57 protein-coding genes and 4 pseudogenes (1 of these 61 only partly in view) are annotated in these 54,405 nt (G+C 73.3%); 33 read left to right on the top strand and 28 right to left on the bottom strand.

The window, feature by feature from the left end:
- The 7 genes from HCK04_RS33655 to HCK04_RS33625 all read left to right on the top strand — a co-directional run.
- On the top strand, nt 1-770 hold the 3' portion of the coding sequence (locus tag HCK04_RS33655; protein ID WP_142651395.1) for a universal stress protein. Its footprint begins 118 nt before the window's first position; only the last 770 of its 888 coding nucleotides appear in the window; its start codon lies beyond the left edge, outside the window; the stop codon is at nt 768-770.
- Nucleotides 771-822: 52 nt separating this feature from the next.
- A complete protein-coding gene (locus HCK04_RS33650) occupies nt 823-1,896 on the top strand; it encodes a 4Fe-4S dicluster domain-containing protein (protein WP_142651394.1) in 1,074 nt (357 codons plus the stop codon).
- Entirely contained in the window at nt 1,893-2,723 is an 831-nt protein-coding gene (locus tag HCK04_RS33645; RefSeq protein WP_240972060.1) for an FAD/NAD(P)-binding protein, read from the top strand. The genes HCK04_RS33650 and HCK04_RS33645 overlap by 4 nt, the downstream gene beginning before the upstream one ends.
- Nucleotides 2,723-3,583 (top strand): oxidoreductase, encoded by an 861-nt coding sequence (locus HCK04_RS33640; protein ID WP_142651393.1) that lies wholly within the window; start codon nt 2,723-2,725, stop codon nt 3,581-3,583. The genes HCK04_RS33645 and HCK04_RS33640 overlap by 1 nt, the downstream gene beginning before the upstream one ends.
- A complete protein-coding gene (locus HCK04_RS33635) occupies nt 3,580-4,869 on the top strand; it encodes a Ni/Fe hydrogenase subunit alpha (RefSeq protein WP_142651392.1) in 1,290 nt (429 codons plus the stop codon). Before HCK04_RS33640 ends, HCK04_RS33635 begins: the two co-directional genes overlap by 4 nt.
- The gene (locus HCK04_RS33630) at nt 4,853-5,314 is read left to right on the top strand and encodes a hydrogenase maturation protease (protein WP_142651391.1); all 462 of its coding nucleotides are present in this window, start codon (nt 4,853-4,855) and stop codon (nt 5,312-5,314) included. Before HCK04_RS33635 ends, HCK04_RS33630 begins: the two co-directional genes overlap by 17 nt.
- Nucleotides 5,315-5,416: 102 nt before the next feature.
- Nucleotides 5,417-7,690 carry a heavy metal translocating P-type ATPase gene (locus HCK04_RS33625; RefSeq protein WP_142651390.1) on the top strand — a complete coding sequence of 758 codons (2,274 nt, stop codon included), beginning with the start codon at nt 5,417-5,419 and terminating at the stop codon, nt 7,688-7,690.
- A 6-nt stretch (nt 7,691-7,696) separates the two neighbouring features.
- Here HCK04_RS33625 and HCK04_RS41540 read toward each other — a convergent pair whose 3' ends face one another.
- Entirely contained in the window at nt 7,697-8,308 is a 612-nt protein-coding gene (locus HCK04_RS41540) for a cation-translocating P-type ATPase C-terminal domain-containing protein (RefSeq protein WP_260617504.1), read from the bottom strand.
- Between the two features lie 269 nt (nt 8,309-8,577).
- On the opposite strand from HCK04_RS41540, the gene HCK04_RS41535 reads away from it, so the two are divergent.
- Both HCK04_RS41535 and HCK04_RS41530 read left to right on the top strand, forming a co-directional pair.
- Entirely contained in the window at nt 8,578-8,853 is a 276-nt protein-coding gene (locus HCK04_RS41535) for a hypothetical protein (protein WP_205831031.1), read from the top strand.
- Nucleotides 8,854-8,916: 63 nt separating this feature from the next.
- Entirely contained in the window at nt 8,917-9,225 is a 309-nt protein-coding gene (locus HCK04_RS41530; RefSeq protein ID WP_205831030.1) for a hypothetical protein, read from the top strand.
- A gap of 360 nt (nt 9,226-9,585) precedes the next feature.
- On the opposite strand, the gene HCK04_RS33615 is transcribed toward HCK04_RS41530, so the two are convergent.
- The 4 genes and pseudogenes from HCK04_RS33615 to HCK04_RS33600 all read right to left on the bottom strand — a co-directional run bounded on the left by HCK04_RS33615 (nt 9,586) and on the right by HCK04_RS33600 (nt 15,234).
- Nucleotides 9,586-12,129 carry a cation-transporting P-type ATPase gene (locus HCK04_RS33615; RefSeq protein WP_142651389.1) on the bottom strand — a complete coding sequence of 848 codons (2,544 nt, stop codon included), beginning with the start codon at nt 12,127-12,129 and terminating at the stop codon, nt 9,586-9,588.
- A gap of 79 nt (nt 12,130-12,208) precedes the next feature.
- Nucleotides 12,209-13,660, bottom strand: coding sequence for an amidase (locus tag HCK04_RS33610; RefSeq protein ID WP_142651388.1), 1,452 nt, complete (start codon nt 13,658-13,660; stop codon nt 12,209-12,211).
- A gap of 305 nt (nt 13,661-13,965) precedes the next feature.
- Nucleotides 13,966-14,325 (bottom strand): annotated as a pseudogene (locus tag HCK04_RS33605) (VOC family protein); the annotation flags it as partial.
- 78 nt (nt 14,326-14,403) lie between these two features.
- Nucleotides 14,404-15,234, bottom strand: coding sequence for an MOSC N-terminal beta barrel domain-containing protein (locus HCK04_RS33600; RefSeq protein WP_142651387.1), 831 nt, complete (start codon nt 15,232-15,234; stop codon nt 14,404-14,406).
- Between the two features lie 420 nt (nt 15,235-15,654).
- Between HCK04_RS33600 and HCK04_RS33595 the strand changes: the two genes are divergently transcribed.
- Both HCK04_RS33595 and HCK04_RS33590 read left to right on the top strand, forming a co-directional pair.
- Nucleotides 15,655-16,203, top strand: a complete 549-nt coding sequence (locus HCK04_RS33595; RefSeq protein ID WP_168066493.1) for an ATP-binding protein — start codon at nt 15,655-15,657, stop codon at nt 16,201-16,203.
- Between the two features lie 230 nt (nt 16,204-16,433).
- The gene (locus HCK04_RS33590; RefSeq protein WP_168066490.1) at nt 16,434-16,775 is read left to right on the top strand and encodes an STAS domain-containing protein; all 342 of its coding nucleotides are present in this window, start codon (nt 16,434-16,436) and stop codon (nt 16,773-16,775) included.
- Between the two features lie 25 nt (nt 16,776-16,800).
- On the opposite strand, the gene HCK04_RS33585 is transcribed toward HCK04_RS33590, so the two are convergent.
- Nucleotides 16,801-17,667: an aldo/keto reductase family oxidoreductase gene (locus tag HCK04_RS33585; protein WP_142651384.1), complete on the bottom strand. Its 867-nt coding sequence runs from the start codon at nt 17,665-17,667 to the stop codon at nt 16,801-16,803.
- 127 nt (nt 17,668-17,794) lie between these two features.
- Between HCK04_RS33585 and HCK04_RS33580 the strand changes: the two genes are divergently transcribed.
- Nucleotides 17,795-18,241, top strand: a complete 447-nt coding sequence (locus HCK04_RS33580; RefSeq protein WP_142651383.1) for a helix-turn-helix domain-containing protein — start codon at nt 17,795-17,797, stop codon at nt 18,239-18,241.
- Between the two features lie 64 nt (nt 18,242-18,305).
- On the opposite strand, the gene HCK04_RS33575 is transcribed toward HCK04_RS33580, so the two are convergent.
- Entirely contained in the window at nt 18,306-18,791 is a 486-nt protein-coding gene (locus HCK04_RS33575) for an FBP domain-containing protein (protein ID WP_142651382.1), read from the bottom strand.
- Nucleotides 18,792-19,049: 258 nt separating this feature from the next.
- Between HCK04_RS33575 and HCK04_RS43045 the strand changes: the two are divergent.
- A pseudogene (locus HCK04_RS43045) lies at nt 19,050-19,247 on the top strand (hypothetical protein); the annotation flags it as partial.
- A gap of 37 nt (nt 19,248-19,284) precedes the next feature.
- On the opposite strand, the gene HCK04_RS33565 reads toward HCK04_RS43045, so the two are convergent.
- Genes HCK04_RS33565 through HCK04_RS33555 form a run of 3 tightly spaced genes read right to left on the bottom strand, consistent with a single transcriptional unit; the run spans nt 19,285 to nt 21,521 of the window.
- The gene (locus HCK04_RS33565; RefSeq protein WP_142651381.1) at nt 19,285-20,526 is read right to left on the bottom strand and encodes a DUF6596 domain-containing protein; all 1,242 of its coding nucleotides are present in this window, start codon (nt 20,524-20,526) and stop codon (nt 19,285-19,287) included.
- Nucleotides 20,523-20,846: a YciI family protein gene (locus tag HCK04_RS33560; protein ID WP_142651380.1), complete on the bottom strand. Its 324-nt coding sequence runs from the start codon at nt 20,844-20,846 to the stop codon at nt 20,523-20,525. The genes HCK04_RS33565 and HCK04_RS33560 overlap by 4 nt, the downstream gene beginning before the upstream one ends.
- A 54-nt stretch (nt 20,847-20,900) precedes the next feature.
- On the bottom strand, nt 20,901-21,521 hold the full coding sequence (locus HCK04_RS33555) for a dihydrofolate reductase family protein (RefSeq protein ID WP_142651379.1): 621 nt from the start codon (nt 21,519-21,521) through the stop codon (nt 20,901-20,903).
- A gap of 377 nt (nt 21,522-21,898) precedes the next feature.
- Between HCK04_RS33555 and HCK04_RS33550 the strand changes: the two genes are divergently transcribed.
- The 4 genes from HCK04_RS33550 to HCK04_RS33535 all read left to right on the top strand — a co-directional run bounded on the left by HCK04_RS33550 (nt 21,899) and on the right by HCK04_RS33535 (nt 25,842).
- Nucleotides 21,899-22,489 (top strand): DinB family protein, encoded by a 591-nt coding sequence (locus tag HCK04_RS33550; RefSeq protein ID WP_142651378.1) that lies wholly within the window; start codon nt 21,899-21,901, stop codon nt 22,487-22,489.
- Between the two features lie 202 nt (nt 22,490-22,691).
- Nucleotides 22,692-23,741: a DUF418 domain-containing protein gene (locus tag HCK04_RS33545; RefSeq protein WP_142651377.1), complete on the top strand. Its 1,050-nt coding sequence runs from the start codon at nt 22,692-22,694 to the stop codon at nt 23,739-23,741.
- 319 nt (nt 23,742-24,060) lie between these two features.
- Complete coding sequence (locus HCK04_RS33540; protein ID WP_205831029.1) at nt 24,061-24,879, top strand: putative protein N(5)-glutamine methyltransferase; 819 nt, start codon at nt 24,061-24,063, stop codon at nt 24,877-24,879.
- Between the two features lie 78 nt (nt 24,880-24,957).
- Nucleotides 24,958-25,842 (top strand): fructosamine kinase family protein, encoded by an 885-nt coding sequence (locus tag HCK04_RS33535; RefSeq protein WP_142651376.1) that lies wholly within the window; start codon nt 24,958-24,960, stop codon nt 25,840-25,842.
- A gap of 71 nt (nt 25,843-25,913) precedes the next feature.
- Here the strand turns inward: HCK04_RS33535 and HCK04_RS33530 are convergent, their stop codons facing one another.
- The 7 genes and pseudogenes from HCK04_RS33530 to HCK04_RS33500 all read right to left on the bottom strand — a co-directional run bounded on the left by HCK04_RS33530 (nt 25,914) and on the right by HCK04_RS33500 (nt 32,157).
- A complete protein-coding gene (locus HCK04_RS33530) occupies nt 25,914-26,618 on the bottom strand; it encodes a MerR family transcriptional regulator (protein ID WP_142651375.1) in 705 nt (234 codons plus the stop codon).
- 87 nt (nt 26,619-26,705) lie between these two features.
- A complete protein-coding gene (locus tag HCK04_RS33525) occupies nt 26,706-27,941 on the bottom strand; it encodes an APC family permease (RefSeq protein ID WP_142651374.1) in 1,236 nt (411 codons plus the stop codon).
- 37 nt (nt 27,942-27,978) lie between these two features.
- Nucleotides 27,979-29,343: a pyridoxal 5'-phosphate synthase gene (locus tag HCK04_RS44450; protein WP_312845784.1), complete on the bottom strand. Its 1,365-nt coding sequence runs from the start codon at nt 29,341-29,343 to the stop codon at nt 27,979-27,981.
- 147 nt (nt 29,344-29,490) lie between these two features.
- The gene (locus HCK04_RS33515; protein ID WP_142651373.1) at nt 29,491-30,198 is read right to left on the bottom strand and encodes an ATP-binding cassette domain-containing protein; all 708 of its coding nucleotides are present in this window, start codon (nt 30,196-30,198) and stop codon (nt 29,491-29,493) included.
- Nucleotides 30,199-30,313: 115 nt separating this feature from the next.
- Nucleotides 30,314-30,475: pseudogene (locus HCK04_RS43900) on the bottom strand (GntR family transcriptional regulator); the annotation flags it as partial.
- A gap of 27 nt (nt 30,476-30,502) precedes the next feature.
- Nucleotides 30,503-31,750, bottom strand: a complete 1,248-nt coding sequence (locus tag HCK04_RS33505; RefSeq protein ID WP_142651372.1) for a DUF6596 domain-containing protein — start codon at nt 31,748-31,750, stop codon at nt 30,503-30,505.
- Complete coding sequence (locus HCK04_RS33500; protein WP_205831041.1) at nt 31,747-32,157, bottom strand: YciI family protein; 411 nt, start codon at nt 32,155-32,157, stop codon at nt 31,747-31,749. Before HCK04_RS33500 ends, HCK04_RS33505 begins: the two co-directional genes overlap by 4 nt.
- A gap of 185 nt (nt 32,158-32,342) precedes the next feature.
- Here HCK04_RS33500 and HCK04_RS43035 point away from each other — a divergent pair, with 185 nt between their 5' ends.
- Together HCK04_RS43035 and HCK04_RS33490 are read left to right on the top strand one after the other, a co-directional pair.
- Nucleotides 32,343-32,600, top strand: a complete 258-nt coding sequence (locus HCK04_RS43035) for a hypothetical protein (protein ID WP_240972059.1) — start codon at nt 32,343-32,345, stop codon at nt 32,598-32,600.
- Between the two features lie 10 nt (nt 32,601-32,610).
- On the top strand, nt 32,611-32,790 hold the full coding sequence (locus HCK04_RS33490; protein ID WP_142651370.1) for a DUF3099 domain-containing protein: 180 nt from the start codon (nt 32,611-32,613) through the stop codon (nt 32,788-32,790).
- 13 nt (nt 32,791-32,803) lie between these two features.
- Here HCK04_RS33490 and HCK04_RS33485 read toward each other — a convergent pair.
- Nucleotides 32,804-33,361, bottom strand: a pseudogene (locus HCK04_RS33485) (alpha/beta hydrolase); the annotation flags it as partial.
- Between the two features lie 89 nt (nt 33,362-33,450).
- On the opposite strand from HCK04_RS33485, the gene HCK04_RS43030 reads away from it, so the two are divergent.
- Together HCK04_RS43030 and HCK04_RS43025 are read left to right on the top strand one after the other, a co-directional pair.
- Nucleotides 33,451-33,744, top strand: coding sequence for a BTAD domain-containing putative transcriptional regulator (locus HCK04_RS43030; protein ID WP_260617503.1), 294 nt, complete (start codon nt 33,451-33,453; stop codon nt 33,742-33,744).
- Nucleotides 33,745-33,964: 220 nt separating this feature from the next.
- A complete protein-coding gene (locus HCK04_RS43025) occupies nt 33,965-34,303 on the top strand; it encodes a hypothetical protein (protein WP_240972058.1) in 339 nt (112 codons plus the stop codon).
- A gap of 55 nt (nt 34,304-34,358) precedes the next feature.
- Here HCK04_RS43025 and HCK04_RS33475 read toward each other — a convergent pair whose 3' ends face one another.
- The 3 genes from HCK04_RS33475 to HCK04_RS33465 form a co-directional block, all read right to left on the bottom strand.
- Entirely contained in the window at nt 34,359-35,183 is an 825-nt protein-coding gene (locus HCK04_RS33475) for a pentapeptide repeat-containing protein (RefSeq protein ID WP_221890014.1), read from the bottom strand.
- A 246-nt stretch (nt 35,184-35,429) separates the two neighbouring features.
- Nucleotides 35,430-36,176 (bottom strand): SDR family oxidoreductase, encoded by a 747-nt coding sequence (locus HCK04_RS33470; RefSeq protein ID WP_142651368.1) that lies wholly within the window; start codon nt 36,174-36,176, stop codon nt 35,430-35,432.
- A gap of 160 nt (nt 36,177-36,336) precedes the next feature.
- Nucleotides 36,337-37,257, bottom strand: coding sequence for a LysR family transcriptional regulator (locus HCK04_RS33465; RefSeq protein ID WP_205831028.1), 921 nt, complete (start codon nt 37,255-37,257; stop codon nt 36,337-36,339).
- Between the two features lie 256 nt (nt 37,258-37,513).
- Here HCK04_RS33465 and HCK04_RS33460 point away from each other — a divergent pair, with 256 nt between their 5' ends.
- From HCK04_RS33460 to HCK04_RS33435, 6 genes are all read left to right on the top strand, one after another.
- Nucleotides 37,514-38,173 carry a TetR/AcrR family transcriptional regulator gene (locus HCK04_RS33460; protein WP_142651367.1) on the top strand — a complete coding sequence of 220 codons (660 nt, stop codon included), beginning with the start codon at nt 37,514-37,516 and terminating at the stop codon, nt 38,171-38,173.
- 73 nt (nt 38,174-38,246) lie between these two features.
- A complete protein-coding gene (locus tag HCK04_RS33455) occupies nt 38,247-39,545 on the top strand; it encodes a HAMP domain-containing sensor histidine kinase (RefSeq protein WP_168066488.1) in 1,299 nt (432 codons plus the stop codon).
- A 141-nt stretch (nt 39,546-39,686) separates the two neighbouring features.
- Nucleotides 39,687-39,893, top strand: coding sequence for a hypothetical protein (locus HCK04_RS41520; RefSeq protein WP_205831047.1), 207 nt, complete (start codon nt 39,687-39,689; stop codon nt 39,891-39,893).
- A gap of 113 nt (nt 39,894-40,006) precedes the next feature.
- Nucleotides 40,007-40,576, top strand: coding sequence for a helix-turn-helix domain-containing protein (locus HCK04_RS33445; RefSeq protein WP_142651365.1), 570 nt, complete (start codon nt 40,007-40,009; stop codon nt 40,574-40,576).
- Nucleotides 40,569-41,420: an SRPBCC family protein gene (locus tag HCK04_RS33440; RefSeq protein ID WP_142651364.1), complete on the top strand. Its 852-nt coding sequence runs from the start codon at nt 40,569-40,571 to the stop codon at nt 41,418-41,420. The genes HCK04_RS33445 and HCK04_RS33440 overlap by 8 nt, the downstream gene beginning before the upstream one ends.
- A gap of 83 nt (nt 41,421-41,503) precedes the next feature.
- Nucleotides 41,504-42,358, top strand: a complete 855-nt coding sequence (locus tag HCK04_RS33435; protein ID WP_142651363.1) for a class I SAM-dependent methyltransferase — start codon at nt 41,504-41,506, stop codon at nt 42,356-42,358.
- On the opposite strand, the gene HCK04_RS33430 is transcribed toward HCK04_RS33435, so the two are convergent.
- Nucleotides 42,267-42,881 carry an XRE family transcriptional regulator gene (locus tag HCK04_RS33430; protein ID WP_142651362.1) on the bottom strand — a complete coding sequence of 205 codons (615 nt, stop codon included), beginning with the start codon at nt 42,879-42,881 and terminating at the stop codon, nt 42,267-42,269. The two genes, HCK04_RS33435 and HCK04_RS33430, sit on opposite strands and share 92 nt — an antisense overlap.
- A 119-nt stretch (nt 42,882-43,000) precedes the next feature.
- On the opposite strand from HCK04_RS33430, the gene HCK04_RS33425 reads away from it, so the two are divergent.
- Together HCK04_RS33425 and HCK04_RS33420 are read left to right on the top strand one after the other, a co-directional pair.
- Nucleotides 43,001-43,483 (top strand): cation:proton antiporter regulatory subunit, encoded by a 483-nt coding sequence (locus tag HCK04_RS33425; RefSeq protein WP_142651361.1) that lies wholly within the window; start codon nt 43,001-43,003, stop codon nt 43,481-43,483.
- 8 nt (nt 43,484-43,491) lie between these two features.
- A complete protein-coding gene (locus HCK04_RS33420) occupies nt 43,492-44,652 on the top strand; it encodes a cation:proton antiporter (RefSeq protein WP_142651360.1) in 1,161 nt (386 codons plus the stop codon).
- Between the two features lie 81 nt (nt 44,653-44,733).
- Here HCK04_RS33420 and HCK04_RS33415 read toward each other — a convergent pair whose 3' ends face one another.
- The 3 genes from HCK04_RS33415 to HCK04_RS33405 form a co-directional block, all read right to left on the bottom strand.
- Complete coding sequence (locus HCK04_RS33415) at nt 44,734-45,531, bottom strand: cytochrome c oxidase assembly protein (protein ID WP_142651359.1); 798 nt, start codon at nt 45,529-45,531, stop codon at nt 44,734-44,736.
- Nucleotides 45,528-46,082: a DUF2243 domain-containing protein gene (locus HCK04_RS33410; protein WP_142651358.1), complete on the bottom strand. Its 555-nt coding sequence runs from the start codon at nt 46,080-46,082 to the stop codon at nt 45,528-45,530. The genes HCK04_RS33415 and HCK04_RS33410 overlap by 4 nt, the downstream gene beginning before the upstream one ends.
- Before the next feature lie 169 nt (nt 46,083-46,251).
- The gene (locus HCK04_RS33405) at nt 46,252-47,019 is read right to left on the bottom strand and encodes a TetR/AcrR family transcriptional regulator (protein ID WP_142651357.1); all 768 of its coding nucleotides are present in this window, start codon (nt 47,017-47,019) and stop codon (nt 46,252-46,254) included.
- A gap of 75 nt (nt 47,020-47,094) precedes the next feature.
- Here HCK04_RS33405 and HCK04_RS33400 point away from each other — a divergent pair, with 75 nt between their 5' ends.
- Nucleotides 47,095-48,081: an ATP-binding cassette domain-containing protein gene (locus HCK04_RS33400; RefSeq protein ID WP_142651356.1), complete on the top strand. Its 987-nt coding sequence runs from the start codon at nt 47,095-47,097 to the stop codon at nt 48,079-48,081.
- Nucleotides 48,078-48,911 (top strand): ABC transporter permease, encoded by an 834-nt coding sequence (locus tag HCK04_RS33395; RefSeq protein ID WP_142651355.1) that lies wholly within the window; start codon nt 48,078-48,080, stop codon nt 48,909-48,911. The genes HCK04_RS33400 and HCK04_RS33395 overlap by 4 nt, the downstream gene beginning before the upstream one ends.
- Nucleotides 48,912-48,947: 36 nt before the next feature.
- On the opposite strand, the gene HCK04_RS33390 is transcribed toward HCK04_RS33395, so the two are convergent.
- Together HCK04_RS33390 and HCK04_RS33385 are read right to left on the bottom strand one after the other, a co-directional pair.
- Nucleotides 48,948-49,451: a MarR family transcriptional regulator gene (locus HCK04_RS33390; protein ID WP_142651354.1), complete on the bottom strand. Its 504-nt coding sequence runs from the start codon at nt 49,449-49,451 to the stop codon at nt 48,948-48,950.
- 54 nt (nt 49,452-49,505) lie between these two features.
- Nucleotides 49,506-49,697 (bottom strand): hypothetical protein, encoded by a 192-nt coding sequence (locus HCK04_RS33385; RefSeq protein ID WP_240972057.1) that lies wholly within the window; start codon nt 49,695-49,697, stop codon nt 49,506-49,508.
- Between the two features lie 83 nt (nt 49,698-49,780).
- Between HCK04_RS33385 and HCK04_RS33380 the strand changes: the two genes are divergently transcribed.
- Entirely contained in the window at nt 49,781-50,209 is a 429-nt protein-coding gene (locus HCK04_RS33380; protein ID WP_142651353.1) for a glutaredoxin domain-containing protein, read from the top strand.
- Here HCK04_RS33380 and HCK04_RS33375 read toward each other — a convergent pair.
- Nucleotides 50,169-53,330: a BTAD domain-containing putative transcriptional regulator gene (locus tag HCK04_RS33375; protein WP_142651352.1), complete on the bottom strand. Its 3,162-nt coding sequence runs from the start codon at nt 53,328-53,330 to the stop codon at nt 50,169-50,171. The two genes, HCK04_RS33380 and HCK04_RS33375, sit on opposite strands and share 41 nt — an antisense overlap.
- Nucleotides 53,331-53,428: 98 nt before the next feature.
- Between HCK04_RS33375 and HCK04_RS33370 the strand changes: the two genes are divergently transcribed.
- The gene (locus HCK04_RS33370; protein WP_142651351.1) at nt 53,429-54,382 is read left to right on the top strand and encodes a tyrosine-type recombinase/integrase; all 954 of its coding nucleotides are present in this window, start codon (nt 53,429-53,431) and stop codon (nt 54,380-54,382) included.
- The last annotated feature ends 23 nt before the right edge of the window (nt 54,383-54,405 follow it).

Here is a 54,405-nt window from a genome sequence, read left to right as displayed (position 1 = left end):
TGCGCTGGCCCTCCTACGTGCCGCTCGTGCCGCAGCCGGCGCGCTGGAGAGCCGACGCCGAGGCGGCCGCGCGAGCCGTGCTCGACCAGGCGATGATCCACGCCCGGGCGGGCAGGTCGCGTCTGGCCGTGTCGGCCGAGATCGTCGACGGCGGAGCCGAGCAGGCGCTCATCGCGGCGGCGGAGGGGGCTCAGCTGCTCGTCGTGGGATGCCGCGGCCGTGGCGGGTTCGCCGAGCTGCTCCTGGGGTCGGTGAGCCGCTGCGTCACCGCCCAGGCCCCCTGTCCCGTGGCCGTCGTCAGGCAGCCGAAAGGCACTGACCGCGGGGAGATCGCGGTCGGCGTCACCGGGCGTCCCGACCAGGAACCCGTCCTGGACTTCGCCTACCACGAGGCCGCGCTGCGGCATGCCCGCCTGCGTGTCGTACACGCCTGGACGCAACCGGTCGCGACGGAGCCGGGCGACATGCTGCCGCCGGTCTACGACGTGGACGCGATCGGGGCGGAGGAGGCGCGCCTGCTCGCGGAGAGCATCGCCGGACGGCGGGAGCGTTTCCCCGACGTGACGCTCACCGAACACGTCGTGCGGGAGCACCCCGCCAAAGCCCTGATCGACGTCTCCAGGGAGACCGACCTGGTCGTCATCGGCGCCCGTACGGGATTGTCCGCCTGGCTGGGCCTGGGCTCCACCGCTCACGCCGTGATCCACCACGCGTACGCGCCCGTGGTCGTGGTCCGGCCACGCTCCGTAGATGTCTCGCCGACGGCGTAGCGTGGAGGAGACGCGTCCGAGGGCACCCATTGGGGGCAAAGGAGGGTCGCCCATGGAAACCGTCGTCATTCGATCGCTGGAACCGCTGATCGCCGAGTTGCGGGCGCGGGGGTTCGCCGTGGTGGCGCCGACCGCTCGCGACAAGGTCATCCGGATGGGCGAGATCGCCTCCCAGAGCGAGCTGCCCAGGGGGTGCGGAGACGAGCAGGAGCCCGGCCGCTATCGGCTGCGCGAGGGCGACGACGAGATGCTGTTCGGCTTCGCCGCGAGTCCCGACTCCGCCAAGCGCTACACGCAGCCGCCCAGCCGCACCCTGTTCCGCATGCGGGGCGAGAGCATCGAGGAGCCCGAGGCGGAGGTGCCCCGCGTCGCCCTGCTGGGCGTACGCGCCTGCGACCTGGCCGCGCTGGCCGTGCAGGACCGGGTGTTCCTCGGGGGCAGGCATCCCGACCCCGGCTATCGGAGGCGGCGGGAGGCGCTGTTCGTCGTCGCGGTGAACTGTGCCGTGCCCGGAGGGACGTGCTTCTGCGTCTCCATGGGCACCGGCCCGAAGGCGACCGCCGGCTATGACCTGGCGCTGACCGAGCTCGCCGGACCGCACCGGTTCGTGGCCGAGCCCGGCAGCGCGTACGGCGCGGAGATCCTCGGGGCGCTCCCCCGCGTCCCGGCCGCGGACGCCGATCTCGACGCGGCCGAGGAGGTCTCCCGTACGGCCGCCGAGCGCATGGGACGGCGGGTCGACACCGAGGGGATCAAGGAGCGGGTGGCCGGCGCCCACGACTCGCCGCGCTGGCAGCAGGTCGCCTCCCGCTGCCTCACCTGCGCCAACTGCACCATGGTCTGCCCCACCTGCTTCTGCACCACGGTGGAAGACAGCACCGATCTTTCCGAAGGGGCGGCCGAGCGGATCGAACGCTGGGACTCCTGCTTCACGCTGGGGTTCACCGAGGTCGGCGGCGCGCCGGTGCGGGGGTCGGGGGCCGCGCGTTATCGGCAGTGGCTGACGCACAAGTTCTCCACCTGGTTCGACCAGTTCGGCACCTCGGGCTGCGTGGGCTGCGGCCGGTGCATCACCTGGTGTCCCGTGGGGATCGACGTCACCGAGGAACTGGCCAACCTGCCATGACCGCCGAGACGCGCCGTCCGATGACGCCGGAGCTCTACCGGGTGCGCTCGCGGCGGGCCGACCGGGTGGACACGGTCACGCTCCAGCTCGTGCCCGTGCACGGCGAATGCCCGCCGTGCCGGCCCGGGCAGTTCACCATGCTGTACGCCCCGGGGGTCGGCGAGGTCCCGATGTCGATCAGCGGCCGGGCCCGTTCGGGGGGATATGTCCACACGATCCGCGCGGTCGGCGCGGTCAGCGGCGCGTTGTGCGGCAAGCGGCCCGGAGACGTCGTCGGGGTGCGCGGGCCGTACGGCACCTGGTGGGACATCCCGGCCGCCGCGGGGATGGACGTGGTCGTCGTCGCGGGCGGGCTGGGCCTGGCGCCGCTGCGGCCTTTGGTGCGAGAGCTGGTGCGCCACCGCTCGCGGTATGGGCGGATCAGCGTGATCGCGGGCACCCGTACGCCCTCGACCCTCGTCTACGGGCGGGAGCTGGCGCGCTGGCACGGCCAGGGCGTCGACGTCCAGGTGACCGTGGATCACCCCGATCACGCCTGGAAGGGGCCGGTCGGCCTGGTCACCCGGCTCCTCGACCGCATCGTCTTCGAGCCGCGGCGCACGTACGCCTTCGCGTGCGGCCCGGAGACGATGATGCGGGCCACGGCCGGCGACCTGGTGGCGCGCGGGGTGGCGGCTCGCCGGGTGGAGCTGTCGCTGGAGCGGAACATGAAATGCGGTCTCGGCTGGTGCGGGCACTGCCAGCTCGGCCCGCTGTTCGTCTGCCTGGACGGCCCGGTGCTGAGCTACGAGCGGGCGGCGCGCCTGCTGGCCGTGGAGGAGCTGTGATGGGCGCGCCCAGACGAGCATCCCGGCGGTCATCGGCGGACGGGCCGGGTGGCGCGCGGCCGCGGCTGGCGGTGTGGAAGTTCGCCTCGTGCGACGGGTGCCAGCTCACCCTGCTCGACTGCGAGGAGGAGCTGCTGTCGGTGGCCGCCCGGGTGGAGATCGCCTACTTCCTGGAGGCGTCCAGCGCTCCCGGCCCGGGCCCGTACGACCTGTCGCTGGTGGAGGGGTCGATCACCACGCCCGACGACCTGGAGCGGATCAGGCACGTGCGCCGGGTGTCGAAGCGCCTGGTCACCATCGGGGCCTGTGCCACGGCCGGGGGGATCCAGGCGCTGCGCGACTTCGCCGACGTGCGGGAGTTCCTGTCGGTCGTGTACGCCCGGCCGGACTACATCGCGACGCTGGACCGTTCGACGCCGATCTCGGCCCATGTGCCGGTGGACTTCGAGCTGCGCGGCTGCCCCATCGACAGGCGGCAACTGCTGGAGGTCGTCTCGGCGTTCCTCGCCGGGCGGCGCCCGGTCGTGCCGCCCAACAGCGTCTGCGTGGAGTGCAAGGCCCGCGGCAACGCCTGCGTCATGGTCGCCCACGGCACGCCCTGCCTCGGCCCGGTCACCCAGGCCGGGTGCGGGGCGCTGTGCCCGGCGTTCAACCGGGGGTGCTACGGCTGCTTCGGCCCCATGGAGAGCCCCAACGTGCGCGCCCTCAACCGGCAGTTGCGGGAGCTGGGCATGAGCACGCCCGAGCTGGTGCGGGTCTACCGGACCTTCAACGCCGCCGAGGAGCCCTTCCGGCAGGCGGCCGAGGAGGCCGACCCGGAGCTGCGCGACCACGAGAAGACACCGGGAGAAGACCGGTGACCCACAAGACGGTCAAGGTCGGGGGCCTGACCCGGGTGGAGGGGGAAGGCGCTCTGCTCGTACGCGCCCGCGACGGGCGCATCGAGGACCTGGAGCTGCGGATCTACGAGCCGCCGAGGTTCTTCGAGGCGCTGCTGCGCGGCCGGTCCCACACCGAGCCGCCCGACATCACCGCCCGGATCTGCGGCATCTGCCCGGTGGCCTACCAGATGAGCGCATGCCAGGCCATCGAGGCCGCCTGCGGGGTCGAGGTCACCGGCCCGCTGCGCGACCTGCGGCTGTTGCTGTACTACGGCGAATGGATCGAGTCGCACACGCTGCACGTGTATCTGCTGCACGCGCCCGACTTCCTCGGCTACGACAGCGGCATCGCGATGGCGGCCGACCACCGCGACCTGGTCCAGCGGGGGCTGGCGCTGAAGAAGGCCGGCAACGACCTGGTGGCGGCCGTCGGCGGCAGGCCCATCCACCCGGTGAACGTCCGCGTCGGCGGCTTCTATCGGGTGCCCACCCGCCGCGAACTGGCCCCCGTCGCCGAACGGCTGCGCCGCGCCCGCGACATCGCCCTCGAAACCGTCTCCTGGGTCGCCGGCTTCGACTTCCCCGAGGTCGAACACGACTACCGCTTCCTGGCGCTGCGTCACCCCGGCGAGTACGCGATCCTCTCGGGGGATGTGGTGACCAGCGACGGCGGGAGCTTCGCCGTACGGGATTGGCCCGAGCACGTGACCGAGGAGCAGGTGCCGCACTCGACGGCGCTGCACGCCCGGCTCGACGGCTCCCCCGGTTATCTCGTCGGGCCGATGGCCCGCTACAGCCTCAACTCCGCCCAGTTGTCGCCGCTCGCGCGGGAGGCGGCCGCGGCGGCGGGCCTCGGGCCGGTCTGCCGCAATCCGTTCCGCAGCATCGTCGTGCGGGCGGTGGAGATCGTGCACGCCTACGACGAGGCCCTGCGGCTCATCGACGACCTGGCCGAGCCCGGCGCGCCGTACGTGCCGGTGGAGCCCCGCGCGGCCACCGGCCACGGCGCCTCGGAAGCGCCGCGCGGCACGCTCTATCACCGCTATCGCATCGACGCCGACGGGGTGATCCGCGAGGCCGACATCGTGCCCCCGACCTCGCAGAACCAGGCGCGCATCGAGGCGGATCTGCGGCACCTGATCGAGCCCCGGCTCGACCTGCCCGAAGAGGAGCTGGCCGCGCTGTGCGAACGGGCCATCCGCAACCATGATCCCTGCATCTCCTGTTCGGCGCACTTCCTCGATCTCCATGTCGACGCCCGGTGACATCGTGGTGATCGGCCTCGGCGGCGACGGCCGGGGCGACGACGCCGCCGGTCTGGAGGTCGTACGGCGGCTGCGCGGCTCGGTCCCGCCGTCCGTCGTGCTCGTGGAGAGCGCCGCGGACCCCGCGCAGCTTGTCGAGGCCTGGACCGGCGCCCGCCTGGCCGTCGTGATCGACGCCGTCTCCTCGGGTGCGCCGCCGGGTGCGGTGCATCGACCGGCCGGCGTCGAGGGCGGGCCGTCCTGGCACGGCAGCTCCCACTCCTTCGGCCTGGCCGACGCCGTAGAGCTCGGCCGTGCGCTCGGCCGCCTGCCCGCCCGGCTCGTCGTCATCGGCATCGAAGGTGCGGACTTCACGATCGGCGCGCCGATCACGCCGCCGGTGCTGTCCGCGATCGACGCCCTGGCGCGGGAGCTGGAACAGAGACTCCGGCAGGAATCCGCGTGACGCGCCGGTCCTGGACCCGGACGGCCGGGCACGGTCTTTCGGCCCTGTCCCAGGGAACAGCGACCCTACCTCCGGGCATCCGTTTCGGGGGAGTCTGACCAGATGAAGCGGATCGCCCTGCTGGCAGGCACGCTCGGCGCCCTGATCGCCGGAGGTGTGCTCCACCTTCTCGGAGCCGGCCCCGCCGGTGACGCGCTCTGGGCGGCCGGCACCGTCCTGGCGCTCGGCCCCGCCGTCTGGTGGGTGGCCTCCTCCCTGCGCGCCGGCCGCCTCGGCGTCGACGCGATCGCGGTGCTCGCCCTCGCCGGTGCGCTCGCCGTACGCGAGTTCCTCGCAGGAGTGCTGATCGCCGTGATGCTGACGGGCGGCAGGGTCCTGGAGGACTACGCCCTGCGCCGGGCACGCCGCGATCTGACCGCCCTGTACGAGCGGGCGCCGCGGTCCGCTCGGCGCTACGAGGAGGGCGTCCCCCGCCTGATCGCAGCGGAGGAGGTGCGCCGGGGGGATCGGCTGCTGGTGCCCGGCGGCGAGCTGGTGCCGGTCGACGGCGTCGTCGAGTCCGGCACCGCGCTGCTGGACGAGTCCGCGCTCACCGGCGAGTCGCTGCCGGTCGAGCACCGGGTGGGCGAAAGCGTCGCCGGCGGAGTGGTCAACGCCGGGCAGCCGTTCGACATGCGTGCCACGGCGACGGCCGGCGACAGCGCCTACGCGGGTGTGGTGCGGCTGGCCCAGGAGACGGAGGCGGGCTCCGCCCCGGTCGTCCGGCTCGCGGACCGGTTCGCCGCCTGGTTCCTGCCGGCCACGCTCCTGCCGGCCGGAGGCGCGTGGCTGATGTCGGGCGAGCCGGTGCGGGCGGTGGCCGTGCTCGTCGTGGCGACCCCCTGCCCGTTGCTGCTGGCCGCTCCCGCGGCCATCGCCTCCGGCCTGTCTCGCACCGCCCGGCGAGGGGTCCTGGTGAAGGGCGGTGGCGCGCTGGAGACCCTGGGCAGGGCGCGGACACTCGTCCTCGACAAGACCGGCACGCTCACCGAGGGCCGCCCGCAGGTGATGGACGTGGTGGCCGCCCCCGGCGGAAACCCGGACGAGGTCCTGCGGCTGGCTGCCGCGGTCGACCAGATGTCCTCTCACGTGCTGGCCGCCGCGATCGTGCGCGCGGCGCGCGGGCGGCGGCTGGCCCTGCCCGCCCCCGAGGACGTGTCCGAGGTGCCGGGCACGGGCACGTCGGCGCTGGTCGAGGGGCGCCGCGTCAGCGTGGGCAAGGCCACGGGCGCGAGGTCCTCTCCCTGGGAGGACGCCCAGCGCGCACGCGCCGCCCTCGACGGCGCCATGACCGTCTGGATCACGGTGGACGGTCAGGTGAGCGGCGTGATCCTGCTGCGTGACGCGGTCCGCGGGGATGCGGGCCGCACGCTGCGGCGGCTGCGGGCCGCCGGCATCGAGCGGATCGTGATGCTCACCGGCGACCGGGCGGAAGTGGCCGAGACCGTCGCCGGCGTGCTGGGAATCGACCGCGTGCTGGCCGAGCAGACCCCGGCGGCCAAGGTCGAGCGGGTGCGGGAAGAGGCGCGGCGGGCGACGACCATGATGGTGGGCGACGGGATCAACGACGCGCCGGCGCTGGCCGCGGCCGACATCGGTGTGGCGATGGGAGCCCGCGGCGCGGCCGCCTCCGCTCAGGTGGCCGACGTGGTGCTGACCGCCGACCGGCTCGACCGGCTCGCGGACGCGATGGACGTGGCACGCCGCACGCGGCGGATCGCCGTCCAGAGCGCGGGGGCCGGAATGGCGCTGTCCCTGCTCGCCATGGCCGTCGCCGCGGCGGGCGCGCTGCCGCCCAGCGCCGGCGCCGTGCTTCAGGAGGCCATCGACGTCACGGTGATCCTCAACGCCCTTCGCGCGCTGCGCCCGATCCGGGGGACCCGGCTGCCCCTTGACCGGCCGACATCCGAGTTGCTGCGCCGTTTCGAGCGAGAACACGCCGATCTGCGCCGGTCGCTCGAACGCATCCGTGACGTGGCCGACCGCCTGGGCCGTCGCGACCCCCGCGAAGCGCTGGCGGACCTCCGTGACGTCCACGCGTTCCTGACTTGCGATCTCCTGCCGCACGAGCACGACGAGGAGGCGCGGCTGTATCCGGCCATGACGCGGCTCCTGCGCGACCCGGAGGCAACGGTCACCATGAGCAGGGCCCACGCCGAGATCGACAAGCTCGTCCGCCGGTTGGGCCGTCACCTCGGCCTCGCCGCCGACGACGGTCCGCGCCCGGAACAACTCGACGACCTGCGGGCCTGCCTGTACGGCCTGTACGCCGTGCTGACCCTTCACTTCGCTCAGGAGGAGGAGGCCTATTTCTCCCTCGCCTCCAGCTCTCCGTGATGGCGCCTAACCGCCAGGCAGGGTGGTGCGTGACCGGGTGCGTGCGCGACGGCGTCTCCATCGCCACATCTCGTCGACACCCCACACGACGAAGGGGAAGGGCACGAGGAGCACGAGCTGCGCCGGCTCGGGCGGCGCCGTGCCGAAAACGGCGCGGAACGGCGGCACGAGGACGATCACGGCGGCGAAGACGATCTCGAACGCGATCCCCCACAGCAGCAGCCGGTTGCTGGTCACGCCGATGGCCCGCAGGGACGCCGTGTGGGTGCGTGCGGCGAAGGCGGTGCCGATCTGGCAGACCACGATGCCCAGGAAGGTCATGGTGGTGGCCTGCTGCCAGGTGTGGTGCAGCGCCGAGCCGGGTCCCGTGGCCGCGCCCGGATGCCAGCGGCCCAGCAGGAGCGTGCCGAAGAAGGCTCCGAGCACCAGAGCCGCCGACACTCCGCCGAGCACGCCCCAGGCACGGTCCAGCATGGCGCCCTGGATCACCCCCTCGGATCGGCGCCGGGGCGGGCGGTTCATCAGGCCGGGTTCGGCGGGTTCGCGGCCCAGGGCGATCGCGGGCAGGGTTTCGGTGCCCAGGTCGATCGCGAGGAGCTGGAGCACGGTGAGCGGCAGCGGGATCGAAGTGGAACTGCCGCCGCCGCTCGCCGTCGTGGTCGCTCCCCCCGAGTGAGACGCTCATCCGGAGCAGGGCGATCTCGGTCGGGTCCCCCGTCTCGGCCGGTTCGAGAGCGGCGTTGTTGCAGCGGGCGGCCGCCTCTGCCAGCGCTCTCAGCGGCGGCGAAGACGACACACCGGCCCACTTTCCGCCGGTGTTCCGGATCGGGCCGGCGCTGGTCCAGACGTCGGTCACGCTCATCCGGTTGAGCGTGAGGGTACCGGTCTTGTCCGTGCAGATCACGGTGGTGGAGCCGAGAGTCTCCACGGCGCTCAGCCGCTTGACCACCGCACCACCGCGGGCCAGCGCCCTGACCCCGACGGCCAGGGCGAGGGTGATGGTGGGCAGCAGTCCCTCGGGGACGTTCGCGACCAGCAGGCCGACGGCGAAGTTGAACGCGTCGGCCAGCGGGAGGCGTGCCACCAGGGCGGCGACGGGCATGACGACCGCGCCGGCCGTGACCGCGACGATCGCGATCAACCAGGCGACCCGTTTGACCTGAAGTTCCAGCGGCGACTCGTCCCTGCCGACGCGCTGGGAGAGCGCGGCTATCCTGCCCAGCTCCGTGTGCATGCCGGTGGCGTACACCAGCGCCCGGGCCTGCCCTCCCGTGCATGTCGTGCCGCTGAACAGCAGGTCTCGCGCCTGGAGCAGCGGTCCGGTGCGATCGTCGAAGTCGGCGGACCTGTACGCGGTCAACGATTCGCCGGTCAGCGTCGACAGGTCGATCTCCACCGCGCCGTCGAGCATCCGGGCGTCGGCCGACACCCGGTCACCCTCCTCGACGACCAGCACATCACCCGGCACGAGCCCGATGGCGTCGATCACCTGGAGCCGGCCGTCCCTGACGACCTTGGCCTTGGCCGGCAGGTAGCGGGCCAGTGTCTCAACGGCGTGCTCGGCCTGCTGCTCCTGCGCGAAGGCCAGGAGCGCGTTCAGGACGATCACCGAGATGATCGCGATGGCGAGCGGAGCCGTGTGCGCCACCATCGCCAGACCCGCGGCCGCCCACAGCAGCAACGCCAGCGGATGGGTGAACTGGCGGCCGAGCTCTTTCGCCCGGTTCCCCCGCGCCTTCCTGACCAGCTGGTTCGGCCCGTACACCATAAGGCGACGTGCCGCTTCTCTGGAGGACAGCCCACTGGGGCGCGTCCGCAGGTCACGGAACAGCCGGACGACGGGTTCCCGTGGGTCCGACGGTCGGCCTTCGGTGTCCGACATCGGCAAACCACCCTCAGATTCGACCTGGTTCGTGCTGCCCGTCCCCGCTCCCGCCGGGCTCCGCGGTGACTCTTCGGCGGCGACCGCGATCTCGTGCTTCGCCGCGGCGCATCCCGTCCGTGCGCAGGGCGTCGCACAGCAGCACGGTGAGCACGGCCGCGGCCACGGCCATCGCCCAGCCGAGCGGCGGCAGCGGCACCAGGGCCAGCGGAGCCCCGAGCACCGGCACCGCCGTCACAAGGACCTGCAGGAGCAGCGTGGCCGACACGGCCGCCGCCACCGCCCGGCCGTGCCACCAGCCCCGCTCGAACGTCCGCCGCCGCGCCCTGACCACGTACGCGAGGGTCAGGCGGGCGAAGACCAGGGCGAGCACGGCCTGGGTGCGCACCTGCTCGTCGCTCCAGCCGAGCCGCCTGGCCGTCTCCACGATGGCGAACACCAGCACCGCGACGACCACCGAGCGCACGAGGATGCGGCGCAGCACCCGCCACGACAGCAGCCCGTCGCCGCGCGGGCGCAGGGCGAGCGGGTCGCCCGCAGGCCGGTCCACACCCAGCGCGATCGCCGGGATGCCGTCCAGGACCAGGTTGATCCACAGCAGGTGCACCGGCAGCAGCGGCACGACCAGGTCGGGCCAGACGAGCAGGCCGGTCAGGACGATGAGGATCTCCGCGAGGTTGCCGGCGAGCAGGTAGCCGATCATCGAGGCGACGTTGTGGCGCAGGCGGCGGCCCTCCCGCACGCCGGTCACGATCGTGCCGAGCTCGCCGTTGGTCACCACGACGGCGGCGGCCTCGCGGGCGACGTCCGTGCCCTCCTCTCCGGCCATGGCCACGCCGACGTCCGCGTGGCGCAGCGCCGGGGCGTCGTTCACGCCGTCGCCGGTCATCGCCACCACATCGCCGCGTTCCTTCAGGGCCCGCACGAGGTCGAGCTTGACCTCCGGGTCCACCCGCGCCACGACGGCGGCCTCGGGCAGCCGCGCCCGGCCGCCGTCCCCCTCGATCGCCGCGCCGGTGACGAGCGGCTCGGGGTCGATCCCGACCTCCCTGGCGACGGCGCGGGCGGTCTCCGCGTGGTCGCCGGTCACCATCACGACCCGGATGCCGGCGCCCCGGCAGTCGGCCACGGCCTGGCGGGCCGAGGCCCGGATCTCGTCCTGGAGCGCGACCAGGCCGACCGGGCGCAGCCCGGTGGCGTCGAGGTCGCCCGTGCGTCCCTCCGCCAGCGCGAGCACCCGCAGCCCCCGCCGGGCCAGCTCCGGCACGGCCTCCGCCAGCCGATCGGTCTGCCCCCCGGGCGCGCAGCGGGCCAGCACCACCTCCGGCGCCCCCTTGACCGTCAGCAGCGGCGGCCCGCCGTCCAGCGCGGTGACCACGGCCATCGACCGGGTCTCGGCGTCGAAGGGCCGCGCGTCGAGCCTGGTCTCCGCGGGCGGGAGCCGTACGCCGTGCCGGGCGGCGGCCTCGGCCAGCGCCACGTCGACCGCGTCGCCCACCCCGTCGCGGGCGTCGTTGCAGCGCAGCGCGGCCCGCCACAGATCGGCGCCCGGAACGGCGATGTGGTCGGCGACGGTCAGGTGGCCGGTGGTGAGCGTGCCGGTCTTGTCGGTGGCGATGACGGTGGTGGCGCCCAGGGCCTCCATCGCCGGCAGCCTGCGTACGATCACTCCGAGGCGGGCCATCCGCTGCGCGGCCATGGCGAGCGCGGTGGTGACGGCGGCGGCCATGCTCTCGGGCACCGCGGCGATGGCCAGCGCCACCCCGGCCAGGATGATGTCGATCAGGGTGGCCTCGCCACGGCTCACCCGGGTCAGCCCGATGAGGACCATGAGCGTTCCCGCCGCGACCGCCAGCAGGCCGATGCGCCGCGACACCTGGCCGAGCTCGATCTCCAGCGGCCCCTTGCCCCCGCCGCCGAGGGCGGTGGCGATGCGCCCCACCTCGGTGCCGGATCCCGTACGCAGCACCTCGGCCGTGCCCGAGCCGCGCACGACGAGCGTGCCGGAGAAGATCTCGCCGGTGCGGTCGCCCAGCGGCACGTGCGGGCCCGCCGCGCCGCCCGCGCGCTTGTCGGCCGACAGCGACTCCCCCGTCAGCAGCGCCTCGTCCACCGCGAGCGCGCTGGTTTCGACCAGCCGGGCGTCGGCGGGGACCCTGTCCCCGGCCGCGACGGTGACGATGTCGCCCGGCACGACCTCGGCCGCCGGGATCCGGCGTGCGACGTCGCCGCGTACGACGGTCGCCATCGGCGCGGTGAGGGTGTGCAGGGCCCGCACGGCCTTGTCGGCCTTGGTCTCCTGGGCGACCCCGATCACGACGTTCACCAGGAGGATGGCCAGGATCGCCGCGCCCTCGGGCACCTCGCCGAGCACGAGGAGCGTGACCAGCCCGGCGACGAGCAGCAGGACGGACATGGGGTCCGCGAGCTGGCGGGCGGCCCGCACGAGCAGGTTGGGCGGCTTCGGCTGGGGGATCTCGTTGGGTCCGTGCTCGGCCAGGCGGCGCGCGGCCTCTTCCTCGGTCAGCCCGGACAGGGTCCGCACAGCGGGTTCCATGCCCCCAGCAGATCATCCGGGCCGCGGCGGCGGCTCCGGGCGAAAGCCACCGGCCCGGAGGACCTTCGGCCCCGGCCTTTCATGCCGGTGGCTGGAAGCCGCCGATCCGCTGTTCGAGCAGTTCGGCCAGCCGCAGCGGGGTGCGGTCTTCGAACATCGGGCCGATGAGCTGCACTCCCACCGGCAGGCCCTCGGGCGACCGGCCGGCCGGTACGGCGGTGGCGGGCAGGCCGGGCATGGTGGCCAGGCCGGCCCAGACGAGCTGGTCGAAGTACGGGTGTTCGACGCCGTCGATGTCGATGAGCCGTTCCAGCGGATTGGGGTGGTGGTCGTGCGGGAACGCGGGCGTCGGCGTGATCGGGCACACCACGACGTCGAACTCGGCGAACAGCCGCCGCCAGCCGTGGCGGTGGACCTCGCGGCGGTGGTTCGTCTCCAGCCATTCGCGGTGGCTGAACAGCATGGCGCGCAACCGTACGGCGCTGAGACTCCCGTCGTCCGGGCTCAGCTCGTCGGCGCGGGCCCGCAGCTGGTCGAGCGATTCGAGGGGAAAACGCGCGACGGTGCCCGAGACCAGCAGCTGCATGTAGAGCGTCGCGGCTTCGGCCAGATCGGGCAGCAGCGGGCTGTGCCGTTCGACGCGGGCGCCGCCGTCGGCCAGCGCGGCGGCCACCCGCTCCACGCCCGACCGCACGGCGGCCCCGGTCGGAAGCAGCGGATGCTCGTCGATGACCAGGACCCGGAAATCCCCGAGCCGCTCGTGGCGGGCGGGCGGCAGCGCCAGACGGTGCGCCACGCCGTACGTCAGCGGGTCGGGCCCCGCCATGACGTCGAGCAGGAGCGTCAGGTCGCGGGCCGTGCGCGCCATCGGACCGACGACGGCCAGGTCGAGATCGACCGGCCAGGCCGGCTCGCCCGGCGGGACCATGCCGCGGATGGCCGCCAGCCCGAGCGTCGGCTTGTGCGCGTAGACGCCGCAGAAGTGCGCGGGGGTGCGCAGCGAGCCGGCGAGGTCGGAGCCGATGGACAGCGCCCCGAACCCGCACGCCAGGGCCGCCGCCGACCCGCCGGAGGATCCGCCCGGCGTGCGACCGGGATCCCACGGGTTGGCAGTGGTGCCGTAGATCTCGTTGAAGGTCTGGATGTCCTGCAGCCCCAGCGGCACGTTGGTCTTGCCGAGCACCACCGCGCCCGCGGCCTTGAGCCGCGATACCTGCACCGCGTCCTCGGCCGGCACGAAGTCCCGGTGCTGCGGCATGCCCCAGGTCGTGGGCAGCCCGGCGATGTCGAACGATTCTTTGACCGTCACCGGGATGCCGAGCAGCGGCCGGTCCTCCCCACGTGCGCGGGCCCGGTCGGCGTCGCGCGCGGCGGCCCGCGCACGGTCGAAGTCCGGCACGCAGACGGCGTTGATCGCCTTGTCGTCCCGCTCGATGCGGGCGATCGCCTCGTCGGTCAGTTCCACCGAGCTCACGTCACCGGCACGCAATGCGGCCGCGAGGTCTTCGGCCGATAGATAACTCCATTCCATGAACGCGACTCTAATCGCCTGCCGTAAACGTTCGCCTCCGCATGGTCGCCCGCATTCACCGGAGAAAACGAAACGGCCATGCGCTCGTTATGCCGCCGAAGACGCTTCGCCCCAGGTCGGCGGGGCTATCGGCAGATCGGCTCCATTGGCAAGGGCAGGGCAAGGGCATGAATTCCGCTTCGGCGCAACGAGATGGACATCTCACTTCTCGTCGTGCGGATCAGGCTGCCGGCTATTCATTCGGCCGATGGCCATGGCGAGCGAGAATTGTCAAACGCTCAATTGCCGCCGAGGGCGGCCGGGCGGAGGACGCAGAACTCGTTGCCCTCGGGGTCGGCCAGCACCGTCCACGGCACGTCGCCCTGCCCCACGTCGGCGGGCGTCGCCCCGAGCTCCTGCAACCGCGCGACCAGCTCCGCCTGATGGGCCGCGGAGGTGGTGGCGAGATCCAGGTGCACGCGATATCTCACCGCCTCGGGGTCCGGCACGGCGACGACGTCGACGCACACGGCGGCAGGGTCCGGCCAGGTGAAGTTCAGGGGTTCGACGTTGGTCACCCCGGGCCCCTCACTGGAGACACCCCAGCCGAGCGCGTCCGCCCAGAACCGGCCGAGCGCCGCGTCGTCCCGGGCCTTGAAGTTCACCTGTACGAGTCGTAGCGGCATGCCGCCCACCCTAGGGCAGGCCGATATGCCGGAATGATCCGTACGTATTCGGCTCAACGGCTGATAGCGGAGGCCGGGTCAGGGCTGGGTGGCGAGGACGGTCACCGGGTCGCCGACCTTGATCTCGCCATAGTCGCGAGGGATGAAGCGGACACCGAACCAGGTCTTGCCGTCCCAGCGGCGATGACGGGCCAGCGTACGGATAGGTTCCTTGCCCTTCTCCAAGGTGGTGGGGTCGTAGGTGGGCACGGCGCAGCGGTCGCAGAGCTCGGACATGCGGAAGCGGAGGGCGCCGATGCGGATCTCGCGCCAGGTGTCCTCGACATAGGGCGGAAAGCCGTCCACGACGAGGCTGGGGCGGAAGCGGGCCATGTCGAGAGGGGCGGGCGCCTCCTCCTGACGTTCCAGGGCGCCCTCGGCGATCCAGTCGTCGAGCTGACGGAGGGAGGAACGGGAGGTCAGCAGGAAGGGGGCGTCCCCGGCGAAGCTGACGACGTCGCCCGGCAGGCCGCCGTGGGAGGCCGGTACGGCGCAGCGGCGGGGATCGTCGAGCCAGACGAGGCGCGCGGGCTTGCCCAGCAGGCGGGTGAACCAGTCATGGGCCTCCTGATGGGCGAGGACCACCGTGTCCACCTCCACGAAGTGGACGGGGACGCGTTCACCGGTGGCCGGAGGGACCTTCAGCTCCGGCATGCCGGGAGCCTCGAGAAGGAGGCCGCCCTCGGCGGTGGGGGTCGCCACGACGGAGAGCATCCGCGGGTTCTCCCCGACCCAGTGCAGGTTGCCCGATTCGTCCACCACGGCCCACCGGCGGTCCCCCGCCAGCCCCCACGGCTCCACGATCGCCGAATCAACAATCCACCCAGAAACCGACTTAACCGGATATCTACGGATCTCGGCCAGCTCCACACCGTCAGCGTACTTCCGAGGATCACTTCTCGATAGCCACGAAATTCGGCCGCTTCCCCTGCCGATGGGCCGAAGGCCACCCGGCACGACGGGGGTGCGGTTTTACCCCCGCTCTACCCCGACCGGGCGCCCGTTTTGCGAACATGTCGGGAAGACGTATCCGTATGGGTGTTTTCCCCCTGCCAACCCCACGACCTGCGCAGGCAGTCTGGGAGTCTCTTGAAGACCGCGTGACAGCGAGGGGGAATCCATCATGTGCCGGCACCACACGCCGTGCCTGCCGGCGGCCGTTCCCGACCGCGACGAGGCCCGCGTGATCGTGCCCGGCCTCCGGCAGGGATGGGACACGCCGGGCGACGGCGGCGGGCCTTGGGCCAACGGACAGAGCATCCCCACCCACAAGGCAGCGGGGTGTGCAGCGTGAGCGTGATCTACTCTCCTCTCGGCAGCGGGCCGATGCCGGCGTCGTACGGCCGCGAACCGGGCGGCGGCCTGGGGCGCCGTCACTCTTCCATGCGTGACCGCTGGGAGACGCTGTGGCGCCGGGTCGGCGACCTGGCGATACAGCTCGTGGACGGCGCCGACCTCGAGGAGGCGTCGTGGCGGTTGCCCGCACGGCCGGCATCGTGCGGCCGGGCCCGCCGCCTGATCCGCAAGCAGCTGAGCGCCTGGGGCATGGAACATGTGTCCGACGAGGCGGAGCTCCTGGTGAGCGAGCTGGTCGCGAACGTGCTGCGTCACACGTGCTGCGACGATCTCACCCTGAGGATCTCGACGGTGAACGGGCTGTTGCGCTGCGAGGTCGAGGACTGCAACGAGGGGATCCCCAGGATGCGCTGGCCCGCCCCGGACGACGAGAGCGGCAGAGGACTGTACATATTGGACTCGCTTGCCTGCTGCTGGGGCACCGACCGCACCCGCAGCGGCAAGATCATGTGGTTCGAGCTGCCGTCCTATGCCGGCCGCTGACGGCCGGTGCGCTCCCGGCAGGAGGACAGGTGCGAGCCGCCGTGACGGCGGAGAGCGCGATGTGCCGGCCTCAGCCCTACCGCCGGGGCCTGAGCGGGCCGTCGCACCTGTCCCGAAAGAGGAACGGCGCGACCGGCCGAGCAGGGCCGGGTGCGAGCACAGGACTGGATCCGGGCACAGGGCCACCCCCCGACTGGAGCGGTCATGTTGACATGATCGGGAAGGACGAGATGGGAAGGCTACATATCGACGTCGGTTACAAGCCGCCCCACGCGGTGTTCGCTCTCAACGGGGAGCTCGACATGGCCACCGCCCCATACCTGGACGACGTGTTCACGCGGGAATACGAGGCGGGCCACCGGAAGGTGATCCTCGACGTGGGGAGTCTCACCTTCTGCGACTCGTACGGCCTGCGGACGATGCTGCGCCTGCAGGACCGGTGCGCCGCGGACGGCGGCCGCCTGGTGCTGGCCCAGTCGCGCGGGATGCTGGCGCGGGTGCTGAACCTGACCGGTCTCGAACGCGCGCTCGTCCAGTTCGACACCGTGGAGCGGGCCACGGCCGAGTGCTGATCCCCGCTCCCGAGCGGCTGCGCCGCTAACGGCCGATCTTGTCCAGCTCGGCGACGTCCTCGTCGGAGAGCGAGAGCCCGGCGCCCGCGACGTTCTCGCGCAGGTGCGTCACCGACGAGGTGCCGGCGATCAGCAGGATGTTCGGCGACCGCTGGAGCAGCCAGGCCAGGGCGACCGACATCGGCGTCGCGCCCAGTCCGCCGGCCACCGCCGACAGCGCCGAGGACTGCAGGGGGCTGAAGCCGCCGAGCGGGAAGAAGGGCACGTAGGCGATGCCCTCGCCGGCGAGCTCGTCGATCAGCTCGTCGTCGTGCCGGTGGGCGAGGTTGTACATGTTCTGCACGCAGACGATCGGCGCGATCGTCCGCGCCTCGGCGACCTGCTCGGCCGTCGCGTTGCTGACTCCGAGGTGGCGGATCAGGCCCTGCCTCTGGAGCTCGGCGAGCGTCTCGAAGGGCTCGGCGAGCGAGCCGGGCCGGGGTCCCCGGGCGTCGCCGAGCCGGAGGTTGACCAGGTCGAGCACATCGAGGCCGAGGGTTTCGAGGTTCTCGTGTACGGCGCGGCGCAGGTCGTCGGGCCGCCGGGCCGGGGGCCAGCCGCCGTGCTCGTCGCGGGTCGCGCCGACCTTGGTCGCGATGTGCAGCGATTCCGGATAGGGGTGCAGCGCCTCGCGGATCAGCTGGTTGGTGACGCGCGGTCCGTAGGCGGCGGCGGTGTCGATGTGGGTGATCCCGAGCTCGACGGCCTCGCGGAGGACGGCGAGGGCGCCGTCGCGGTCGGCGGGCGGGCCCATGACCCCGGGGCCGGCGAGCTGCATGGCGCCGTAGCCGAACCGGGTGACGGTCAGGTCGCCCAGGGTCCAGGTGCCGCCGGGGATCGGGAGCGTGCTCATGCCTCTGTCCTTCGTATCGTGCTAGGTGGTGCCTGTCGGTTCGCTGCATCAGTATTAGGGTGCAACTTACCGAGAGGAAGTAGGCACTTCAGAGTGCGTAAGGCACCCCGGATCGAAGGAGCGGCCGATGGCGACGATGACGGCGGCACAGAAGAGGGCCCAGGCCAAGGCGGAATACGACGCCTTCCTCGCGGCGTGCCCCAGCCGCAGACTGCTCGACCGGATCTCCGACAAGTGGGTCGCGCTGATCCTGGCCGCGCTGGGCAGCGGCGGCGGCTCGCCTCAGCCGGACGCCGGCTGCGCCGGCGAGCCCCGGTCGATGCGCTACTCGGAGCTGGCGCGCCGGCTGGCCGGCGTCAGCCAGAAGATGCTCACCCAGACGCTGCGTTCCCTGGAGCGTGACGGCCTGGTCACCCGCACCGCGACGCCGACCGTGCCCGTCACGGTCTGCTACGAGCTGACCGACCTCGGTCTCTCCCTGTACGAGATGGTGCGCGGCCTGAAGACCTGGGCCGAGACGCACATGGACGACGTGCTCGCCAGCCGCGCGGCGTACGACGCCCGCACCCACTGACGCCCGGCGACGGCCGTCGCGCCGCGCACGCGGGACGCGGCGGCCACCCGGGCGCCTTCTGCGATCACCCGCTCACCTTCCGCAGGAACTCGCTCACGTTGACCGCGGTCCTGCCGATCTTCTCTTCGAGCGTGAGCGATTCCGGCATCCGCCCGCCGGGCCCGACGTCCTTCTTGCCCCGCAGATAGAGGGAGCAGGCCAGGTCGGTGCAGATGTAGGCGCCCACCGAGTTGCCGCCGCCCCCGGCGCGGCGCGCGGTCATCAGCGACACGCCGTCACCGGTGTGCGTGGTCAGGCAGAGCGAGCACATGCTGCGCCGTACATGTCCGGCGTTCGGGGCGGCCCGGCGCAGCGCCACCCCCACCAGCCGGTCGCCCTGCTCGGCGACCAGGTACGCGCGACCTGGTGAGGAGGGGTCCTGCCAGCCCAGGAAGTCCAGGTCGTCCCAGGGCCGCGCGTCCAGATCCCTGGGGACGGCAAGGCGCTTGACCTCGCCCTTTGTGCAGTTGACGAACGATGCGCGGATCTCGCGCTCGGCGATCGGCCTCATAGGCAAAAACCTATCGGCAGCCGAATTTCGGGGCAAACCATTAAGTTTTTTCCTAGGAACCCTAGGAAGCCCACGCCAGGCGAATCGTTCGACCCACTAACGAATGTGTTATCGTTCGAAAGTGAAACGTTCAAAACACTAACGTTTGCTGGGCGAACGAACCCCCCTGGAGTCGAAAACCATGATCAAGCCGTTCCGCATCGCCATCCCCCAGGCCGACCTCGACGACCTGACCGACCGGCTCGCCCGCACCCGCCGGCCGAGCGGCGGTACGACATCCGGCACTGGTCGGAGTTCGAGCGCGGCGGCCACTTCGCCGCGATGGAGGTGCCCGAGCTGCTCGCCGGGGACGTGCGGGACTTCTTCCTCACCCTGCTCGACAAGACCCTGCTCGACAAGCGCCTGCTCGACAAGCGCCTGCTCGACAAGCCCGAGAGCCGGGTCCCGGACGCGTGATCGTCACGGGACCCCGGGCACGATGGGTCGGGATGCGTCACGGGAGCCGGTCGCGGCGGCGGGTCAGCGACGCGATCTCGGCGCTGTTCCCCGCCAGGCCGATGGCCGTGTCGTAGGCCGCGCGCGCCTCACGACCACGGCCCAGCCGGCGCAGCAGATCGGCACGGGTGGCGTGGTATGCGTGATAACCGGCCAACCGGGCCTCAAGCCGGTCGACGGCCGCCAGCGCCACCTCCGGGCCGTCGAGCTCGGCGACCGCGACGGCCCGGTTGAGCGCGACGACCGGCGAGGGATCGATGCGGACGAGCTGGTCATAGAGGGCGAGGACCTGCGACCAGTCGGTGTCGCGCATGTCACGGGCGGAGGTGTGCACGGCGTTGATCGCCGCGAGGATCTGGTAGCGGCCCGGGGCCACCCCGGCGGCGGCAGCGGCGAGGCGCTCGCGCACCAGCCGGTGCCCCTCGGCGATCAGCGCCGTATCCCAGGCCCCGCGGTCCTGCTCGTCGAGGGCGACCAGGTCACCGCCGGCCGAGACCCGGGCGGGACGGCGGGCCTCGGTCAGGAGCATCAGCGCCAGCAGCCCGGCCACCTCACCGTCATCGGGCAGCAGCACCCGGATCAGGCGGGTGAGCCGGATCGCCTCGGCGGTCAGCTCCTGCCGTACGGGATCGGCGCCGGGGCCGGTGGACAGGTAGCCCTCGTTGAACACGAGATAGAGGACGGCGAGGACGCCGGAGACGCGCGCCGGGAGGTCCTCCGCCGACGGCATTCGATAGGGGATGCGCGCCGCCTTGATCTTGGCCTTCGCCCGGGTGATCCGCTGCCCCATGGCGCTCTCGGCCACCAGGAACGCACGGGCGATCTCGGGCATGGTCAGCCCGGCGACCATGCGCAGCGTCAGCGCCACGCGGGCCTCCATGGCCAGTGCGGGGTGACAGCAGGTGAAGATCAGCCGGAGCCGGTCGTCGTCGATGACGCCGACCGGCTCGGGCGGGTCGTCGTCGTGGACCATCCGCGCCTCCCTGTGCTTGTCGTCGCGTTTGCTCTCGCGGCGGATCCGGTCGATGGCCTTGCGGGCGGCGGTGGTGGTCAGCCAGGCGCCGGGGTTGGGCGGCACGCCGTCGGCCGGCCACCGCTCGACGGCGGTCGCGAACGCCTCGGCGGCCGCCTCCTCGGCGATGTCGAGGTCGCTGAAGCGCCTGGTCAGGGCGGCGACCACCCGTGCCCATTCCGTACGGTGGGCCTGGGTGATCGCCTCGCGTACGTCGATCCTGTTCACAGGAACGGCCGCACCTCGACTTTCCGGTTGCAGGCTTTCGACCCCTCGGCCGCCAGCCTGAGCGCCACGTCGAGGTCGGCGGCCTCGACGATCCAGAAACCGGCGAGGAACTCCTTCGACTCCAGGAAGGGCCCGTCGGTGACCATCGCCGCCCCGTCCCGGTTGTCGACCACGGTGGCCGTGCCGGGCGAGGCGAGGCCGCCGGCGAAAACCCAGTGGCCCTCGGTCTGGAGCCGGTCGTTGAACACGTCGATCGCGGCGTCCTCCTCCGGGGTGGCGAGGCCGGGGCGGTCGTGGATCACGGAGAACAGGTACCGCATCTGAAGATCATCTCCTGTGGCATCGGGGCTGGGAGGGCGTACGGGTCGGGGACGTCACGGTGTCGCGTACTGCGGGCGCCCCGCCGGGCGGTAGACCTGGATCGTCACACCCTTGGCGTCGGCGCGCGACTCGATCAGGTCGAGCGCGAGGTCCGGGCCGGCGTCCGGGAACAGCCGCACGCCCTGGCCGACGATGACGGGAACGACGATCAGCGTCATCTCGTCGACCAGGTCGTGCTCCAGCAGCCACCGGGTCAGGATGCCGCTGCCGTGCACCTGCAGTTCACCTCCCGGCCTGGCCTTCAGGCCGGCGACGGCGGTCGCGAGGTCGCCGGGCAGGACGGTGGTGCCCGGCCACGCCGGTTCGGTGAGCGTGGCCGACGCGACGTACTTCGGCCGGGTGTTCAACGCCCGCACGACGGGCTCCCAGCCGGGGGCGTCCTCGACCGTCATGGTCCCCCACGACCCGGCGAACAACTCGTAGGTCCGCCGCCCGAACAGGAACGCGTCGGCGCGCTGGTAGGTCTCCTTGATGTACGCGTGGGTCTCCTCGTCGCCCTTGCCCAGGGCCCATCCGCCGCGCTCGAATCCGTTCCTGAGGTCCTCGTCCGACGCGCCGCCGTTCCCCTGCATCACTCCGTCGAGGGTCACCTGGGTCATGGTCGTCAGCTTCATGGTCGCGTTTCCTTCTCTGGGCGCCGCTGGGCGCCGCCCTTGTGGGCGGCCTCACCCCTGCTACGAACGCCTCCGCCTCGATCCGACACCGCCTCGCGGACTTTCTCGCGAAAACGCCGGATGCAGGGGACGGGCGCAGGGGGTGACGGTTCGAGTGCGAAGCGTTACCATTCGATGACCGAGCGTTGAAGTAAGCCCCGCCAAGGAGCGTCGCGAAGAGGGCTCCGGCCCGGCTGGAAGAGCATCTTCATCGTCTGGTGACCCCGGCTCCGCCCCGTCCCGCCCCCGGCACCGTCCAGGGGCGGGACGTTTCGCGTGACGCCAGGACCCCGGAAACTCCGGTGCGGGCCGTCGGCGCCGGCTGGCAGACTGCGCGGATGACCACATGGGATCCGAAGAACGACCTGCACCGCTATCTGCAAACCGCCCGCGACGCTCTGCTGTGGAAGCTCGACGGGCTCTCCGAATATGAGATCCGCCGCCCGCTGACGCCCACCGGAACCAATCTCCTTGGGCTCGTCAAACACCTCGCGGGGGTGGAGGCGGGCTACTTCGGCGAGGTCTTCGGACGGCCGTTCGGCGAACCGATGCCATGGATGGAGGACGACTCCGAGGACAACGCGGACATGTGGGCCACAGAGGACGAGTCGCGTGACGACATCATCGGCCTGTACCGCCGGGTGTGGCAGCACGCGGACGCCACGATCGCCGCGCTGGCGATCGACGCGACCGGCCGTGTGCCGTGGTGGCCGGACGAGCGGAGCGAGGCGACGCTGCACCAGGTCCTGGTGCACGTGATCGCCGAGCTCAACCGGCACGTCGGCCATGCCGACATCGTCAGGGAGCTCATCGACGGAGCCGCCGGGCTGCGGGACGGCGGTCTCAACCTGCCCTCCGGCGATCAGAAGTGGTGGGAGGACTACCGGAACCGGCTGGAGGAGACGGCACGGCGAGCCGCCCAGGCCTGATCGCTTCCGGGCCGCTCAAACGCGCCGTTCAACGCACACGCGGTTCGAACAATGCCCTTCGGATCGCGCCGGTCGGGCCTCGTTGTTCGAGCGGCGATGTCGGGGCCGTCGGAGAAACCGGCCGGAAGTACGGTCGCGGGCGGCCGGAACCATGCTTCCGGCCGATAACGGCGAAGGGCCGCCGTCCGCAGGATGAGGGCTCATGCACCGTGAGAACACCTCCTCCCCCGCCGTACGCCTCCGGCCCGGCGAGGGCGGCCACGCCACCACCTCGGCGGGCCGCCCGCGGATCGCCGCGCTCGACGTCGTGCGCGGGTTCGCCCTGTGCGGCATCCTGCTCGCCAACGTCCAGCCGATCGCCGCGACCGGCGCGTTCACCGCGACGTCCGATCCCGGGGGCGCTGAGGCCGCCTGGCTGGGCCTGCTCGTCGAGCAGCGCTTCTTCCCGATCTTCTCCCTGCTCTTCGGCGTCGGGTTCTCGCTGCTGCTGGACTCCGCGGCCGCCCGCACCGCCCGCCCGCGCGTGGTCCTGCTGCGCCGGCTCCTGGTGCTGCTCGCGCTCGGCGTGGCGCACTTCGTGCTGCTGTGGCACGGCGACATCCTGAGCACCTACGCCGCCATCGGCCTGCTGGTGCTGCTGCCCTCGACCTGGCTGCCCCGCCTGGCCGTCGCCGCCCTGGCCCCCGTGTTCGTCGCCGTGTCGCTGCTCATCGGAGGCGACCGGCTCGTCCTGATCGCGGGGCTGTTCCTGCTGGGCTCGGCACTGGTCCGCTATGGCATGATCGACCGGCTGGAGCGGTCGGCGCGGGTGCCGGCCGTGCTCGCCTTGGTCCTGGCCGCCGCCGCGGCGCCCGTGCTGTGGCTCCAGACCCGGTCCGACTCGGTGAGCCGCGCCTTCAGCATCTCGCTGGCCGGGGCCGGGCTGCTGATCGCCGGGGTGTACGTCTGCGTCCTGCTGGTCGCGCTCAGGACCCCGCTGCGGCCGGTTCTGCAAACGGTGTTCGCGCCGCTCGGGCGGATGGCGCTGACGAACTACCTGTCCGCGACGGTCCTGGTGCTGGTGGCGAGCCTCGCTTTCGAGGGTCCGCCGCACACCTGGCCGGGCTCGACCGTGCTCCTGATCGCCGGCGTCATCCTCGCCGTCCAGTGGGTGTGGTCCACCCTGTGGCTGCGCCGCTATCGGCAGGGCCCGCTGGAGTGGCTGTGGCGCTGGGCCACCTGGGCCCGCCGCCCGCCCCTGCGCCGCGGGTAGGCGGCGCGTCACGGGGAGACCGGCCCCCGCCTTTCCCGGCCCCGCCTTTCCAGCCCCTGCCTTCGGGGCCCGGCACTTCGGGGCCCGGCCCTTCCAGCCCCCGTCTTTCCCGGCCGTGCCTTCCTGCCCCTGCCGTCCGGGCCCGGGGTGTGAGGGTGCGCGTACGGGCTGGTGTAGGGTGCCGGTCACGGCGGCGACGACGCGAGGAGGTGAGCCCCATTTCCGCTGAACAGGTCGGGTGCTCCCTTCTCCCCATGCGTTCGGTCGCGTAGAGGCAGGCGACCGCGGGAGCGCCCTCGGCACATCGAAAGGCTCTCCCTTGTCCCTGTCCTTCTCCCCCGCTCTTCCCCCGATCGTGGCCCGGCTGCGGGCCGCCGGATGCGTGTTCGCCGAGGACGAGGCCCGTCTGCTGGTCTCCGCCGCGCGTACGCCCGCCGAGCTCGATGACATGGTGGACCGGCGCGCCCGCGGCCTGCCTCTGGAGCACGTCGTCGGGTGGGCCGAGTTCTGCGGTCTTCGGGTGGCCGTCGATCGGGGGGTCTTCGTGCCCCGGCCGCGCAGCGAGTTCCTGGTGCGCCAGGCCGCCGCACTGGCCCGGCCTGGCGCGGTCGTCGTCGACCTGTGCTGTGGCTCGGGCGCGCTCGGCGCGGCGCTGGCCGCCGCCGTCGGGCCGGTCGAGCTGCATGCCGTGGACGTCGATCCCGCCGCCGTACGCTGCGCCCGCCGCAACCTCGCCGCGCTGACCGGAGGCGGAGTGTACGAGGGCGACCTGTACGCGGCCCTGCCCGCCGCCCTGCGGGGCCGGGTGGACGTGCTGCTCGCCAGCCCGCCGTACGTGCCCACCGGCGCGATCGGGCTGCTGCCGCCGGAGGCGCGCGTGCACGAGCCGCAGGTCGCGCTCGACGGCGGCGCGGACGGGCTCGACATCGTGCGGCGGGTCGTCGAAGGGGCGGACGGCTGGCTCGCGCCGGGTGGCCACCTGCTGGTGGAGACCAGCGAGGCCCAGGCCCGCAAGACCGTGGACGCCGTCGCCCGCGCGGGGCTCGCCGCCCGCCTGACGTACGACGAGGAACTGGACGCGACCACCGTGATCGGCACCAGGCCCGGCCCCATCAGCCCCACCGGCCCCGCCGGCTGAGTGGCCACGGCGGCGGAAACCGGTTGATCGGCTCCGGGGCCCTCGTCCGGGCCCCAGGGGAGGAGAAGGAGCTCATCCGTGACCGACACGACGTCCCTGCTGCTGGAACGCCTGCACGCGGCCGGGCTGACCGACGTCGCCGCCGTCGAGCCCGCCACCGGTGGCCTCGCCGCGACGGCGGGGCTCGCGCGCCGCGGCGACGGCACGCCGGTGTTCGTGAAGGCGTTCGGCGAGCCGCCGTCGGACGACGTCTTCGCCGCGGAGGCCGAAGGGCTCACCGTGCTGCGCGAGGCGGGTGGCGTCGCCACGCCCGAGGTCGTCCTCGCGGGCCGCGACCTGCTCGTGCTGTCCGTGCTGCGGCCCCGGCCGGGCACCAGGGCCTTCTGGGAGCGGTTCGCGCACACGCTCGCCCGCCTGCACACCACCACACGGCACCCGCGGTTCGGGTGGCACCGGGACAACTGGCTGGGCCGTCGCCGCCAGGTCAACACCTGGGACGACGACGGGTTCGAGTTCTTCGCCCGGCACCGCCTGCTGCGCTGGCTCGGCGAGCCGCGCGTACGGCAGGCGCTCGACGGCGCGGACCGGGCGGCGCTGGAGCGGCTGTGCGCCCGGCTGCCCGAGCTGCTGCCGGTCAGGCCCGCTTGCCTGACGCACGGCGACCTGTGGGCCCAGAACGTCATGGCCACTCCCGACGGGCGGCCCGCGCTGATCGACCCGGCCGTGTCGTACACATGGGCCGAGGTCGACCTGGCCCACATCTGGACGACGGCGCCACCGCCCGAGGCACAGGTGTTCTTCGAGCTGTACGCCGAGCTGACCGGGCTCGACCGCGACTGGCGCGACCGCATGCCGATCATCCAGTTGCGCCAGCACCTGGCGGTGATCGCCCAGTTCGACCCCGACTGGGGCGCCGCCGACCTGGTGCGGGCCACGCTCGCCCCGTTCCGGCGCCGGCTCTGAGCCGTCTGCCAGAGCCTGTGACGCGGAGTCTAGGTGTTAGGAGGCCGTAAGGATCAGCGAATCAGGCGTGCTCAGCCGGTGACGTAGTCGTGCAGGCGGGCCGACCCTTCGAGCATGGCGACGGCCGTGGCGGCCAGGGCCGCTTCACGCTCGGCGAGGGCGGCGCGCAGCGCCTCGGTGCTGCCGGTGCGGCGCAGGCCGTCGAGCACGTCCCCGATCCGCGCCAGCGGATAACGCCCCTGCCGCAGCATGTGGATCATGCGGGCGTCGCGGACCTCGGCCGGGCCGTACCACCGATAGCCGGTGCCGGGCTCGCGCTGCGGCGTCAGCAGCCCGGCGGACTCCCACACCCGCAGCGCCGAGGTGCGTACGCCGAGGAGGGCGGCCACCTCACCGATGCGCAGAGCGGACTGCGGCGCGGCCGGGCCGCCGGGATCCTGCCCGGCCACCGCTTCGAGCGCCTCCCCCGTCGCCCGCAGGGCGAGCCGCTGCTGGTGCAGCGCGGCGTGGCAGGCGTCCACGAGGGCGAGCGCGCCCGTCAGGTCGCCGTCGTGCACCGCCAGCATGATCGAACGGGCGGCCTCCCAGCCGTACCCCTTGGCCAGCGCCCGGTAGGCGAGCAGGGCGTCGCGGTGCCGCGTGTCGAACCTGCGGTAGCCGGCGGCCGTCCGCTCGGCGGGCGGGAGGATTCCCGCGTCGGCGTAGTTGCGGATCTGCTGGGTGGAGACCCCCGCCTCCCGGGCCAGGTCGACGGGGCGCAGCGCCCTGGGACTCACCTGTGACTCACCTGTGGACTCACCGGGCTTGAGGCTTCGGGTCGCATCCGCTCATCGTAATCGGCTGCGAGTCTCAAGCCGTTCGCGTCAGGTGAGGGCCCGGCGCAGGGCGTAGACGGCGACGCCTGCCGCCAGCACGGCGGCCCCGGAGACCACCGACGACAGCGGCAGGGCGAAGGCCAGGACCAGGCACCCGGCCAGGCCGATGACGGGCACCGCCCGCGGCGGCCGTCCCTCATCCGGGCCGAGGGTCCAGGCACTGGCGTTGGCGATGGCGTAGTAGACCAGCACGCCGAAGGAGGAGAACCCGATCGCGCCGCGCAGGTCCGCGGTCGCGGCCAGGATCGCCACGACCGCGCCGACGGCCAGCTCGGCGCGGTGCGGCACCCCGAATCGCGGATGCACGGCGGCGAGGGCGTGCGGCAGGTGCCGGTCGCGGGCCATGGCCAGCGTGGTGCGCGACACCCCGAGGATCAGCGCGAGCAGCGAGCCGGTCGCGGCGACCGCGGCGCCCGCCTGTACGACCGGGGCCAGGCCGGGAAGCCCGGCCTCCCGCACGACGGCGGCCAGGGGCGCGACCGCCTCGCCCAGCCGGGCGCCGCCCAGCACGCTGAGCGCGGCCACCGCGACCGCCGCGTAGACGACCAGGGTGAGCCCGAGCGCGAGCGGGATCGCGCGGGGGATGATCCGCGCCGGGTCGCGCACCTCCTCGCCGAGGGTGGCGATGCGGGCATACCCGGCGAAGGCGAAGAACAGCAGGCCCGCCGCCTGCAGCACCCCGCCGGTGGTGGCGTCGGCGCCGACGTCCAGCCGCCCCGGGTCCGCGGCGGCGGAGGTGAGACCTGCGACCACCACGGCGGCCAGCACCGCGAGGACGACCCCGACGATGACGCGGGTGAGCCAGGCGCTCTTGTGGATCCCCGCGTAGTTCACCGCGGTCAGCGCCACCACGGCCGCCACCGCCACCGCGTGGGCCTGCTCCGGCCACACGTAGGAGCCGACGGTCAGCGCCATCGCCGCGCACGAGGCGATCTTACCGACGACGAACGCCCACCCCGCCAGGTAGCCCCAGAAGTCCCCCAGCCGCTCCCGCCCGTACACGTACGTGCCGCCGGAGGCGGGATAACGCGCGGCCAGCCGGGCCGAGGAGGTCGCGTTGCAGTAGGCGACCACCGCGGCGGCGGCCAGCCCGAGCAGCAGCCCGGACCCGGCCGCCCGCGCCGCCGGAGCCAGGGCGGCGAAGACCCCCGCGCCGATCATCGACCCCAGCCCGATCATCACGGCGTCGGCCAGGCCCAGGCGGCGCTTCAGCGGTCCCTCCATGCTCACCACAGGTCCCGGTGGAGGCGGGCGTCGCGTCTCAGGGCCACAGGCGGTGCCGGGCCCAGGCGTCGTCCTGCCGGGTGTAGCGCAGGCGGGTGTGCCGGCGGTCGCGGTCGGCCTGCCAGAACTCGACCTCGTCCGCGCGCACGCCGTACACGGTCCATCCCGGCGCGACCACCCCGGGATCGGCCTCGATCGCGGCGTGCGCCGCGCGGAGGGCCGCGTCGAGGTCGGCGGGGTCGTCGAGCACCTGCGACTGACGGCCGGTCAGCGCGTCGGCCCGCGCACCGGGCGAACGCGCGAGGAAGTCGGCCGCGCCGCGCTCGGCGTCCGCAGGCCCGGCCGCGCCCCGCACCCGGATCTGCCGGCCCTGCTCGGGCCAGTGGAAGCACAACGCGGCGTACGGCGTGGCGGCCAGCTCCCGGCCCTTGCGGCTGCCCGCGCCGGTCGCGAAATACCAGGTGCCGTCCGGCGCGAGGTCCTTGCAGATCAACACGCGGGAGGACGGCCGTCCCTCGGCGTCGGCGGTGGCCAGCGACATCGCGTGCGGTTCACGCACCCCGGCCTCGACGGCCGAGGTCAGCCACTCCACGAACAGGGCGACCGGGTCGGACGGCGCGGCGTCGACGTCGAACTCCGGCAGTTCGGTGTCGAAGACCGCAAGCCCCCGCAGCAGATCACGAATCGAACCCACCACAAGACTCTCCGTCATGATCACTCCTCCACTCCGCGTCCGCTGACGAGCGTCCGCTGACGAGGCGGCGCCTCGGCGACGTTCCATTGGATCATCCCCGGCCCGGTCGCTCGTCAGCCGGGTCGCCGACCTCCCTGCCCGACGGCTCCACCCAGGCGGCGCGCACCAGCCGGGCGTCGTGATCGTCCAGCACCACGGTGCCGGACAGCTCGATGCGCGCGGGCTCGGCGTAGTAGTCGTCAGCTGGAACAGGGTGAACATCGTCACCGTCACCCCGGCCACGACCAGCGCCATCGCGGGCAGCGTACGCCGGAACAGGGCGCCTGCCGCGGTGCCCAGCGCGAACGCGTACAGCCACCACGCCGCCGGATCCACCCCGACCATGTTGAACACGCCGATGTTGCCGAACGTCGAGTCGGCCCCCGATCTGAACACCGGCCGCCACAGGCTGACCATGAGCGACAGCAGCAGCCCGCCCGTCACGACCGCCGCCCCCAGGATCGGCAGCTTGACCGCCAGCCACCGCCCTACGGGCACCGCCTGGGTCCAGGCCAGGCGGTGGGTGCCGCGCTCGTACTCCCGGCCGAGCAGCGGTGCGCCCCAGAACGCCCCGATCAGCGCGGGGGCCACCAGCGGCATCCAGCCGAACACCGAGTAGACCGCGTCGTAGCGGCGCTCCAGTGCCGCCGCCAGGTCTCCGCAGGCCACGGCGGGCCCGGGGCAGCCGGGCGGGGCGTGCTCGGATATGTACCCGGATCGCCTCCACGGCCGACCCCAGCAGCAGCATCCCCAGCAGCGCCAGGAGGGCCGCCGTCACGAGGATCTGCGCCCGGTGCTGACGCCAGGTCACCCAGATCACGCGCCCACCCCCGTCAGCTTGCGCAGTGCCGCCGACTCGGGGCTGCGCAGGTAGCCCATGACGAGCTCCTCCAGCCCCGGCCTGCGCGCCTGGTGGCGGGGATCGAGCGGGGGTGTGCCCCTGACCAGCATGCTGACCTGCCTGCCGGTGCGGCTCGCGCTCACCACCTGCGCTCCCGGGATCGGCGCGTCGTCCGGCCCGGTGACCACGAGATGCCCGTCGAGCAGCTCCTCGATGTCGCCGCTGACCTGCAGCCGGCCCGCGTTGAGCACGATCAGCCAGTCGCACGTCTCCTCCAGGTCGGAGACGACGTGGGAGGACAGCAGTACGGTCAGCCCCCGCTCGGCCACCTCCGCCATGATCGAACGCATCACGTCGTGGCGGGCCAGGGGGTCGAGGTTCGCCAGCGGCTCGTCCAGCACGACCAGGTCGGGCAGGCCCGCCAGTGCAAGGGTCACCGCCACCTGCGCCCGCTGGCCGCCCGACAGCCTGCCCACCTTCCGCCGCAGCGGGATGCCCGGCCCCGCGAGCCGCGCGGCGGCGGCCTCTCCGTCCCAGCGCCGGTTCATGCGGCGGCCGAAGGCGAGCATGTCGGCGACGGTGAAGCCGTCGTACAGCGGCTTGTCCTGTGCCACGAACGCCACCTCGCCGGCGACGCGGACGCCGCCCAGCGCGGGCCGCAGCAGGCCGACGGCCGCGTGCATGAGGGTGGTCCAGCCCGGCCGCGCGGGCCTCGCGCACCCACGCCTCCAGGCCGCGTCGCAGCCGGGTGTGGTCGGCGAGCGTCGGGCCCGCGATGCCCTGCCGGACGAACGTCCCCATCCCCGGCCGTCCCTCGACAAGACCTTCGCGCTCCAGCTCCCGGTAGGCCTTGAGCACCGTGTTGGGGTTGATGGCCAGGCTCTCGACCACCTCGCGAGCGGTCGGCAGCTGGTCGCCGGGCCGCAGCACACCCAGCCGCAGCGCCTGTTTCACCTGGTGGACGAGTCGCTCGTCAGGTGGCGCTCGTCAGGTGGCGTCACCCAGGCGGGCGGCGCGGGCGTACAGGTAGCGGCGGCGCGGCAGCGTGGCCGCCCGCCGGGCCGCCGCCAGGTAGGCCTCGCGGGCCGTCGCCCGCTGCCCGGCCATCTCCAGCAGGTGCGCGCGCACCGCGGGCAGGCGGTGGTCGCGGGCGAGCCGTTCGTCGTCCTCCAGCCCGTCGAGCAGGTCGAGCCCCGCGCGCGGGCCCCGGCTCATCGCCACCGCCACCGCGTGGTTCAGCAGCGTCACCGGGTTGTCCGACATCCCCGCCAGCACCTCGTACAGCGCCGCGATCTGCGGCCAGTCGGTCGCCTCCGCGCTCGGCGCCTCGTCGTGCAGGGCGGCGATCGCCGCCTGCACCTGGTAGGGCCCGGGCGCACCCCGCGACAGCGCCGCCTCGACCAGCTTCACGCCCTCGGCGATGCCGGCGGCGTCCCACAGGGCGCGGTCCTGCTCGGCCATCGGGATCGGCGTGCCGTCGGGGGCGGTACGCGCGGCGCGGCGGGCGTCGGTGAGCAGCATCAGCGCGAGCAGCCCGGCCGTCTCGCCGTCGTCCGGCAGCAGCCGGTGGACCAGGCGGGCCAGCCGGATCGCCTCGGCCGTCAGGTCCTCCCGGCCGAGCCCGGTCTCCCCGGCGTACCCCTCGGTGAAGATCAGGTAGAGCACGTGGAGCACGGCGCGCAGCCGCGCGTCGCGGTCGGGCTCGGCGGGCATGCCGAACGGCAGGCCGCTGTCCCTGATGCGCTGCTTCGCCCGGGTGATGCGCCGCGTCATCGTCGCCTCCGGCACCAGGAACGCCCGGGCGATCTGCGCGGTGGTCAGGCCGCCGACCGCGCGGAGGGTCAGGGCGATCTGCGACGCGGGCGACAGCGCGGGATGGCAGCACAGGAACAGCAGGATCAGCGTGTCGTCGGCCCCGGCCGCCGACGGAGCGTCCGCGGCGGGAGCGAGCCGCCACTCCGGAAGCGCCCGCCTGCCCGCGGTGTCCTCCCGCTCGCGCCGGGCCTGCTCGGCGCGCAGCAGGTCGGTGAGCCTGCGGGCGGCGACGGTGACGAGCCAGCCCATCGGGTTGTCCGGCAGGCCGTCCTGCGGCCAGCGGACGGCGGCGGCCAGCAGCGCCTCCTGCACGGCGTCCTCGGCGGCGTCGAAGTGACCGTAGCGGCGCACGACCGCGCCGAGGACCCGCGGCGCCAGGCGGCGCAGCAGGTCCTCGGTCTCGCCGTCAGGCGTCGTCACAGCTCCGGCTCGGCCTGCCACTCGTCGATCGGGCGGATGTCCACATACCAGTCGCGGGCCACCGCGCTCTCGGGATGGGGAGTGTTCGCCAGGCGCGCGGCGATCTGCGTGGCCCGGTCGAAGCTGTCGCACTCGACGATCGTGTAACCGGCCAGGACCTCCTCGGTCTCGGCGTACGGGCCGTCGGTGACGACGGGGACGCCCTCACGCAGCCGGATCCTGCGGGCGTGGACGGGGGCGGTCAGGCCCTGGGCATCGACGAACTCCCCCGACTTCACCAGCTCCTCGTTCCACTCGCCCATGAACGCGTGCATGGCCGCGGCCTCCTCGGCCGACCAGGCGGGCCCGTCGCCCGGCCGTCCCGCCAGGGCGTCGTAGTCCTGCTGCGAGCCGTACAGCATGATCATGTATTTCACCGTTCGCTCCTCTCCGGCGGGCGTCCTGCGCACCGCTTCGTCAGGGACGTCGAAGCCGGCCCCCGGATCCGGACACACCCCCGGGAAGAAAGATGTCCGGCCGCTGTGCCGGAGCGTCCGCGGGCCCTGTCAAGGCAGGGAGCATGGGGAAAGTTTCACACGCGGGTGCCCGGGATGTGCCCCGGATCAGCGCGTACGTCCCCGCTGATTCGTGCGCGGAGGTCACCGTGCCGCTCGACCACCGCCGTCCCCACGGCCGGACGATCACGATCACCATCTCGCGGCTGCCCGCGACCGACCCCGCCCGGCGGCGCGGCGTGCTGCTCACCACCGGAGGCGGTCCCGGGGGGCCGGGCGTGCCGCATCACCGGCACGCTCCCGCCCGCCGACGTCGCCTGCTGACCCCACCGGCCCCGGCCGCTCTCGGGAAATAGGCTGAACACCGTGCAGCGCCGCAAGCGGACGTACCTGATCATGATGGCCACGTGTCTCACGCTGTTCGTCCTGGCCGGAACGGTCGTGCGGGAGATCTCGCCCGTGGCCGCCCTGGTGATGTCCGCGGTGGCGCTGGTGATCCCGCCGTTCGCCGTCATCATCGCCAACCGCAACAACCGGCGCGAGTGAATCAGCGGGTGAATCAGCGGGTGAGCAGGGCGCGCAGTGCCCCGGCGACGCCCGCCGGGTCCTCCTCCGCCATGAAGTGCCCGCTCGCGACCGTCGTGTGCACCAGGTCGGGGGCCCAGGCGCCCCACGGCGCCCCGGCGTCGTAGCCGAGGGCGGTCCCCCAGTCCTGCTGGAGCACGGTCACCGGCATCCGCAGCCGGTTGCCCGCCTCCCGGTCCGCCCGGTCGTGCTCCACGTCGATCCCCGCCGACGCGCGGTAGTCCGCCACTATCGAGGGCACCGCCGTACGGCAGGCGTCCAGATAGGCGGCGCGTACGCCATCGGGGATCGCCGCACGGTCGAGGGTCCAGACGTCGAGGAAGTGGCCGAAGAAGGCGTCGGCGCTCGCGCCGATCATCCGCTCGGGCAGGCCGGGCGGCTGGGCCATCAGGTAGAGGTGGAAGCCGACGGCGGCGCCCGCGCCGTGCATCACCTCCCACATGTCCAGCGTCGGCAGCACGTCGAGGCAGGCCAGGTGGCTGATCGCGGCCGGGTGGTCGAGCCCGGCGCGGAAGGCGACGAGCGCGCCGCGCGCTGGAGCCCGACCGGCCGCCCCGCACCCCCGCGCGGCTGCTGGTCACCGAGGGACCGGGGTACGCGCTGCGGGCCACCCCGGACGGGGTGGACGCCTGGCGCTTCGAACAGGCGGTGGCCGCCGCCGCGGACCTGCCCCCCGACGACGCGCTCGCCCGGCTGGAGGAGGCGCTGGGGTGGTGGCGCGGCCCCGCCTACGCGGAGTTCGCCGACCAGGACTGGGCCCGTGCCGAACGCTCCCGCCTGGGCGAACTGCGGCTGCACGCGGTCGAACGGCATGCGCAGGCCCGGCTGGACCTGGGGCGGGCGGCCTGCGGGCGGCGCGCGAGCACCGCGTGGCCGCCGTCGAGGCGGCCGAGGAACTCGGCGACGCGGAGCTGACCGCACGGGTGATCGGCGCCTTCGACGTCCCGGCCATCTGGACCCGGTCCGACGACCCCGCGCAGGTCCAGGCGCAGCGCCCGATACCACGCGGTGAACACGCCCGCCAGGGGCCGCTCGTGCGCCGGCATGCCGGGCGTGGAGCACGGCCTGCTGCCGCTCGCGCTGCTGTGCCTGCGCCTGCGGCACGGGCAGCCCCCGCCCGGCGCCGATCCCGCCGGTGAGCACGTCGACTGGGGGGCCGCACGCGCCGTGGGCCAGGCCCCTGGTGCTGCTGGCGCGCGACCGCCGCGCCGAGGCGGCGGCGGCGCTGCGTGCCGTGCCCGAGCCTCCGCACGACCTGCTGACGGAGGCCCTGTGGTGCCTCGCCGCACGGGCGGCACTCGCGCTGGGCGACCGCACGACGATGGAACGCGCCCACGCCGCGCTGCTGCCCGCGGCGGGCGAACTGGCCGGGGCGGGCAGCGGCATGCTGACACTCGGCCCGGTGGCCGCGCACCTGGACGACCTGCGCGCCCCGCTACGCCGCCCGGCAGGAGCCGCGCCGAGCCGGTCGTGAGCCTGCGTTCCTCTGCGATACCGCCCGGTCGCCGGCGCGTGCGGCGGGCCGGTGGCTACCCGCGCCGGCGGCGGGGGCGCGGACGGCGGGTGGAGGCCCGTTCCGGCGCGGCGGACGGGCCGGCCTGCGTGGCCGGCCAGTGCGCCGGGCGGGTGAGGGCCGGGGGCAGCTTCGTGGCGGCGTCTCCCCTGGCCGCGTTCACCTGGACCTGGGTGAGGAAGACGCTCCCGGTGAGGTCGGCGCCGCCGAGGTCGGCCCCGCGCAGGTCCGCGCCGATGAGGTCCGCGCCCCTCAGGTCCGCTCCGCGCAGATCGGCCCCGATGAGGTAGGCGCCCCTCAGGTTGGCGCCGCGCAGGTCGGCTCCCCGCAGCCGGGCGCCGATGAGGTCGGCTCCCCTGCGGTCGGCGGCGGCACGGCCCCCGGCCGACGCCCGCACCAGGTCGCTCGTCCGCAGCAGCAGCGCGTTGACCTTGTCGCGGTGGGCGGCGACGTCCACGCCCAGCAGGTCGGCGGGGGTGCCCGTGGTCAGGCGTTCGGTCTCCTCGAACGCGGCGCGCAGCTCGGCGTGGATCGGGCGGGTCACCGGCAGGGACATCGCCTCGTCCAGATACCACAGCAGCTCGTGCAGGTGCCGTACGACCGGGAAGACCTCGAACATCTGCGCCGCGATCCCCGGATCGTCGCGCCAGCTACGGCCGAAGGTGACCTGCGAGACCTTCTGCCCCGCCCCGAAGCAGTCGTAGACGGTGCAGCCGGGAAAGCCGCTGTCGCGCAGCCGCGCGTGGATGCCGCAGCGGAAGTCGTCGCTCAGGTTGGGGCACGGCCGCCCGGCGTCCTTGCTGATCGCGAAGTCGGCCGAGGCGGCGAAGGGCAGCGCCACGCAGCACAGCCCGAAGCAGTTCGCGCAGTCGGCCCGCAGGCCGGCCCGTCCCCCGCCGGGGCCGGCCGATGCCGTGGCGCGGGCGTCCCCGTGGTCGTGCGTGTCGGGCACCGTGCCTGATCTCCTCGTGTTCCGTGGGCGCGCGGCCGCTCGCCGTCCCGCTAGAACGTATCCCACCGAACGCACGCGGTGCGCCCGGCGGCCAGCCCCGTGAGGCGGCCGGCCGCCGGGCGCGAGGCACACGGGTCACACGGCCACGCGGCCGCCGTCCACGTGCAGGGTCGTGCCGTGGACGAAGCTCGCCCGTGGCGAGGCCAGGAACACGATGGCCTCGGCGATCTCCTCCGGGCTCGCGGGGCGTCCGGCGGGCCCGGCCTGAGCGAGGTCGTCGAGGTCCCCGCCCATGGGGGCGGTGCCCTCGGTGCGCGTCGGGCCGGGGCTCACCGCGTTGACCCGTACGCCCCGGGGGCCGAACTCCGCCGCCCAGGACTTCGTCAGGAGCACCATCGCGGCCTTGCTCGACCCGTACAGGCCCATGCCGGCGAGGCCGAACTCCGCGACCATCGTGGTCACGTTGACGATCGCGCCGTTGCCCCGGGCGGCCATGGCCGGGGCGAGTTCGGCGACAAGGAAGTACGGAACCTTGACGTTCAGGTCGAAGACCGCGTCGAAGTCCCGTTCACTCGTCTGGGCCGTGGGCCCGAACGGATAGATCCCGGCGTTGTTCACGAGCACGTCCACGTGCCCGAGCAGCGCGGTCGCGCTCCTCGCCAGAGAACGCGCCGACGGCTCGTCGCGCAGGTCGGCCCGCACGAAGTGGGCCTCGCCGCCGAGAGCGCGGATCTCCTCGACCACTTCCTTGCCCCTCGTCTCGTCTCGGCCGGACAGCACGACCCGGGCGCCGAGCCGGGCCAGCGCCCGGGCGGTCGCCCGCCCGATGCCGCTGGTGCCCCCGGTTATCAGCGCGCCGGTTCCCGACAGTTCTGCGGTCATCGCTTCCACCTCTGCTGATTCACTGATCCTTCCGACCGGTCGCCGAGTCAGGCGACCGGGTGCGCAGGGTGCAAGCTCCGGCCGGGTACGGGAACTTCCGGAACGGTCATAGTGGTGGCCGATGACGGCCATCAGGTGTTCCTCTGGCCGGCTGGGATGATCACCGCGCGCCGTCCGGGTCGGGGAAGCCCGCGATGAAGTCGGCCAGGTCGCGGCGGCGCGAGGTCGCCGGCCAGACCACCCAGGTGCGCCGGACCAGCGGGTGACCGGCCAGGGGCGACCACGCGACGGCCGGAGGCAGCGGCTGCGGCCACTGCGGCGGCGCCAGTGCGAACCCCCTGCCCGTGCTCACGGCGGCGAGCTTGACCTCCGCGATCAGCTCCTGCCCCTCGGGTGCGGCAGGGCCGAGGTCAAGGCCGTGGCTGCGCAGGATCGCGGTCAGCTCGCCGAACCAGGCGGGGCTGCCGGAACGCGGGAAACCCACCCATTCCAGCCCGGTGAGCTCCTCCAGCCGGATGCCGTCGGGGCCACGCAGCTCGGCGGCCCGGTCGGCCGCGAGGAGCACGCCGAGCCGCTCCCTGGAGACGAGCATCGCGTCGAACTCCTGCCCCGGCGGACGCTCCCTGAGCAGGCCCACGTCGAGCTCACCGGCCTGCAGCGCGGCCAGTTGCGCCGCCGTGGACAGATGACGCGCCTGCACGCGGGTGCCGGGGTGGGCCACGGCGAGCTGCTCCAGCGGCGGGCCGAGCAGGTCGGACGGCACCTCAAGGGGAATCCCCACGCGCAGCACCCCGCCGTCCCCGCTCGCGTACGCGGCCATGGTCCGCAGTGCCCGATCGTGCCGGGCGAGCACGGCGCGCGCCTCGGCGAGCAGCGTCATCCCCGCCTCGGTGGGCCGGACTCCGGCGCTGCCGCGGACCAGCAGCTTCACCCCCAGCCGGCGCTCCAGCATGCCGACGGTCTGGGACAGCGCGGGCTGGCTCAGGTGCAGCCGCCGCGCCGCGGCCGACATGCCGCCCTCCTCGGCCACCACGACGAACGCCCGCAGTTCCCGCAGTTCCCGCAGTTCCATGCCCGCCATTTCACCCTCCCGGGAGCGGCGCGGCGCGAGTGACCGGCGCCTGCCCCCGATCCCCTCGCGGCCGGCCGGGGTCGTCGGCGGTCGTCGGTTCTGTGCCCTCTCCCACGCGAAGCGGTGCCGCATCCGTGTCGTGCGAGCGGCGCATAAACCCGGCACTGGACGATTTGGTCCAGTATGTGGTGGTATGTCGTAATTGTCAAGGTTGCTCCTCCGGCATGCCCCGGCAGGGCCGCTGTGGCCGAAGGTGGGGTTGCACATGGCCGTTCGAGGGCCGGAAAAGGGTTCTGCGAGGCTCACCGCACGCGGCGCGGCCACTCGCCGGCGCATCGTCGAGACCGCCGCGGACCTCATGTTCCGGCAGGGGGTGGCGGCGACGCCCCTCGATCAGGTGGTGGACGCCTGCGGCATCAGCAAGTCGCAGCTCTATCACTACTTCCCGGACAAGGACGCGCTGGTCGCCGAGGTGATCGCGATGCGGGAGCACCTCGTGGTCTCCGCACAGAAACCGCAGCTCGACCAGGTGCGCTCGATGCGAGATCTCGAACAGTGGCGCGATTCGCTGCTGGCGAATCTTCGGGAGCGCGGCATGCCGTACAAGTGCCCGATCGGCTCGCTGGCCAACGAGCTGTCCGGCCGCAGCGACGACGCCCGCCAGTCGCTGGCAGAGATCTTCGGCGCATGGCAGGGGCTGATCGCGGACAGCCTCGCCCGGATGCGGGAGAACGGCGAACTCGATCCCGGGGTGGACCCGGGAGAACTCGCCGTCGGGGTCATCGCCGCCCTGCAGGGGGGCTACCTGCTCGCCGAGACGATGCAGGACGAGCAGCCCTTCATGGTCGCCCTCGACATGGCACTCGACCACGTGAAAGCGCACGTCAAGACCCCTGTCACCGATTTGACACAATCGGATAACTGACCGCAAAGTGGACGCAATCGTCCACTCTGCCTTGGTGGTGGCCCACCGGGGGCGGCAGGAAATGGTGAGGCCGATGCGGTTCCTGCACTCGCTGCAGGCGCGCTACACGACAGCGGCGACGACGCTGTTATTCCTGATCACGGCCTTGGGCGGCGTTAGCCTGGACCTGGCCGTCCGATACAGGATCGAGGACCGGGTGTTCTTCGACGCCGAGCAGGTCGCCGCCCGGTGGAGCGCGCAGGTGCGCAGCGGCACACTGCCGCACCCCGCCTCCGTCTCCGGCGCCATCCACCTGGTCCAGCTGGTGGACGCCCGGGGCAGGATCCTGGTCGCCAGCCCGGACGCGGCGGGGCGGCCGCGGCTGAGCATGCTCCGGCCCCCGGCCGACGACCGGCTCCAACGGCGCGTCGAATGCGCCCCGGGCAGGCCGTGCCTCCTGCTCATGGCCAACCGGGTGTCGCCGGCCCCCGATGCCCCCGTCGTCTACGCCGGGACGGTCGAGCCGCCCCTGTGCGGGACGCACCGCCTCGAATACCTCATCGGAGGGGCCGGGCTCCTCATCGTCCTGTCGGGCGCCCGCCTGATGTGGTGGATCATCGGCCGGGCGCTGCGCCCCGCCGAGCGCCAGGCCCAGTTCGCCGCCGTCACCTCCCACGAGCTCAGGACACCGATCACCGGGCTGCGGCTGCAACTGGAGGAGGCGCTGATCCACCCTGACCAGGTCAACCCCCGCGACACCATCCGGGGGGCGCTGTCGGCCGCCGGCCGCCTGGAGGCGATCGTGCAGGACCTGCTGGTGATGGCCCGGCTACGCGACGGCCGGGCGGAGCCGCACGAGCCGATCGACCTCGCGGCACTGGTCACCGCAGAGGCGGACACTCACTACGGCGGCACGCCGGTGAAGGTCTGCACGTCCGGGGACGTGTGGGTGCACGGCTCGCGGATCCAGCTGATCCGGCTGGTGGGCAACCTGCTGAGCAACGCGCGGCGGCACGCGGAGACCGGCGTCACGATCGGCGTCGCATCCGCCGACGGCCGGGCGGTCGTCACCGTGACCGACGACGGGAACGGCATCGCGCGCGCCGACCGCGAGCGGATCTTCGAGCGGTTCACCCGCCTGGACGAGGGGCGGTGCCGGGACTCCGGCGGCACCGGGCTGGGGCTCGCGATCTCCCGCGACATCGCCCACGCCCACGGCGGAACGCTGCGGATCGAGGACTCCCCACGCGGAGCACGGTTCGTCCTCCGGCTGCCGCTCCTCGACCGGAAAGCGACCGGCGGGCGGCGTTCCCCCCGTCCCGGGCGGACGGACCACGGCCGGGAGTCCGGACCGGAGCCGGGGCCAGAACCGGAACCGGGGCCGGACCGCTGACGACCCGGTGACCGGCGGCGGGCGCGACCACTCCACTCCACCCGCCACTCCACCCACCGGACCGCCCACCTGGCCGCCCACCTGGCCGTACGTGCCCGTGGCCGGACGTGGCGCTCCCCGGAGACACCTCCGGGAAAAATCTTGAAAAAAATCCGGGAGGCGTGTCGATCCGGGGGCGTCCCGTTCGAGGAGTGGGTGAAGGGCCGGGAGGGACCGGCCCCCTGGGAGCGCGTCGCCGCGCTCTACCGGGTGCTCGCCCACGTCTCGCCCTCCCCCGTGGTCGAGCTCAACCGCGCCGTCGCGGTCGCGATGGCCGGGGACCCCGCCCGCGCCGCCGCCTGCGCGTAGCCCGGCCGGCGCCCAAGGCCCACATCCCAGACAGACCCCCGAGGTCGGCACTCCCGCTTCTTCCGCGAACTCCATTGACAAAGAGAATTTTTACGTACAAGATTGTTTTTGCAATGAGAGACGTCCTGTACCTGGAGCAGATCGAGCAGGCCGAGGCACTGCTCAAACCGCAGCGCATCGAAGTGCTGCGGCAACTGGCCGAGCCGCGCACGTGCACCGAGGTGGCGGCGGTGCTCGACCAGACGCCGCAGCGCGTCTATTACCACGTCAAACGCCTCGTGGAGGCGGGCCTGGTCGAGCAGGTCTCCGAACGGCGGGTGCGCGGCATCACCGAAGGCATCTACCAGGCGAGCGCCCGCTCCTACTGGCTGTCGCCGGGCCTGGTGGGCCGCATCGGCGGGCTGCGCCGGCGCCAGGACGAGCTCAGCCTGGGCTACCTGCTCGACCTCATGGAAGAGGTGCAGGCGGACATCGCCGCCCTCGACCGCACCGCGCCGGAGCTGCCGTCCATCGGCGTGTCCGGCGAGGTGCACGTGTCACCGGAACGACGCCAGGAGTTCCTGGCCGACCTGCGCACCATGCTGCAGGACCTGTTCACCCGCTACGGCGGCGCAGAAGGCGACGCCTTCAAGCTCGTCGTTGCCTGCTATCCCCATCATTTCCGAGGAGACGACCATGACTGAGCCGATGATCATCCGCGTCCGCCTCGCCGCCCCGGTGAAGGAGGTCCGCCACGCGCTGACCGACGCCGCGGCGATGCGGGTGTGGCTGGCCGAGCACGCCGAGTCCGACCTGCCCGGCCGGTACGCGTTCTGGGGCCGCCGTACGCCCGAGGGCGACGCCCCTCACCAGCGCGTCCTGCACGCCGACGACCACACGCTGCGCTTCGCCTGGCTGCTGGACGGCGTGGAGACGACCACCGAGATCACGCTGACGGAGGAGACCCCGGACACGACCGTCCTGGCTCTGTCGCAGACCCACTTCGACTTCCAGGACGTCATCACCGGGGCGAGCATCCGGGGCGTGCTGCAGACCTTCTGGTCGATGGCGCTGTCCAACCTGGCCGACTACCTCGAGGGGCGCGAGATCGGGCCCCAGCCCGACTTCACCTCGGCCGACTTCCGCGGCGAGACCGTCATCGACGCGCCGGTCGAGCAGGTCTTCGACTCCCTGGTCGACTCGGACAAGGCGAGCGACTGGTTCGGCTTCCCCGTCGGCATCGAGCCGCACGTCGGCGGGCGCTTCGCCATGGGCGGCCTGGACGCCGACCCGAGCCCCGCGAAGATCATCGATCTGGTTCCCGGCAAGACCATGGCGACCGACTGGGGACCGGCGGGCGTCGTCACCTGGGAGCTGGAGGACAGCGGCGGCAAGACCCGCCTGACGTTCGTCCAGAGCGGCTTCGACACCGGCAAGCCGCCGTACGCCGCCTGGACCGGCTGGCTCAGCGGCATCGCCGCGCTGCGCCGTTACCATGAGAACCCCGGCAGTCACCGGTTCTGGCTCCCCGCCGAGCCCGCGGCCTGACCGGCCCCGACGACCCCGCCCCCACCAGCCCCGCCCCACCAGCACGGCCCCGCCCTCACACATGAACCGGAGTGTGATCGGTCATGACGGTGACCCCGGACGTCCTCACCTACTACGAGCAGGGCAAGGAGGACGGCAGGCTCCGTACGGGCCGGGGCCGGCTGGAGCTGTGGCGGACGCAGGACGTGCTGCGCCGGGCCCTGCCGTCACCACCCGCCCGGGTGCTCGACATCGGCGGCGGCACCGGGGTGCACGCCGAGTGGCTGGTCGCCGACGGCTACGAGGTCGAACTGCTCGACCCGGTCCCGCTCCACGTCGAGCGGGCCGGGGCCCTGCCGGGCGTGACCGCGCGGCTGGGCGACGCACGCGACCTGCCCCTGCCGGACACGAGCGCCGACGCGGTCCTGCTGCTGGGCCCGCTCTATCACCTGCCCGACCGCGCCGACCGGGTCACCGCCCTGGCCGAGGCGCGCCGCGTGGTGCGCCCCGGCGGGCTGGTGGCCGCCGCCACGATCAGCCGCTACGCGGCCGTGCACGACATGGTCTACCTGGGGGTCTACGAACACGAGCCGCACCGCCGGGCCGCCCGGGAGGCCATGGAGAACGGCCGCCTGCTGGGTCCTGCGCAGGGCTTCCCCGCCTACCTGCACGAGCCCGACGAGGTGCCGGGGGAGTTCGCCGACGCCGGGCTCCCCGGCGCCGAGCGCTACGGCCTGGAGGGCGCCTTCTGGCTGGACGGCGACGTGGACGACTGGCTCGACGACCCCGAGCGCCGCAGGCTCATGCTCGACGCCCAGCGCACGCTCGAACGCGTGCCGTCGCTTCTCGGGGTCAGCGGGCACCTGCTCACTCTCGCCCGCCGTCCGGCGCAGGCTCCTGCTTCGCCTTTGGGCGGGCACGCAGGTGGGCGCGCTCGCCCTGGCTGCCGAACAGGCTGAGGAACTCGACCGCGCCCTCGTCGGCGGCGCCGAACCAGTGCGGCAGCCGGGTGTCGAACTCGGCCGCCTCCCCTGGAGACAGCACCAGATCCCGCTCGCCGAGGACGAGCCGCAGCCGCCCGTTCAGCACGTAGAGCCACTCGTAACCCTCGTGGGTCTTCGGCTCCGGCGACCTCCTGGCGCTGCCCGCCGGGATCACCAGCTTGTACGCCTGGATGCCCCCGGCCCGGCGGGTCAGCGGCAGCATCGTCATCCCGAAGCGGACGACCGGCCGCAGATGGATGCGCGGATCCCCCGTCGGCGGGGCGTCCACGAGCTCGTCGAGCGTGACCCCATGGGCCTTGGCCAGGGGCAGCAGCAGTTCGAGGGTCGGCCGCCGCGCGCCCGACTCCAGCCTCGACAGCGTGCTCACCGAGATGCCGGTCGCCGCCGACAGGTCGGCGAGCGTCGTCTCGCGCTGTTTGCGCAGCGCACGCAGCCGGGGCCCGACCGAGACGAGCGCGTGTTCGAGGTCGTCGTCCACGCACGCCAGATTGCCATAACGGCAACGACACATGCCAAGAGGACCCGAAATGAGACCTCCGTCCATTGTTGGTAGGTTCCTGGGTACCCATTGACTTATCTGAACGGAGGAGCAGCGCCGTGGATGTCGAGCAGACGGTGTTGCCGGGAATCGGGCTTCGGCACGAGTTCACCACGCGCTCGGGACGGCGTATAGGTGTCGTCTCCCACCGCACAGGCCGGCGCGACCTGGTGATCTACGATCCCGATGATCCCGACAGGGCCTGCGAGACGGTGAAACTCAACGACGAGGAGGCGGACGCGCTCGTCGAGCTCCTCGGCGCCCCCCGCATCGTCCAGCGGCTCAACGCCCTGCACCGCGAGGTCGAGGGCCTGGTCAGCGTCCAGCTCCCGATCGCGCCGGGCTCCCCGTACGCCGGCCGGCCCATGGGCGAGGCCCAGGTGCGCACCCGCACCGGAGCCTCCATCGTGGCCGTCGTCCGCGCCGGGCACGTGTTCGCCAGCCCCGCCCCCGACTTCGTCCTCTCCGGGGACGACATCGTGGTCGTGGTGGGCAGCGAGGACAGCACCGCCGCCGTCGCCGACATCTTCGCCAGCGGCTGAGGCAACGCGTGCACAATACGGCGATACTGTTTCTGGAATTCGGCGCCGTCGTCCTCGGACTCGGCATCCTCGGAGCGCTGGCGCTGCGCGTCGGCATCTCCCCCATCCCGCTCTACCTCATCGCGGGCCTGGCCTTCGGCACCGGTGGCATCCTCCCGCTGGCCACCAGCGAGGAGTTCATCGCCACCGGGGCGGAATTAGGCGTCATCCTGCTGCTGCTCACCCTCGGCCTGGAATACAACGCCGACGAGCTCATGACCAGCCTCAAGGGCAACGCCCGCGCCGGTCTGGTCGACCTCGTGCTCAACGCGGCGCCGGGCGCCGCCTGCGCGCTGATCCTCGGCTGGGGACCGGTCGCCGCCGTGGCCATGGCGGGCGTCACCTACGCCACCTCCTCGGGCATCACCGCCAAGGTTCTGTCCGATCTGGGCTGGATTGGTAACCGCGAGACCCCGGTGGTGCTGTCACTGCTGGTCTTCGAAGACCTCACGATGGCGATCTACCTGCCTGTCCTGACCGCCATGCTGGCGGGGCTGAGCCTGTTCGCCGGCGCGGTCACCGTGGCCATCGCGCTCGCCGCGGTGAGCGTGGTCCTGCTGGTCGCGCTGCGCTTCGGCCGCTACATCGAGGCGTTCGTCGCCAGCCCCAACTCCGAGGTCCTCGTGCTCAAGGTGGTCGGGCTGGCGCTGCTGGTCGCCGGGCTGGCCCAGCAGCTGCAGGTGTCGGCCGCGGTCGGGGCGTTCCTCGTCGGCATCGCGCTGTCGGGCGAGCTGGCCGAGGACGCCCAGGCGCTGCTCGCGCCGCTGCGCGATCTGTTCGCCGCGGTCTTCTTCGTGTTCTTCGGCCTGCAGACCGACCCCACCAAGATCCTGCCCGCCGCCGCCCTGGCCGCGGGCCTGGCCCTGGTGACGATGATCACGAAGCTGATGACCGGCATCTACGCGGCCCGCCGCGCCGGCATCGCCCGCGCCGGCCGGGTCCGCGCGGGCATCGCGCTCATCCCCCGCGGTGAGTTCAACATCGTCATCGCCGGTCTGGCGGTCGCCGCCGGAGCCCATCCCGACCTGGGCGCTCTGGCGGCGGCGTACGTCCTGATCCTGGCGGCCTTCGGTCCCCTGGCGGCCCGGCTCGTGCAGCCGCTCCTCGTGCGCGTGGCGAGCCGCGCCTGACACCACCCCCACACTCCCCCCACCGGCCTGCCCCCGCACCATGCGGCGGCAGGCCGGCGCGTTTCCGGCCCCGTACGGGTCTCAGGCCCGCACGGCGCGGCGGGCGACGGACCTGGAGCGGCGTTCCGGCCGCCAGGTCGACACGAGGGCGGCCGCGAGGAGAAGCTCGGCGATGTCCCCGCCGTAGTACATGATCTCCGCGCCGCCCCGGACCTCGGCGACGGGCGCGTGCACATCCACCCAGAAGCCGCCGTACATCAGCTGCGCGACGACCGCGTGCACGGCGATGGCACAGCCCAGACAGACCAGACGGGCCCGTACGCCCGGCCGGGCCGGCGCGGGGTCGGGACCTGCGATGACGTGCGCGAACAGGCAGCCCGACAGCAGGAAGTGCGTGTGCAGCAGCCAGTGCCCCGCGGGCCGGGCCGTCACGGCGTTGTAGAGCGGGGTGAAATACAGCACCACGAGGCTGCCGGTGGACAGCAGCAGTGCGGTCACCGGATGGGTCGGCAACCGGCCGGCACCGCTGTGCACGACGGCGGACAGCCGCCGCGCGCCCGCGACGGGCATGGCCCGCAGCAGCAGGGTGACCGGCGCGCCCAGCACCAGGGCGAGCGGGGCGTACATGCCGAGGAGCAGATGCTGCACCATGTGGCCGCGGAAGTCGGCATGCGCGAACGACGCGACGGGCGGCAGCAGCGCCGCCGCCGACAGCGCGAGCCCGGTGGCGAAGCAGGCCGTACGCCGCCGGCTCCAGCCCGCGACCGGGTTGCGGCGGCGCGCCCGCCGCGCCAGGCGCAGGTAGACGACCAGGGCGAGAAACAGGGCGAGGAGCAGGGCGAGAAGCGCGGCGTGGTCCGCCGCGTCATGGTGGTTCATCGCGCGACGGCCCTGGCGGGAGGATCGGCCGGGTCGAAGGAGCGGCCGCTGCGCGCGAGCAGGTAGCCCCCGGCGAGCAGCAGCGCGCCCAGGACGAGGAACCCGATGTCCCACCAGAGCTGGTGGGGCCCGCCCCGGACATGATGGATGCCAAGGATGTGGTGGTCCAGGACGCCTTCGACCAGGTTGAAGATCCCCCACCCGGCCAGGATCCACCCCCACAGCACCCGCGAGGTCCACACCCGGCGCCGGTGACGGGTGACCCTGGAGTAGAGGATGGCGAGGCCGGCGAGCACCGCCAGCCAGCACACGGTGTGGAAGACGCCGTCCCACACGGTGTTCATCTCCAGGCCGGAGACGGTGCGCGGGTTGTAGAACCTCACCCCGATGTTGTCGCTGTCGGTGCTGCTCAGCATGTGATGCCACTGCAGGAGCTGGTGCAGCAGGATGCCGTCGGCGAACCCGCCGAGCCCCACCCCGAGCACGATGCCCGGCAGCCGCAGCCCGACCGGCGTCGCACCGGCCCGGGCCTCGCCCGCGGTGGTCGCCATCACCGTGCCTCCGTCCCCCACGCCACTGCGCTGGTTCTCCTGCGCTGGTTCTCCTGCGCCGGTTCTCCTGTGCGGATCTCCGCGAGGGCAGGTTCCCCGGACGCGAGGGTGTAGTCACGCAGGCACGCGCGGGCCGGCCGCCGGGCCTACCGACTCTTTGACCAGCGCCTCACCCGGCGGTGCGGGCGGCGACGAACGCCTCGATGCCGTCGAGCACGCGCTGCAGGCCGAACTCGAATGCCTGGTCGGGATCGTAGGCCGCGTTGTACGCCTCGCCCGCTGCCGCGCCGACCCGGGCGGCCACCGGGTAACGCCGGGGGTCGAACACCCTGGCCAGATAGGGCGCGTGCGCGTGCCACCACTGCTCGTCGGTGACGCCGGTCTCGCCCGGCGCCTGCGCCGCCTCCACCGCGCCCCGCGCCGCTCCGCTCACATAGCCGTTCAGCAGCGTGACGACCGAGTCCATCTCGAGGTCGTCCAGGCCGATGCCGTCGACGGCCCGCAGCTCGTAGTCGTACTTCGCGATGAGGTTGGGGCCCAACGGCGGCCGGGTGAGCGACGACACCTGCAGCATCCACGGGTGCCGCCGATAAAGCGCCAGGTTCTCCCGCGCGATCAGCTCCAGCCTGCCCCGCCAGCCGCCCGGCACCTCCTCGGGCGCGGGCAGCTCGCCGTACGCGGTGTCGAGCATGACGTCGATCAGCTCCGCCTTGCCGGGGACGTAGGTGTACAGGGACATCGTCCCCACCCCGAGCTGCTCGGCGACCTTGCGCATGGACAGCGCGGCCAAGCCCTCGGCGTCGGCGACCTCGATCGCCGCGCGCACGATCCGGTCGACCCCGATCTCCGGCTTGCCCTTGCGCCCGGTCCGCTCCCCGGTGCGCCACAGCAGGGCCAGACTCCGCGCCGGGTCTCCCTGCGAGCTGTACTCCGTCATCGCCCGCGAATTCTATGCGCAGCGCGACTCCGTATGCTGTACGGTACGCCGTACGGAACCTTTGGAGGAAGCGCGATGACGCACGCGATCGCGGCCGACGGGCTGCGCAAGCGATACGGGAACACCCCCGCCCTCGACGGCCTCGACCTGACGGTCGGCGCGGGCACGGTGCACGGCCTGCTCGGGCCGAACGGCGCAGGCAAGACCACCGCCGTCCGCATACTCACCACGCTGCTGCGCCCGGACGGCGGCACGGCCCGCGTCGCCGGCTTCGACGTCGTACGGCAGCCCGCCGACGTGCGCCGCAGCATCGGCCTCGTCGGCCAGCACGCCGCGCTCGACGAGGTCCTCAGCGGCAGGCAGAACCTCGTCATGTTCGGCCGCCTTCACCACCTGTGCCCGGCCGCGGCCCGCGTCCGGGCCGACGAACTGCTCGACCGGTTCGGCCTCGCCGACACCGGGACCAAACCGGTCGGGAACTACTCCGGCGGCATGCGCCGCCGCCTCGACCTGGCGGTCGGCATGATCTGCTCCCCTCCGGTGCTGTTCCTCGACGAGCCCACCACCGGCCTGGACCCGCGCGGCCGCACCGAGGTATGGGAGGCCGTCCGCGCCCTCGTCGCCGAGGGCACCACCGTGCTTCTCACCACCCAATACCTGGAGGAGGCCGACCAGCTGGCCTCCCGCGTCTCGGTCGTCGACGCCGGCCGCGTCGTCGCCGAGGGCTCTCCCGACGAGCTGAAGTCCGCGCTCGGCGGCGACCGCCTCGACGTCGTCGTGCGCCACACCGCCGACCTGCCCGCCGCCGCCGCGATCGTCGGCCGAGCGGAGGGCGTCTCGGGTGCGGTCTCGGATGGTGTGTCCGTCGACGTGGACGCCGACACCCGCCGGGTCAGCGCACCCGTACGCGACCGGTCCGCCGCGCTCCCCGAGGTCCTGCGCGCCCTCGACGCCGCGGGCGTCGCCGTCGCCGACATCGCCGTACGCCGGCCCTCCCTGGACGAGGTCTTCCTCCACCTGACCGGCACCAGGAAGAACGCGAGGAAGGAATCCGCCGCATGAGCACGACCGTCACCGCACCCGAGATCCCCCGCACCCCGGCCGCGCGACTGCGCTGGACTCTGGCCGACGGCTGGACCGTCACCCTGCGCGATCTCGGCCACTGGGCCCGCAAACCCGGCCAGGTCGTGGCCGGCCTGCTGTTCCCCGTCATGATCGTGCTGATGTTCGGCTACCTGTTCGGCGGCGCCATGGCCGTACCGGGCGGCGGCGACTACCGCGAATACCTCATGCCCGGCATGTACGCCATGACAATGCTCTTCGGCATCGAGGCCACCTTCACCGCCGTCGCCCGCGACGCCGCCCAGGGCGTCACCGACCGCTTCCGCTCCCTGCCCATCGGCTCGTCCGCCGTCGTCCTCGGCCGCAGCGCCGCGGACATGCTCAACACCGTCCTCGGCCTCGCCGTCATGATCGCCTGCGGCCTGGCCGTCGGCTGGCGCTGGCACGAAGGGCCCGCCCGCGCCGCCCTCGCCATCGGGCTGCTGTTGCTGCTGCGCTTCGCGTTCCTGTGGGTCGGCATCTACCTCGGGCTGACCCTCGGCGGCCCGGAAGCCGTCATGGCCGTCCAGGTCCTCGTCTGGCCCGTCGGCTTCGTGTCCAGCGCCTTCGCCTGGACCGGCACGATGCCCGGCTGGCTCGCCGCCGTCGCCGAATGGAACCCCCTGTCGGCCACCATGGCCGCCACCCGTGGCCTGTTCGGCAACCCCGGAGCGGGCGGCACCACCTGGATCTCCGAGCACGCCGGGGTCATGGCGCTGGTCTGGCCGCTGCTGCTCATCTCGGTCTTCCTCCCGCTGTCGGTCCGCCGCTACCGCCGCCTCGACCACTGACGGCGCTGACGGCGCTGACGGCGCCGGAGTGCGGGACTATGAGGCCGGGGGGTGCGCGGCCCGCCGGGTGTGGTGGTCCAGCAGCCGGGTGAGCAGATGCACGAACTGGTCGCGCTCGGCAGGGGTCAGCGGGGCGAGCAGCTCCTCGTGGAGGTCGTCCAGCACCTTGTCGAGGCGGCGCAGGCTCTGCCGCCCCTGCGCGGTGATGGTGATGACGTTGCGGCGGCGGTCGTCGGGATCCGGCATCCGTTCGACGAGACCGCGCTCGGCCAGTTCGTTGAGGACGCCCACCATGTCGCTGCGATAGATACCGGTGCGGCGGCTCAGCGTCGCCTGGCTGCCCGGGCCGAACTCCTCCAGCGAGGCGAGCACCGCGTAGTGCCACTTGCGGGCGTCGACCCGGGCCAGCCCCTCGCCCATCAGCCGGTCCGCCCGCGCCGCCACCATCGCGAGCAGGCGGCTGGCACGTCCGCGCAGCCGCTCCGGCGTCTTCGTCTCACCGTCGTGCGGCATGTCCGCGGCTTCGGCCCTGCTGGTCATGCCGCGATCCTAGCGCCCTTGTGTTAGTCCGGCTAACGATACGGGCCGCCGCCCTCAGCCGCCGGGGCGGAGCGTGGCGGCGATGACGTCCGAACTGTCGGCATGCAGGGCCTGCGCCGCCGTCTGCCCGGTCGCCGCCAGATAGGTGTCGGCAGGCCGGTTGCCCACGGCATACCCGGCGCCCACGGCCGGGGCCGGCAGGATCCGCCGTATGGCCGAGCAGGTGTCAGGAACAGTGATCGACATGGCCGCGAGGCCAGAACCTGACCCGACGTCGGAGTCAAACCCGCGCGCTGTCCACCGAAGCACGCTGCGCTAGCCTGATCGCCATGCTGCGCCGATGGACGCTCCCGATCCTCTTCCTGGCCCTCGGGCTCGCCGCCGCGGCACGGCAGATCGCCCGGGGAGCCCCGGTCGCCGCCGTCACACTGCTCCTGATCTTCCTGGTCGGCGCCGTCCTGCTGTCCCCGCTGATCTTCCCCAGGTCCGTCAGCGCCGCCGAGGCGCTGCGCCGCGCCGCGGCCGACGGCCGGCCCATCGTCTACTGGCGCCCCGGCTGCCGCTACTGCATGCGGCTGCGCACCCGGCTCGGCCGCCACGCCTACCGGATGCACTGGGTCGACATCTGGCGCGACCCGGACGGCGCCGCGGCGGTCCGGGCCGCCACCGGCGGCGACGAGACGGTGCCCACCGTGGTCGTGGCGGGCACGCCGCACGTCAACCCCGACCCTCGATGGGTGCGCGCGCAACTGCCTTGACCAACCTCAGCTTCGGACGGCCACGTTCCAACCTGTGCACCCCGTCCGACCCGCCGTCCGACCCGCCGTCCAACCCGCGCAGCGTCCGCGCCGCACCCGCGACCAGCGCGGCACGCGGCAGGTCCCCACCGGCGGCACACCACTCCGCCACCGCCTCCAGCACCATCGCGCGCACCGTCTCGTCACCCGCCCGCCCCGACGACACCAGCGCCGAACGCAGCGACCGCCACGCCGCCTCGCGATCCCCGAGCTCCGCCCGCACCCGCGCCAGCTCGACATGAACCGTCGACAGGAACTGCCCCGGCACGTCCGCCTGCCCGTCCACCAGCTCCAGCGCCTCCACCAGCAGGCGCTCCGCCTCGCCGAGCTCACCCCGCCGCCGCGCCACCTCCCCGGCGGCCTGCCGCACCCGCGCCGCCGCCAGCCGATCCGGCGTACGGTCGGCCGCCTCGCCGGCCAACACCAGCTCCCGCTCCGCCCCCACCACATCACCCGTACGGGCACGCAACTGGGCCAGCCGCACCCGCAGCATCATCGGGAGGGGCACCGCCTCCATCCCGCCGAGCAGCCCCGCCAGCTCCGCCGCCTCCTCCAGCAGCGTCAGCGCCTCCGCCGCGTCCCCCCGATTCTCCGCCACCAGCGACAGCCAGTAGAGCGCCAGGGACAACCCCCACCGCTCCCCCAGCGCGCGGTAGCCCGCCAGCGCCGCACGCAACCACGGCTCAGCCGCCCGCGCCCCCGCCCTGCCGTACTCGAACTCCCCGATGCCGCCCATCAGCAGCCCGGTCGCCCGCGCCCACGGATCCTCGTGATCGCCGAACGCCCGCATCGCCGCCAGCGCCCTGCGCCAGTGATCCACCGCCCCGCCCGAGGGCCTGACCCCCACGATCCAGGCCCACAACGCCACGGGATGGCCCGACTCCTCGACCACGCGCATCGCCTCCGGCGACGCGTACGGCTCATCGGACGCCAGCAGCACGCACAACGCGTGCGGCAGCTCCAGCCCATGCGGCGCGGCCTCGCCCAGCACCGCCCGGATGGCCCGCGCCCACCTCGCCGCCTCGTCGCCCCGCCCCCGCACCGTCCACGCCCACAGCCTGGCCATGAACAGCCGCAGCGCCTGCCCCTTCTGCCCGGTCCGTACGGCGTGGCCCAGCGCCGCGTCGAGGTTGCCCCGCTCGGCGTCCAGCATCGCCAGCAGGCGAAGCTGCTCGGCCGTGCGCAACCCGGGCTCGGCCGCCTCCGCCACCTCGACGAAATAGCCCAGATGCCGGTCACGTACGGCCCGCGCCTCGCCCGCCTCCTCCAGCCGCTCGGCCGCGTACGCGCGCACCGTCTCCAGCAGCCGATAACGCACCTGCGCCGCCCGGTCCGCGGTCCCCTCGGGCTCGGCCACGACGACCAGCGACCTGTCCACCAGGCAGGTCACCGTCTCCAGCCCCGCCCCGCACACCCGCAGCGCCGCCTCCGCCGTCGCCCCGCCCGCGAACACCGACAACCGGCGCAGCGCCACGCGCTCCTGCGGCGACAGCAGATCCCAGCTCCACTCGATCACCGCCCGCAGCGACCGATGCCGCGGCCCCGCCGTACGGCCGCCGCGCAGCGCCAGCCGCTCGCCCACCGCCTCGGCGAGCTGCCGCATCGTGAACGACCGCAGCCGGGCCGCAGCCAGCTCGATCGCGAGCGGCAGGCCGTCGAGCTGCCGGCACACCGCGACCACATCGGTCACCACCGAGTCGTCCACCACGAACCCCGGCCGCGCGGCCGACGCCCGCGCCACGAACAACGCCACCGCGGGGAACTCCAGCGCCCGCGCCGCGTCCACGTCGTCGCCGGGCAACGCCAGCGGCCGCACCGGATGGAGATGCTCGCCGGGAACGTCCAGCGGCTCTCGGCTGGTCGCCAGGATCCGCAGCCCCGGCACCCCCGCGAGCAGCCGCTCCGCCAGCGCCGCCGCGCCGTCCACCACGTGCTCGCAGTTGTCCAGCACGAGCACGAGCTCCCGGCCCGCCAGCGCCTCCACCAGCGCGTCGAGCGGCGACAGGGCCGGCCGCGCGGCGACGTCCCCGTCCCGCTCGGGCGTGGCCGCGGGTACGGTCGCCCGCACGGCGGCCACCACGTCCGCCGCGTCGCCGGCGGCGGCCAGCTCGACCAGCCAGACACCCGAGGCGGCGGCGAGCCCGCCGGCGACCTCCACCGCCAGCCTGGTCTTGCCCGCGCCGCCCGGCCCGGTCAGCGTGACCAGCCGCGCGGCCGACAGCAGGCCCCGCACCCGCGCCACGTCCTCCCGCCGCCCCACCAGGCTCGTCACCGGCGCCGGCACGTTCCCCCGCACGGCAGCCCGTACGGGCTTTTCCGGAGGCGCGTAGCGCAGCGCCTCCAGGTGGGCCGCGCGCAGCTCCGGCCCGGGATCGACGCCCAGCTCGTCAGCCAGCCGCCGCCTGACGCGTTCGAACGCCTCCAGCGCGTCCCCGCGCCGCCCCGCCGCGCACAGTGCCCGCATCAGCAGGGCATGGAACGGCTCGCGCAGCGGATGCGCGGCGACGACCTCCTCCAGCTCCGCCACCAGCGCCCCGGCGGCCGCCGTGTCCACCGCCGTGTCCGCCGCGGTGTCGGCCACGGCGAGGTCGGCCGCCACCCGGGCCTCCAGCGCGCAAAGCCGCAGCTCCTCCAGGCGCGCCGCCGCCACCTGCGCGAACGGCAGGCCGGCCGCGTCGGCGAGCGCCGCACCCCGCCAGAGCGCCAGGGCCGACCGCAGCACGGCCGCGGCACGCCGGGGATCGCGCTCGGCCCGGCCCGCACGCACCAGGCGTTCGAACTCGACGGCGTCTACCTCCTCCGGCGGGACGTCGAGCAGATAACCGGCCGGATGCGACACCACTGTGCCGTGCGAGCCCTCGTGCACTCCCTGGTGTCGCAGCTCACGTCGTAGCCGCGACACCAGGGAATGCAGCGCCGCCACCGGGTTCGCGGGCGGCTCCTCCCACAGGTCCTCGGCCAGACTCTCGGCGGTGACCACCCTGCCGGGTGCCAGAGCGAGCCGGATCAGCAGCACGCGCAGCCGCGCACCTTTGATATCGCCGCCGGTCACCCGCAACGGCCCGAGAATCCCGATTCGCATGGCTCTCTCATTGTCGTTGAGGGTTTTGGTTCGTGGCGTAAATGATCTTGTAGCCGCCCAGCGCCTTTACAATGTAGATTCATAGTAGGATCGGCGTGATGAACACCCCCGCCGTCCCCGAGCGGAACACCCCCGCGCGGCCGGAGCGCGATCCCTACCAGGTGTATCTCGACGCGCTGCAGAGCCCCGAGTCCAAGCGCACGATGAAGGGCTGCCTCGACCGCATCGCCCGCCTCATCACCGGCGACCCGGAGGCGACCGGCGCCGGCCAGCCCTGGGAACTGCTCCGCTACGAGCACACCACCCGGCTGCGGACGCTGATGCGGGAGCAGGGCTGGTCGCCCTCCCACGTCAACAAGCATCTGGTCGCGCTGCGCCGGGTGCTGAAGGAAGCGTGGCGGCTCGGCCTGATGAGCGGCGAGGACTACCAGCGGGCCGCCGACCTGCCCGCCTACAAGCACACCCGCGTCCCGGCGGGACGGCACGTCGAGAGCGAGGCGCTGGCGGCCGTGCTGGAGGTGTGCGACGGCGACCCCTCCCCCGCCGGCCGCCGCGACGGCGCGATGCTGGCGGCGCTCTACTCCACCGGCTGCCGCCGCGCCGAGATCGCCGGGCTCACCCTGGCCGACTTCGATCCCGACGCGCGTTCCCTGCGGGTGCGCGGCAAGGGCGACAAGGAACGGCTGGTCTACCTGACCGCGGAGGCCGTCGAGCGCCTCGATCTCTGGCTCGCCGTACGCGGGCGGGCGACGGGCCCGCTGTTCTGCCCCATCAACAAGGGCGGGCGGCTGCGCCTGGCCCACATGACCGGCCAGGCCATCGCCGACATCGTCTCCCGCCGCCTGGCCGCCGCCGGGGCCTCCCCGCGTACGCCGCACGACTTCCGGCGCACGTTCATCGGCGAGCTGCTCGACGCCGGGGTCGACCTCGCCACCGCCCAGGCGCTGGTGGGCCACGCCTCCCCCGCCACCACCGCGCGCTACGACCGGCGGCCCGAGCGGCGCCGCCGCGAAGCCGTCGACCGGCTCCGCGTCCCCGGCGCCGCCCGCTGACCGGGCCTGCCGTTCCTCAGATG

Source organism: Microbispora sp. CL1-1, assembly GCF_012034195.1.
Taxonomy (GTDB): Bacteria; Actinomycetota; Actinomycetes; order Streptosporangiales; family Streptosporangiaceae; genus Microbispora.
Note: the sequence above shows the minus strand (reverse complement) of the source record. Positions and strands in the feature narration are given on the sequence as shown.

What these genes read in the sequence shown, in the direction of transcription:
- HCK04_RS33400 (WP_142651356.1), top strand. Translation starts at nt 47,095, where the DNA reads ATGACGCACGCGATCGCGGCCGACGGGCTGCGCAAGCGATACGGGAAC.
- HCK04_RS33410 (WP_142651358.1), bottom strand. Translation starts at nt 46,082, where the DNA reads ATGGCGACCACCGCGGGCGAGGCCCGGGCCGGTGCGACGCCGGTCGGG.
- HCK04_RS33640 (WP_142651393.1), top strand. Translation starts at nt 2,723, where the DNA reads ATGGGCGCGCCCAGACGAGCATCCCGGCGGTCATCGGCGGACGGGCCG.
- HCK04_RS33550 (WP_142651378.1), top strand. Translation starts at nt 21,899, where the DNA reads ATGACCACATGGGATCCGAAGAACGACCTGCACCGCTATCTGCAAACC.
- HCK04_RS33545 (WP_142651377.1), top strand. Translation starts at nt 22,692, where the DNA reads ATGCACCGTGAGAACACCTCCTCCCCCGCCGTACGCCTCCGGCCCGGC.
- HCK04_RS33580 (WP_142651383.1), top strand. Translation starts at nt 17,795, where the DNA reads ATGGCGACGATGACGGCGGCACAGAAGAGGGCCCAGGCCAAGGCGGAA.
- HCK04_RS33630 (WP_142651391.1), top strand. Translation starts at nt 4,853, where the DNA reads ATGTCGACGCCCGGTGACATCGTGGTGATCGGCCTCGGCGGCGACGGC.
- HCK04_RS33590 (WP_168066490.1), top strand. Translation starts at nt 16,434, where the DNA reads ATGGGAAGGCTACATATCGACGTCGGTTACAAGCCGCCCCACGCGGTG.
- HCK04_RS33370 (WP_142651351.1), top strand. Translation starts at nt 53,429, where the DNA reads ATGAACACCCCCGCCGTCCCCGAGCGGAACACCCCCGCGCGGCCGGAG.
- HCK04_RS33440 (WP_142651364.1), top strand. Translation starts at nt 40,569, where the DNA reads ATGACTGAGCCGATGATCATCCGCGTCCGCCTCGCCGCCCCGGTGAAG.
- HCK04_RS33645 (WP_240972060.1), top strand. Translation starts at nt 1,893, where the DNA reads ATGACCGCCGAGACGCGCCGTCCGATGACGCCGGAGCTCTACCGGGTG.
- HCK04_RS33460 (WP_142651367.1), top strand. Translation starts at nt 37,514, where the DNA reads ATGGCCGTTCGAGGGCCGGAAAAGGGTTCTGCGAGGCTCACCGCACGC.
- HCK04_RS33610 (WP_142651388.1), bottom strand. Translation starts at nt 13,660, where the DNA reads ATGGAATGGAGTTATCTATCGGCCGAAGACCTCGCGGCCGCATTGCGT.
- HCK04_RS33405 (WP_142651357.1), bottom strand. Translation starts at nt 47,019, where the DNA reads ATGACGGAGTACAGCTCGCAGGGAGACCCGGCGCGGAGTCTGGCCCTG.
- HCK04_RS33525 (WP_142651374.1), bottom strand. Translation starts at nt 27,941, where the DNA reads ATGGAGGGACCGCTGAAGCGCCGCCTGGGCCTGGCCGACGCCGTGATG.
- HCK04_RS33560 (WP_142651380.1), bottom strand. Translation starts at nt 20,846, where the DNA reads ATGCGGTACCTGTTCTCCGTGATCCACGACCGCCCCGGCCTCGCCACC.
- HCK04_RS33465 (WP_205831028.1), bottom strand. Translation starts at nt 37,257, where the DNA reads ATGGCGGGCATGGAACTGCGGGAACTGCGGGAACTGCGGGCGTTCGTC.
- HCK04_RS33395 (WP_142651355.1), top strand. Translation starts at nt 48,078, where the DNA reads ATGAGCACGACCGTCACCGCACCCGAGATCCCCCGCACCCCGGCCGCG.
- HCK04_RS33445 (WP_142651365.1), top strand. Translation starts at nt 40,007, where the DNA reads ATGAGAGACGTCCTGTACCTGGAGCAGATCGAGCAGGCCGAGGCACTG.
- HCK04_RS33515 (WP_142651373.1), bottom strand. Translation starts at nt 30,198, where the DNA reads ATGCACGCGGCCGTCGGCCTGCTGCGGCCCGCGCTGGGCGGCGTCCGC.
- HCK04_RS33455 (WP_168066488.1), top strand. Translation starts at nt 38,247, where the DNA reads ATGCGGTTCCTGCACTCGCTGCAGGCGCGCTACACGACAGCGGCGACG.
- HCK04_RS33585 (WP_142651384.1), bottom strand. Translation starts at nt 17,667, where the DNA reads ATGAGCACGCTCCCGATCCCCGGCGGCACCTGGACCCTGGGCGACCTG.
- HCK04_RS33390 (WP_142651354.1), bottom strand. Translation starts at nt 49,451, where the DNA reads ATGACCAGCAGGGCCGAAGCCGCGGACATGCCGCACGACGGTGAGACG.
- HCK04_RS33470 (WP_142651368.1), bottom strand. Translation starts at nt 36,176, where the DNA reads ATGACCGCAGAACTGTCGGGAACCGGCGCGCTGATAACCGGGGGCACC.
- HCK04_RS33575 (WP_142651382.1), bottom strand. Translation starts at nt 18,791, where the DNA reads ATGAGGCCGATCGCCGAGCGCGAGATCCGCGCATCGTTCGTCAACTGC.
- HCK04_RS33375 (WP_142651352.1), bottom strand. Translation starts at nt 53,330, where the DNA reads ATGCGAATCGGGATTCTCGGGCCGTTGCGGGTGACCGGCGGCGATATC.
- HCK04_RS33435 (WP_142651363.1), top strand. Translation starts at nt 41,504, where the DNA reads ATGACGGTGACCCCGGACGTCCTCACCTACTACGAGCAGGGCAAGGAG.
- HCK04_RS33650 (WP_142651394.1), top strand. Translation starts at nt 823, where the DNA reads ATGGAAACCGTCGTCATTCGATCGCTGGAACCGCTGATCGCCGAGTTG.
- HCK04_RS33385 (WP_240972057.1), bottom strand. Translation starts at nt 49,697, where the DNA reads ATGTCGATCACTGTTCCTGACACCTGCTCGGCCATACGGCGGATCCTG.
- HCK04_RS33555 (WP_142651379.1), bottom strand. Translation starts at nt 21,521, where the DNA reads ATGAAGCTGACGACCATGACCCAGGTGACCCTCGACGGAGTGATGCAG.
- HCK04_RS33415 (WP_142651359.1), bottom strand. Translation starts at nt 45,531, where the DNA reads ATGAACCACCATGACGCGGCGGACCACGCCGCGCTTCTCGCCCTGCTC.
- HCK04_RS33615 (WP_142651389.1), bottom strand. Translation starts at nt 12,129, where the DNA reads ATGGAACCCGCTGTGCGGACCCTGTCCGGGCTGACCGAGGAAGAGGCC.
- HCK04_RS33625 (WP_142651390.1), top strand. Translation starts at nt 5,417, where the DNA reads ATGAAGCGGATCGCCCTGCTGGCAGGCACGCTCGGCGCCCTGATCGCC.
- HCK04_RS33380 (WP_142651353.1), top strand. Translation starts at nt 49,781, where the DNA reads ATGCTGCGCCGATGGACGCTCCCGATCCTCTTCCTGGCCCTCGGGCTC.
- HCK04_RS33500 (WP_205831041.1), bottom strand. Translation starts at nt 32,157, where the DNA reads ATGATCATGCTGTACGGCTCGCAGCAGGACTACGACGCCCTGGCGGGA.